We start from the raw sequence: 56,039 nt of genomic DNA on the forward strand, positions 1-56,039 counted from the left end.
CACCTCCGACGAGTTCTCCATGGTCACGGCCGGCGTCCTGGCACGCCACCTCGGGCTGCCGGGACTCGACCCGGAGGTGGCGATCCGGTTCCGCGACAAGTCGCTGCAGAAGCGCGCGGTCCGCGGGGCCGGGCTGCCCACCGCGGACTACCTGGTCGTCGACGACGTCCTCGACGTCACCCACCTCGACGAGCTGCCGTTCTCGCCCGCCGTCCTGAAGCCGGTGGCCGGGGCCGCCACGTCCTTCACCTCCTCGGTCCGGTCCGTCGAGGAGCTCCGGGCGCGGAGCGAGGAGTACCGGCAGCAGAAGCCCGCCCAGCGCACGTTCCTGCTGGAGGAGCACATCGGCGGCGACGAGTGGTTCGTGGACGGGGTCGTCTTCGGCGGGGAGCTGCTGTTCCTCGCCGTGGGCGCCTACGGCGACCCCTGCCTCACCGCGCTGGAGAGCGGACAGCCGCTGTGGCTGCGGCACTTCGACCCGGTCCGGGAGGCCTGGGTGTACGAGCGGGCCCGGGGCGTGGTCGAGTCCGCGCTCGGGGCGCTGGGCCTGCACGACGGGTCGTTCCACATGGAGCTCTTCCACGACGCGGCGTCCGGGTCGCTGACCTTCGGCGAGTGCGCCGCACGGCGCGGCGGCGGGCTGATCCACGAGCAGATCCAGGCGAAGTTCGGGGTGAACGTCGCCGAGTGCGCCGTCCGGATCGCGCTCGGCGCCCGCCCGGAGATCAAGCCCGAGGTCCGGCCGGAGATCTTCGGCGGCACCTACCTGCCCGGCCGGCCGGGGACGCTGCTCGGCTGCCCGACGGCGGCCGACCTCGTCGCCCTGCCGCAGGTGGAGTTCGCGCGGGTCGAGCACCCGGTCGGCACCCGGTTCGCGGCCGGGCCGGCCAACACCAGCCAGCGGGTGGGGCAGTTCATGGTCGTCGCGGAGTCGGTCGAGGAGCTCACCGGGCGCTTCGAGGAGGTCCGGCGCTGGTTCGACGAACGGCTGTGGGTGCTTCCCGAGCACCTGACCACCGGCGGGCGGCGGGAGTTCCAGCGGGCCTGGCAGCCGGGCGCCGACTTCGGGGACACCCTGTGGCGGTGACGAGGTCCCGCCCGCCGGCGGGCCGGCCCGGCGCGGCCCGGCTGTCGGCCGCGCTGCTGCCGTCCGACCGGGGGCAGCGGGTGGTCGCGCTCACCTCCTTCGTGCACAGCCTGGGCACCGGGATGTCGGTCGCCGCCGGGGCGCTCTTCTTCACCCGGATCGTCGGACTGCCCGCCTCCCAGGTGGCCGTGGGCCTGTTCGCGGCGGCGATGACGGGCCTGCTGGCCGGGGTGTACGTCGGCCGGCTGGCGGACCGGTGGGGGCCCAAGCGCGTCCAGCTCGTCGTCGCGGTGTGCGGGACGGTGGTCAACACCGGTCTCCTGCTGGTCGACGCGTTCTGGACCTACCTGGCGGTCTCGGTGCTCTCCGGCGCCGTGGTCGCGGCGAGTTGGTCCACCCTGGCACCGCTGGTCCGCGCGTTCGGCGGGGACTCGCCGGCCGTGTTCCGCGGCTACCTGCGGTCGGTCGGCAACCTCGCGATCGCACTCGGCGCCGTCGCGGCGGGCTTCGCCGTCCAGGTGGACACCCGGGCGGCCTTCCTCACCGTCATGATCGCCCGCTCCCTGACGTACCTCGTCTCCGGGCTGATCCTGCTCCGGCTCCCGCCGTTCACCCTGGAGGGCCCCGCGGTCACGACCGACGCGGCGCACGCCGCCGACCCGGGAGCCCCGCCCGCCACCGTGACCGGCTCCGAGTCCGCAACCGAGTCCGCAGCCGGGCCCGGTGGAGTCTCCGGCCGCGGCTGGGCGGCGCTGCGCGACCGCACCTACCTGACCGCGACGGCGGTCAACGCGGTGATGTCCCTGCACTTCGCGGTCCCGACGTTCCTGCTCCCGCTCTGGATCGCGGACCACACCGCGGCGCCGCGCTGGACCATCTCCGGCGTACTCGTCCTGAACACCGTCCTCGTCGTCGTCCTCCAGGTCCGGTTCAGCCGGGGCGTCGCCGACGTGCCGTCCGCCGGGAACGCGATGCGCCGGGCCGGGCTGGCCGTCGCGGCGGGCCTGATCCTGATGGCGGTGGCCGGGACTCCCCCGGGCTGGCTCGCCACCGTCGCCCTGGCCGCCGGGATGGCCGCCTACACGCTCGGCGAGATCTGGCACACCGCCGCAGCCGCCGAGTACTCCTTCGGGCTGGCCCCGGCCGAGGCACAGGGCCAGTACGCCGGGGTGTTCGGCCTCGGGCACGGGCTCGCCGAGGGCGTGTCACCGGCCGTCCTGAGCGCGCTCCCGCTCGCCCTCGGGCTGCCCGGCTGGCTGGCCCTCGCCGTGATCGTGCTGGCGACGGGCGCGATCTGCCGGCCCGTCATGGACCGGATGACCGGTCCGCGGCCCGCGCCCGCAGCGGTGGGCGTCGGGGCGAACCTCACCTGACGGCACGAACCGGGGACCGTGCAGGCGCCACCCGTCGGAACCCGACGGGAGACGCGCCACGTCGTCCGGGGGCGGACCCGCCCGGCGAACCGGCGCGGGCCGGGTGCGTCCCGGCGACGCGCCCCGTGAGGAGGGGCGCGCCGCCGGAGTCTCTGGGTGGGGCGAGCTGCCGTTCGGGCCGCCCGGGCCGGCCCGGCTACGCCGCCCGGGCCGGCGCACCCGGCCGCGCCGGCCCGCTCACCCCGGGGCCGTCGGCCGCCCCTCTCACCGCGGCACCCCGGCGGCGTCCAGGAAGGTGCGGAACTTGGCGCTGGTCTCGGCGAGTTCGGCCTCGGGCCGGGAGGCGGCGACCACGCCGGCCCCCGCGTACACCCGCAGGGTGCGTTCGTCGGCCTCGGCGCAGCGCAGGGTGACGACCCACTCGCCGTCGCCGTTCGCGTCGCCCCAGCCGACCATCCCCGCGTACAGGCCCCGGTCGAACGGCTCGATCTCGCGGATCGCCTCCCGGGCGAGCGGTGTCGGCGTGCCGCAGACCGCCGGGGTCGGGTGCAGGGCCGTGGCCAGCTCCAGGGCGGAGACGGCCGGGTCGGCCAGTTCGGCGGTGATCGTGGTGGCCAGGTGCCACATCGCGGCGGTGCGCACCAGGGTGGGCCGTTCCGGCACGTCCAGGGTGCGGCAGTACGGGGCGAGCGCGGCGCTGATGGCGTCGACCACGACCGCGTGCTCGTGCAGGTCCTTGGGCGACTCCAGGAGCGCGGCGGCCCGGCGGACGTCCTCCCCGAGGTCCGGGCTGCGCGGGACGGAGCCGGCCAGCGGGTTGGCGAGGACGGCGACGCCCCGGCGGGAGAGCAGCAGTTCGGGGCTGGCCCCGATCAGGGTGCGGCCGGACCCTGCGGGCAGCGCGAAGGTGTAGCCGCCGGGGTCGCGCCGCGCGAGGCGCTGGAGGATGGCGGGCAGGTCGAGCGGCTCGGCGGCGCTCAGCTCCAGCGTCCGGGCGAGCACCACCTTGCTCAACTCGCCCTCCTGGAGCCGTCGGACGGCCTCGGCGACGCCGGCGCCGTAGGTCTCCGGCGCGGGCACCGGCCGGACGTCCCACTGCACCCGGTCGGCGGGCGGGGCGGGCAGCGCGATCAGCGGGTCGTCGCACAGCGCGCCGCAGGCGCGGACCCTGACGGGGACCGCGAGTTCGGCACGGCTGTCGTGGTCGAACGCCACGGCGCCCACCACCAGCGGGTTCTCCACGCCGTCACGGCGGGCCTGCGCGAGCGTTTCGGCGACCCGGACGGGCAGCGGGCGGCCGTCCTGCGGGACCTCGGCGTGCACGCCCTCGGCGAGCAGCGTGCGGGTCGGGGAGGCGAAGAACGCCTGGTCGGGAGCGGCCCGGTACTGACCCAGCAGTCCGCTGGCCGCGCCGATGACGGCGTGGTCCGCCCCGGCGGGGGCGTGATGCACCGTGGTCACCTGGATTCCCCCAGTCTGTGAGCGGCGGCCGAGGCGGCGAATGCGGACTGCTGCACAGGAAATCCCCTCCGACCAGCAACATTAGGCAAGCCTAACCTAACACAATCGAACGATTCCGCCGAGAGGTCCTTCACGGCTTCCGGGTCGGACCGCGAGGGCCCACAGGACGCCGGGCGCACCCGAAGGTGGACGCAACGTTGCGTCTAATGTTACGGTCCGGTCGAGACGCAACGTTGCGTCCATTCTCGCGAATCGTCCCGCCCACCGGCACGGACCGGCCGCCACCACCCTCCCCCTGCTCTCCTTCTCCTCAGAGGAGCCTCCGCATGCCCTCCGCCCCGCCCGGCCGCACAGGCCCGCCCGGCCGTTCCGCCCCGCTCGCCCGGGCCGCCGTCGCCCTCGCGTTCTGGGTCACCATGGCCGGCACCACCGTCCCGACCCCGCTCTACTCGCTCTACCAACACGCCTTCGGGTTCTCGCCGTTCATGGTCACGGTGATCTTCGCCGTCTACGCGCTGGGCGTCGTCGCCGGACTGCTCGCACTCGGCCGACTGTCCGACCAGATCGGCCGGCGCCCGGTCATGGCCACCGCCCTGCTGCTCGCCGCGGCCGCGGCCGGACTGTTCGAGGCCGCCGACTCGCTGCCCTGGCTGCTCACCGCCCGGGTGCTCTCAGGCTTCGGCGCGGCACTGATCACCGGCGCCGCGACCGCGGCCCTGCTCGACCTCGCCGCGCCCGAACGACGGCTGCGCGCCCAGACCCTGGCGCTCGCCGCCAACATGGGCGGCCTGGCCGGCGGCACCCTGTTCTCCGGCATCCTCGCCGAATGGGCCGGCTCGCCGCTCCGACTGCCCTGGACGGTGACCCTCGTGCTCACCGGCATCGCCCTGATCGGCCTGTCCGCCGTCCCCGAGACCGTCCCCGCCGAGATCCGCGCCGGCGGGATCCGCCTCCGCTTCCAGCCCCTGCGCATACCGGCCGACATCCGCCCCGCCTTCCTGCGGGCCGCACTCGCCGGCGGTTCCGGCTTCGCCGTGAGCGGCGTGCTGACGGCGGTCAGCGGGCTCTTCCTCGCCACCGTGCTCGACCTGCACAACCACGCGCTGACCGGCCTGGTCGTCGCGCTCGCCTTCCTCTCCACCGCCGTCGGGCAGCTGCTCGTCCGCGTCCTCCCCCCGGCCCGCACCCTGCCGCTGGCGTGCGCCGGACTGGTGCTGGCCGCCGCCCTGATCGCCGGCGCGCTGCTGACCGGGACGCTGGCGCCACTGCTGCTCGGCGCCTGCGTCAACGGACTCGCCACCGGCACCGCCATCGGCACCGGGCTGGGCACCATCAACGGCGGCGTCGCCCCCGAGCGGCGCGGCGAGACGGTGTCCACCTTCTTCGCCGTGCTGTTCTCGATGCTCTCGGTGCCGGTCATCGGCGTGGGCGTGCTCATCCAGGCCACCGGGCTGCGCACGGGCGGGGTGACGTTCAGTGCCGTGGTCGCGGCACTGGCGGTGGGCGTCGCGGCCGGCCTGGTCCGACGGACCCGCGAGGCGACGGGGGCGGAGGAGTCCGGCACCCCGGGTCCGGCCGGCACCCCGGGTCCGACCGGAGCGAACACCGCAGGTCCGTCGGCGGCCCTGGCCGAGGAGGCATGAGAGGATGACCACGATCGACACCCCCGGCCAGCCGCCCCCGCACAAGGACCCGAGCACCATCGCCGCCCAGCCCCGACCCGCCACCGGCAGCAGCTCCAGCAGCCGCCGCAGTGAGGCCGCGCGCCTGGCCGTGCTGAACGCGGCCGACGACCTCCTGGTGGAGCAGGGCTTCGAAGGTCTCACGATCGAGGGCATCGCCGCTGCGGCCGGGGTCGCCAAGCAGACCATCTACCGCTGGTGGAAGTCCAAGGTCGACATCCTGTTCGACAATCTCGTCCTGGACGCCTCCACCGCACTGGCCTGGCCCGACTCCCCGTCGACCCTCGCCGACCTGCGCGCCTACGTCCACCGGTTCGCCGCCTTCCTCGGCGAGGCGCCGGCCGGCCGGGTCCTTCAGGCCCTCCTCGGCCACGCCCAACTCGACTCCCGTACGGCCGACCTGCTGCACGGTGGCTTCCTGGACGAGTTGCGCGCCCGCGACGTCGCCCACACCCGTGCCTGCCTGGACCCCACGGGGGACGACCCCGACGAGCGGGCCGCCCTGCTGCTCGACGCCCTGCTCGCCCCGCTCTACCACCGGGCCCTGGTCCTGCGCCGCCCTCTCGACACCGCGTTCGTCGACGCGCTGCTCGACCGGCACCTTCCGCGCTGACCTTCCACGCCCTCACCAACTCCCCTCACTCCGGCCCGTGTTCACCTCCGGGCCCGTTCAGGAGTCACCATGCTCAACCGCACCCGCCCGACCTACGACGTCCGGGTCGCCGCCGTCACGCCGCTCACCTCGGCGCTCACCCGGATCACCTTCACCGGCCCCACCCTGAGCGACCTCCCCATCGAACACCCCACCCAGTGGGTCAAGTTGGCGATCCCCGAAGGCCACTCCCGGGCCTACACCATCCGCCACCACCGACCGGCGGACCGCGAGGTGGACATCGACCTCGTGCTCCACGACAACGGCCCGCTCGCCCGCTGGGCCGCCGTCGCCCGCCCCGGCGACCGGGCGCAGCTGGCCGGACCGCGTGGTCGCCGCCCCTCCTTCGAAGGGGCCGAACACGTCCTCCTCGCCGCCGACGAGAGTGCCCTGCCCGCCGCGCTCACCATCGTCGAGGACCTTCCGCCGGGGATCCCGGTCTCCCTCTTCGTCGAGATCGGTGGCCCCGGGAACGACCTTCCCCTCCCCGCCCGACCCGGCCTCACCGGTCACTGGCTCGTCCGGCGCCCGGAGCAGACCAAGGGCAGCCTGCTCGCCGACACCCTGCTCGCCACCGACATCCCCGCCGGCACCGCCGCCTGGCTGGCCGGCGAGGCCCACGCCGTCGCCGTCGTCCGCCGCCACCTGCTGACGGACTGGTCGCTTCCGCGCGAGCGCGTCCACAGCAAGGGCTACTGGAAGCACGGCGAGTCCGACCACAAGGGATGACGTCCGCCGGGCACCGGAGGGCCCGCCCGGCGCGCGGGACCCGGCGCGAGGGACCAGGCGCGCGGAGGTCAGCGCGTGGGGCTCGGTGCGGGGGTCAGCCCCGTACAGCCGCGCAGGCCGTCGCGCCGCTTGAGGGCGGCGGTCGCCGCGGCGCCGGACTGCGGGACGGGTACGCCCTTGTCGTCGATGGTCGCCGGCGCGAACGCCTCGCCGAGCACCTTCCCGGTCGGGCTGACCGTCAGCGTCGTCACGCCGGTCTCGTTGGAGTTGGCGTAGTTGGACGTGCCGTACCAGAGGAAGTTGCCGAAGCCGTACCCGACGTAGGTGGCGCCGAGCATTCCGGAGCCGAGCATGGTGTGCGCGTGGGTGCCGACCACGGCCGTGGCGCCGGCGGTGGCGAGCTTCCGGGCGATGGTGGTCTGGGCGTTGGTCGGACAGGCCTTGCCCTCGTCGCCCCAGTGCAGGTAGACGAGCACCACCGGCGCCTGCTTCTTCGCCGTCTCGACCGCCTTGACCAGCGCGGCGGCGTCCAGCGCCGAGGCGATGCCGGGTTTGTTGGCGCCGGCGCGCCACTTCTGGTTGGTGAGGTCCTCGACCTGGCTGGCCGCGACCACCGCGACCTTCACCCCGCGCACGGTGGACACGTACGGGGCGTACGCCTCCTGCGCGTTGCGGCCGAAGCCGACGATCGGGACCGGCGAGGAGTCCTGGGCGGCGAGGGTGTCGGTGAGGCCCTCGGCGCCGAAGTCCACGGCGTGGTTGTTGGCGAGGGAGATCACGTCGACGCCCGAGCCCTTCAGCGCGGTGAGCGCCTTGGGGGAGGTGCGGAAGGTGTAGGTCTTGGCCTCGGGGGCACCGCGTTCGGTGATCGCGGTCTCCAGGTTGAGCACGGCCAGGTCGGCGGCCGAGAGCGTCCTGGCGATGGGGCCGAGCGCCGTCTCGGGCGCCTTCACGCCCAACCGGGCCTCGGTGCGGCCCTCGAAGTGCACGTCGCCGGCGAAGGCCACCGTGATGCTGCCGTCGGGACGGGGAGCCGCGTCGGCGCCGTCGGAGGAGGTCGGGTCGTCCGGAGTGCCGGACGCCTCCGGGGCCGCCTTCGCCGCCTCGGCCGCCGCACTCGCGGCCTTGGCCTCCTTGGCCGCCTTGACGGTGGCCGGGTCGGGGTCGTCCGGTCCGCAGGCGGCGACGGGTATCAGCCCGAGCAGCAGTGCGACGGCGGCCGCGGCACGGCGCATGTGTTCCCCCCGTGGGTCGGTCCAAGAGCGCGGTCAGCCTACGCCACTCCCCCACTCCCCCTCCGCCACGCCTCCACGAACCGCGCCCGCCCGCCGCCCGGTGTCCGCCCCGCCCCGCCCCACCCGTGCGACCGACGGGACGGGTGGGGCGGACGGGGTGGACGGGACTCGCGGAACGGCTGCGGCGGGGCGGGGCGGTGGCGGGCTCCTCCCGGCTCAGGCCAGGTCGAGCAACTGCTCGTAGAACCCGCCGAACCCGCGCTCCCGGTCGACCAGATGGAGTTCCAGGATCCAGTGGCAGACCCGGCCGGCCCGGTCGGTGCGGCGCAGCGGGGTGTCGTTCTCCGGCGTGATGTAGGACTCGGCCCTGGCACCCTCGTTGGTCTCGTGCGGGAACTCGCCGACGAGGTGGCCGGCGTGCCAGATGCCAGGGCGCTCCGCGCGGGCACCCGTGGCGCCGCGGGCCGGGCACGGGGGTGCCATGCTGATACCCGGCGGCCCGCACGGCCGGGGGCTGCCCGGCCGGCGAGCAAGGGCCGCCGGACAGGCACGGACCGACAGGCACGGACCGACAAGCAAGGGCAGACAGGCAACGGCCGACAGACGACGGCCGGCAGCTGACGAGTTTCGGATGACGGATAACAGATGACGGATTCTGTCCGACCACACCCGGGCGGCACCGAGCCCGGCCCCGCCCCCGCGCCGGCCTCCCCCGAGTCCGACTTCACCCCCGCCCAGCGCGCCCGCGGCCGGGCGCTGCGCCGCGCCGGGCTACCGTGGGCGCTGGGCGGACGGCTCACCGGCCTGGCGCTGACCCTCGCGCTCGGGCTGACCCCCGCCGGGGCCGGGCTCGTGACGGCGGTGGGCCGCTGGTTCGGCGGCTCCCGTACGGCGGAGGTGCTGGCCGGAGCGGGTGCGCTGGTGCTCCTCGGCCGGGCGGCTCAGCTGCCGTTCGGGGCGGGCGCCCGGTCGGTGCGGACCCGGTTCGGCCTGGTGACCCAGGGCTGGGCCGGCTGGGCCGCGGACCTGGCGCGCGGCCTCGCCCTGACCCTCGCCCTGGTCCTGCCGACGGCCTTCGGCCTGTACGCGCTCACCGACCGGTCGCCGGAGCACTGGTGGGTGCCGGCCGCGGGCGCGGCCGCGCTGCTGACGGCGGCGCTCTCCTTCCTCTACCCCCTCCTCGTCGAGCCGGTGTTCAACCGGTTCACCCCGATGGAGCCGGGCCCGCTGCGCGAGGCGCTGCTGACTCTCGCCGAGCGGGACGGCGTCCGCGTGCGGGACGTCCTGGTGGCGGACGCGTCGCGCCGGACGACGGCGCTGAACGCCTACGTCTCGGGACTCGGCGCGACGCGGCGGATCGTCGTGTACGACACGCTGCTGTCCACCGCCGAGCCGCGCGAGGTGGAGCTGGTGGTGGCGCACGAGCTGGGGCACGTGAAGCACCGGGACGTGCTGACCGGCACGGTGCTGGGCGCCGTGGGGGCGGCGGTCGTGGTGGCACTGCTGGGCCTGGCCCTCGACCGGGGCCCGCTGCTGTCGGCCGCGGGCGCCGCGGACGCGGCCGACCCCCGTTCGCTGCCGCTGCTGGCGGCGTGCGCGGCGCTGCTGGGCGCGCTGTCCGGCCCGGTGCAGTGTGCGGTGAGCCGCCGCGTCGAGGTCCGGGCCGACCGGCACGCCCTCGAACTCACTTCGGACGCCGAGCAATTCATCGCGATGCAGCGCAGACTGGCCCTGACCAACGTGTCCGACGTCGACCCGCCCCGGGTGCTTGAACTACTGTTCGCCACTCACCCGAGCGCAACGCGCCGGATCGCGGCCGCCCGAGCCTGGCAGGCACGTCGCACCGCACACAAACTCGTTGTATAGTGCAACAAATATCGGAAGCCGAGGAGGTGGGTCCACCATGCCCGACCGCGAGACGTCGATCGACACCATCCAGCGCGAGCTGACCGCCTTCGCCCGCCGGGCCCGCCACAAGGCCTCGCAGCTGCATCCGGACCTCTCCCTGGTCACGTACAGCATCCTGGACCTCATCACGGAGCGCGGCGGCTGCCGGGCCGCGGACGTCGCCGCGCACTTCATGCTCGACAAGTCCACCGTCAGCCGCCAGGTCACCGCGCTGGAGAAACTCGGCCTGCTGCGCCGGGAGACCGACCCCGAGGACCAGCGCGGCCAGATCCTGCGCGCCACCGACGCCGGCCTGACCCTGCTGCGCGAGGCCAACGAGCACCGGCGGGTCTCCTTCTCCGCCCGCTTCACCGACTGGTCGGACGAGGACGTCGCCCGGTTCTCCGCGTACCTGGCCCGCTACGGCGCCGAGGACTGACCGGCCGGCCGCGCCGGGACGACGGTCACCGAACGAGGCAGCCGGCGAGGCGGCCGACCCGCCCCCCCTCAGCGACTCGGCGATCGGCGATCGGCGGCTCAGCGGCTCAGCGGCTCAGCGGCTCAGCGGCTCAGCCGACCGTGAGGACGATCTTGCCGCGGACGTGGCCGCCCTCGCTCTCGCGCTGCGCCTCGGCCGCCTCCGCCAGCGGGTAGACCCGGTGCAACGGCAGGACCAACCCGTCCCCCTCGAACAGGGCGAGCGCACCCGCCAGGGCCGGCCCCTGGTAGTCGGCCGGCTCGGTGCCGCCGGTGAACCGCACGCCGTGCTCGGCGGCGCCCTGCCAGTCGGCGATGGCCAGCACGTTCTCCGGTCCGCCCGCCAGCTCGACGGAGAGCGGCAGAACGCCGCCGAGGCCCGCCGCGTCCAGGACCCGGTCCACACCCTCCGGGGCGGCGGCCCGCACCCGCCCGGCCAGACCGTCCCCGTAGACGACCGGGACGGCGCCCAGATCGCGCAGGTGCGGGTGGTTGGCCTCGCTCGCGGTGCCGATCACCCGGATCCCGCGCTGCCGGGCGAACTGCAGCAGGATCGTGCCGACCCCGCCCGCCGCACCGTGCACCAGCAGCGTCCCGCCCGGCTCGACGGCCAGCAGGTCGAGCGAGCGCCACGCGGTCTCGGCGGCCACCGGGATCGCCGCGGCCTGCTCCCAGCCCAGCCCGGCGGGCTTGCGGGCCAGCTTGTCGGCCGCCGCCAGCACGTGCTCCGCGTAGCCGCCGCCGTGGACCGCGCCGAACACCTCGTCACCGACCTGCCACGCGGTGACGTCCTCGCCCACCGCCTCCACGACGCCCGCCACCTCGTAGCCGGTGACGGCGGGGAAGGTGACCGGGAAGAACTCGGTGATCGAACCCGAACGCACCTTGTGGTCCAGCGGGTTCACGCCTGCGGCGCGGACGGCGATCCGCACCTGGCCGGCGCCGGGCGCGGGCACCTCGATCTCGATCGGGCGCAGCACGTCGAGGCCGCCGTACTCGGCGAAGCCGATGGCCTTGGTCGGAAGGGTGCCGGGATCGGCGTCGGTCATGGGGATTCCACCGTTCTCTCGTCTGTCTCTGCCGGGGCCTCGGTGTCGGGTGCGGCGCCGAGGTGACGGTCCCAGCCTGTCCGTGGTGGAGGCGATCCCCCGCCGGTCGTTCGGCCGGTTCGGCCTGGCCGTTCGGCCAGGCCGAACCGGGCGGGCCCGGTCTACGCTGGACGGCATGGTGGAACAGGCACGCGCAACGGGCCGGGCCCGGACGGCGGCACCGGTCCGAACGGCCGAGACCCGGTCGACGAACCCCGCCCGGACGGTGGACCGGGCCCCCGGCGGCGAGCGGGCCGCGTGGTCCTGGGACCGGCCGGAGGGCGCGCTGGCCCGGGTCGTCGAGGTGCTGCGCACGCCCCGGCCGGCGATCATGCCGAGGCTCTCGGAGGTGACCGCCGACCTCGTCCCGCACGTCGCGCTCGCCCAGCTCAGCGGCGTCTGCACCTACTCACCGGCCAGCGCCTTCGGCCCCGAGGAACTGTCCACCCGGATCACCAGCCCGGAGCTGGCCCGGGTCGCCGAGGCGGTGCCGCCGGGCCGGCCGTGGCAGGGTGAGGCCGTCCTGGCCGGGCGGTCGCGGCCGGCGGTCGCGGTGGCGTCGGCACCGGCCGGCAGCAACGGCGCGCTGCTGGTACTGGTGCGGGCGACCGCCGGGCCCCTCGCCCCGCTGCCCGAGCTGCCGCTCGCCCTGCTCCAGCAGCTCTGGGAGCTGGTGACCACGCACTCCCACCACCGGGCCATCGACGCCGCCCCCGCGCATGCCGCCGCCTCCCGCGCCTCGGCCGCCGCCAGGGCCCGCGCGATCGCCGAACTGAGCGGTGCGCACGCCTCCGCGCTCTCGGCGATCCTCGCGCCGCTGCGCGCCGCCGCCCTGGACGACGCCACCGCCCGGCGCAGTGCCACCGACCTGGCCGTCACCGCCCTGCTCGACCTGCGCGGGGCCGCCGACCTCGACCGCGAGCTGAGCGAGGAGCCCGCGGCCACCGCGTTCGCCCGACTCGCCGACGTGCTGAGGCCGTTGCTCCGGCACAGTCCGGTCCGGCTGGACCTGCTGGCGCCGACGGCCGGCGACCGGTCCGTCCCCGCCGACACCGCGCACACCGCGCGGGCGGCCGTCCGCTCCACCGTGCTGGCCATGCTGGAGCAGGACGGTCTGGGCCGCCTGCACGTGAGTTGGCAGTTCGTGGACGGCACGCTGCGCGCCGTCGTCCGAGACGACGGCCCGGGGCTGCTCACCCCCGACGCGCTCGCCGTCCACCGCACCGCCGACCGGATCGCCGCCCTGGCGGGCCGGTTGACGGTCGACGCCGTCCCCGGCTGGGGCACGACGGTCACCGTCGACCTGCCGCTGAACGTGGCGGCGGCCCCGGTCACCTCGGTGGATCCCCTGGAGGGCCTTCAGCCGCGGGAGTTGGAGGTCCTCGACCAGCTCGCCCAGGGCCGCCGCAACCGGGAGATCGCCCAGGCCCTGCACATCAGCGAGTCGACGGTGAAGTTCCACGTGGCCAACATCCTGGCCAAGCTGGACGTCAGCTCCCGCGGCGAGGCCGCCGCCCTCGCCCACCGCGCCGGGCTGTCCTCGACCCCGCCGTCCCTCCACGCCGCGTCCTGAGCGGCCGGCCCGGCACCGGACCCACCTGCCCGCCGCGCCCCGCGTGCCCGGGGGCCGCGGGGCCCGAGGGGGTCAGGACCGCTCGACGGCGGCCTTGATGCGGCGGCCGAAGTCGGGGGCGTCCTTGCGGGCCGCGCGCAGCGCCGGGGCCACCAGGAGTTTGCCGAGCCCGTGGCCGTCCAGCTCGTTGAAGATCCGGACCCGGGTGCCGCCGCCCGGGAGCGGTTCGAGGTCGTAGCCGCCCTCGGCGGTGATCAGGTTCTTGCTCTGCTCGGTCCAGCGGATCGTGTGCGGCGGCTCCAGCGCGGTGATGCGGAACTCCCGGGAGCTCTTCACCCCGGCGTCCTTCACCGTGCTGCGGAAGACCGTCCCGACGGCGGTCGGGCCGTCCGGGGTCTTCTCGATCGACTGGACCCGGGGGCTGAACTCCGGGTCGTTGCGGCCGTCGGCCAGGTAGGCGAAGACGTGCTCCACCGGCCGGTCGACCTCGACGCTCGTGTCGAACATTCCGGACATGCCGGCTCCTCGCGGGGTGCGGTCGGACACTGCGGTGCTGCGGGCACCGCGGTACGGCGGCACCGCGGTACGGCGCGGCCAGGATTTCAGAGAGCCGCCCACCCCGCCTCCCGGGCGCCGGGTCCGGCGGTGCCGCCGGAAGCGCCGGAGCGGAGCAGCCGGGCGGCGGGACGAGGCCGGGGCAGTCCTCTGCGGATCGGCTGTCACATTCCGGCGGGCTGCTCCGTCCCCTTGGCGACGGCGGCCGGAAGCGGCCGCCCGGCACCCGGAGGGGCACAGGACATGGCGCAGCACATCACGGTCGTCGGCGGCGGTTTCGGCGGACTGACGGCGGCGATCTCGGCGGCCGAGGCGGGGGCTGCGGTCACCCTGCACGAGGCGCACGGAACGCTCGGCGGGCGGGCCCGGACGGCGCAGGCGCCGTACCGGACCAACGAGGGCCCGCACGCGTTCTACCGCCGGGGGCCGCACTGGACGTGGCTGCGGCAGCGCGGGCTGGTCGGGCCACTGGCCCGGATCCCGGCGGCGGAGGCCCTGCGGATGCGCTACCACCGGGACGGCGGGCTGCACCGTCTGCCGCCGGTCGGGCTCACGCGGCTGGCGCGGCGGCGCGGGGCCCCGGTGGGCCGGACCTTCCTGGGCTGGGCGAGCGAGGTGGCGGGTGAGCGGACCGCGCGGGCGGCGGCGAACTTCGTGGCCGTCGCCACGTTCCACCACGACCCCGGACTGCTGTCGGCGGCGTTCGTCCAGGAGCGGCTCCGCCGGTCCGCGAGCCTCCTGCCGGAGGCGCGGTACCCGGTGGGCGGCTGGCAGTCGGTGATCGACCGGATGGCGGCGCGGGCCCGCGAGCTGGGTGTGCGGATCGAGACGGGCGCCCGGGTGGACGACCTTCCGGTCGGGGGCGGCCCGGTGATCGTGGCGACCTCCCTGGACTCGGCGCGGCGGCTGCTGGGCGACGACGGCCTGGTCTGGCACAGCGGTCGGACGCTGTTGCTCGACCTGGCGGTGCGGTCGCGGCGCGGCGACGCGTTCTTCGTCTCGGACCTGGACGGCCCGGGGTGGGTGGAGCGGTTCACCGCACAGGACGGGAGTCTGGCGCCTGCCGGGGAGGAGCTGATCCAGGCCCAGTTCCCGCTCGCCCCGGGCGGGCGGAAGGAGGACGGGACCGCCCGGGCCGAACGGCTGCTGGACCTGGGCTTCCCCGGCTGGCGCGAGCGCGTGGTGTGGCGGCGCACGGCGGTGGCCGGCGGCCGGACCGGCGCGGTGGACCTGCCCGGTACCTGCTGGCGCGACCGCCCGGCCGTCGACCGGGGCGACGGCGTGTACCTGGTGGGCGACCAGGTGGCGGCGCCGGGCGTACTGAGCGAGGTCTCGTTCACCAGCGCGCTGGAGGCCGTCTCGCTGGCCGTCGCGCAGCGCCCGGCGAGCCGGGTCTCCCGCTGAGGGTGCCAGGGCGTGCACGGGACGGGCGGGTGGCGGCGCGGACGGCCCTGGCGCAGGTCTTCGGCCCGGGCTGCCCGGGCTGCCCGAAAACGGTGTGCGCCGCCTCCGGGCACCACCCTCGACGCGCCCGACGAGGCGTGGATGGCCCTGAGCCTGGACGCCGAGCGCCACCCGCTGCCGTCCGGAACGGCCCGCTGGGCCGCGCCGTTCGGCATCGCGTAGCGGAACGCCGCCGCCCCGGTGCGGCTTCCCCTCCAGATTGCTGGGATGGAAGCCGTGCCGGGGTGCACCCGAGGATTCCGGTAGTCAGTTCGGGACCGTTCCCCCTACCGGAGGGATCTCCGCATGACCATCACGTCTCCCGCCCCCAAGCGTCGGCGGGCCGTCTTCACCACGGGCCTCACCACGGGTTTCGCCGCGGTCCTCGCGGTCACGGGCCTCGGGCTCGGCGCGGCGCCCGCCCACGCCACCCCGCCGCCCGGGGCCACCTGCAACCCCAACATCGAGAGCGTCTGGGACGACATCACCTCCGCCACGATCACCCCGGTGATCACGGAGTTCACCTCGTTCAACATCACGCCCGGGACGACCGGGCAGCAGACGCAGCGCCTCAGCGTCCTGAACACGGTCACCACGAAGATCAACAACACCGCGGACTTCAGCGCCGGTTACAAGTCCACCCTGTCCGAGGTCGGCGTCAAGGTCGGGTTTCAGGTCGCCAACGAGCGCACCAGCACCCGGACCACGGAGCTGAGCCGGGTCGTCAACCTGAACGCGCCCGGCTACTACGGGATCTACCGGGGCGTCCTGCGGGTCGACGGCGAGTGGTCGCGGTACCTGTGCGCCCGGTCCGGCGCGGCCTCGGGCTACTGGATCAACGCGAGCCAGACGGGCACGGGCCAGTACACGACCTTCAACTTCCCGGAGGAGGGCACGGTCTCCTGCCCGTCGCCCGAGCCCGCCGGCACCGTCCGGGCCGCGGCCCGCAAGGAGCTGTGCAAGTGACGACCCGCAGGTACGACCAGGAGGGGAAGAGCATGACGAAGCGCAGGAGCGGGGCCGCCCGCCGCCTCGGTGCCGTCCTCGGCGCGGCCGTCACCGTCGGCGCGCTGCTGACGGTCGGGGCGCCGGCCGCGTCGGCCGACCCGATGGACGGCTACAGCTGCGAGGGCGGCGGGTACCGGATCCTCACCCCGCACACGTACGGCGGTGAGCGGATGGTGCTCCAGGTCTCGCAGGAGCGGGGCGAGCACGGCTCGATCATCCAGGCCCCGTGGGACGGGGAGGCCGTCCAGCAGTGGCAGCTCTGCAGCCGGCCCGACCCCGACCACCCCGGCAGCAGGTTCTACCAGCTCAAGGACCACGCGCGCTGGTGGTGCCTGGCCGTCGACCACGGGTACGAGGGCGACGGCGCCTGGCTCCTCACCGAGGGGTGCAGCACGGCCACGCGGCAGGTGTTCTGGAGCAAGCCGGTCCCGGGCACCGACCTGGTCGCGCTCCAGGCCCAGCACAGCAACAGCTGGGTGGCCGTCCAGGGCGGGTGGTGGGCGGCGCACGCCGTCCAGATGCAGTTCCAGGCCGACCTGTTCACGCTGCACAAGGTCTGGTAGCCGGAACGGGACGGGGGAGGTCCTCCCGGGCGCCGGGCAGCGGCCGGGAGGACCTCCGGACGGGTCAGAGCACCCGCCGCTCCTCGGGGACGACCGCCGAGGGGGTGCCGCCGGTCAGCTTCAGCAGGTCGTCGTACGTCATCGGGACGACGGTGTGCGGGTGGCCCGCGGCGGCCCACAGCACCTCGTGGCCGGCGAGGTCGGTGTCGACGACGGTCCGCAGCGGGGCGGGGTGGCCGACGGGGGCGACGCCCCCGATGGCCTGGCCGGTGGCCTCGCGGACCTGCTCGGCGCCCGCCCGGGTGATCGGTCCGGTGCCCAGCCGCCTGGCCAGGTACTCGGTGTCGACGCGGTGGGCGCCACTGGTCATGACCAGCAGGGGCGCGCCGTCGCAGGTGAACACCAGGCTGTTGGCGATGGCGCCGACCTCGCAGCCGAGGGCGGCGGCTGCCTCGGCGGCGGTACGGGCGGAGTCGGGCAGGACCCGGATCTCGCCGGGCAGACCGGCCGCCGCGAGGGCGTCGGCGACCGCCTGACTGCGGGCGGGGAGGGAGGACGTCATCGCGCCGTCCTGCCGGACGCCCGCGGAACGCGCCCGGCCGCGCCCGACGGCGCTGAGGACGGCCCGCACCCCGGCGGTCAGGACGGAGGAGTCCCGTCCGACGCCCCAGACCACCTCGCCCCCGGCACCGCCGGTGTCCCCCGCGTCGTCCGTGCCGTCGGCGCTGCCGCCGCCCCCGATCCTGGCCTCCACGTACGCGACGGCGTCGCTGTCGGGGCCGGTGCGGACGGCGTGCTCGGTGAACCGGAGGATGTCGACGGGGTGCCCGGCCGCACGGAGCGCCGCGGACACCGCGTCCAGCGGCCCGTTGCCCTCGCCCCGGAACGCCGTGCCGTCGAGGGTGACCTCGGCCCAGTGCGCGCCGCCGGCCGTCTCCCCCGTGCGCCACGACGCGTCGACGGCGGCGTCCAGGTAGGTGGCCCGGAAGAGCGCGTAGAGCTCGTCGGCGGTGACCTCGCGCCCGCTGTCGTCCGTCGACTCCTGGACCACGCGCGAGAACTCGATCTGGAGGCGGCGCGGCAGGTCGAGGCCGTGCCCGGCCTGGAGCAGGTAGGCGATGCCGCCCTTGCCGGACTGGCTGTTGACCCGGATCACGGCCTCGTAGTCGCGGCCGAGGTCGGCCGGGTCGATCGGCAGGTAGGGGACGTCCCACGGGGCCAGGCCGGGCGGGACGCCCAGGCCGGCGGCGGTCGCGGCGTGGTGGGCGAAGCCCTTCTTGATGGCGTCCTGGTGGGTGCCGGAGAAGGCGGTGTGGACGAGGTCGCCGACGTAGGGGTGGCGTTCGTGGACGGGCAGCCGGTTGCAGTGCTCGACGGTGCGCCGGATCTCGTCGATGTCGGAGAAGTCGACCATCGGGTCGACGCCCTGCGTGTACAGGTTCAGCGCGAGGGTCGACAGATCGACGTTCCCGGTCCGTTCGCCGTTGCCGAAGAGGCAGCCCTCGACCCGCTGGGCGCCGGCCAGGACGGCCAGTTCCGCGCAGGCGACGCCGGTGCCCCGGTCGTTGTGCGGGTGGACGGAGAGGATCACCGAGTCCCGGCGGGCCAGGTGCCGGTGCAGGTACTCGATCTGGTCGGCGTAGACGTTGGGGGTGGCGATCTCGACGGTGGCGGGCAGGTTGTGGACGACCGGGCGGTCGGGGCTCGCGTCCCAGAGCGCGGTGAGGCCGTCGCAGAGCTCCAGGACGTAGTCCGGCTCGGTGAGGTTGAACACCTCGGGCGAGAACTGGAACCGCAGGCCGGGCCGGTCGCCGGCCCGCCGGGCCATGTGCTCGGCGGCTCCGGTGACCAGCGCCCGGACCTCCTCGCGGCTGCGGCCGAGGACGACGTCCCGCCAGACGGGGGCGGTCGCGGTGTAGAGGTGGACGACGACCCGGGGCAGCCCCTCGACGGACTCGAAGGTGCGGTCGATGAGGTCGGCGCGGGCGGCGGTGAAGACGACGACGGTGACGTCCTCGGGCACCGCACCCGGCGTGGTGGCGAGGCGGCGGACGAAGTCGAAGTCGGTCCGGCTGGCGGAGGGGTAGCCGACCTCGATCTCCTTGAAGCCCATGGCCAGGAACAGGTCGAACATCCGCTGCTTGCGCGCCGGGTCCATCGGCTCGGCGAGCGCCTGGTTGCCGTCCCGCAGGTCGACGGGCACCCAGAGCGGGGCCCGCTCGATCCGCCGCGACGGCCACGCGCGGGCGGTGGCCTCGGGCAGCGGTACGCGCCGGTGGGCGGGGCGGTAGCGGTGGAACGGCATCGCACTGCCGCGCTGCGGGTTCCAGGCGGGAGCGGCGGCCGGGACGGGGCCGGCGGGGGTGCGGAGGGTGGGGAACTGCGGAGTGGTGCCTGGGGCGGTCACGGGGGGTCCTTCGCTGCGCGGTTTCCGCGCGGTCGGTACCGGACGACGACCGGCAGCACGGCACCCCGCAGCGGGGTGCCGGTCCGGTCAGACCCCGCTGCGGCCACCGAGAAGGAGACTCCACGACTGCATAGCGGGTACCGTAACCACGATCCGCCGCCTCGGACAACTCGGTTCCGCAGAACGGACATCGGGCCGTGCGCCGCTGCCGGGCGCCCGCACCGGGGCCCGGCCGGAGCACGTCGGACGTCGTCGGAGGTCGGGTCGGAGGCCAGGTCGGAGGCGCGATCGGGCACATCCCGGACGGATTCGGGGCACGGCCGCGGACACGACCGCGGCACCTTCGGGGGCGGGCCGCAGGGACCGTCCGGCGCCCGGCCGGGACGTTAACCGCACACTGACGCCATGTTAAGGACGTGTGTGCACGTCGTCCGAAGATCGAACGCGCTTTCACTCCTAACACACCGTATGACTAGTATCGCCTCGTCAAAAGACCGTGCCCCGGACGGCCCGGCCCTCACGGACCGGCCGCCAGCCCCAAGGAGACAGTTCTGCGCGCGCGTGCGAATCGGCGGCCCCCGACGCCGAAGGCCCCCCGCAGGCGTCCGCGCCTGTCACTGCGGACGGCACTGCTCGTCCTCGCCCTCGTCCCGAGTCTCGCCCTGGCCGCCCTCTGGGCCGTCACCAGCGGCGTGACCTTCTTCGACTTCCAACGCCAGGCGGCCCAGGGACTGCTGGCGCAGAAGGCGGGACAGCCCTCCAACATCGTCTACTACAACCTCCAGGAGGAGCGCCGGCTCAGTGCCGAGGCGCTCGCCCGGCCCGGCAGCGTCACGGACCAGCTGAAGCGCCAGCGGCAGCTGACCGACGAGGCCGTCACGAAGTTCCAGGCGCTCTCCGGCGAGACCGCCGACAGCGCGCCCACCGACGTCCGCAACGCGGTCGCCGAGGCGCGCCGCGCGCTCGGCAGGCTGGCCGAGCAGCGGTCCGCCGTCGACCGGTCCGCCGTCGACCAGCAGACCGTCTACGCGTACTACACGGACCTGATCGCCGTCGACCTCCGGCTGTTCACCGCGCTCAGCCACGTGGCCAACGGCGAGGTCACCTGGATCTCCAAGACCCTGGTCAACGCGTTCTGGGCCAAGGAGATGCTGGCCCGCGAGGACGCCATCCTGGCCCGCGGCTGGCCCTCCGGGAAGCTCAGCACCGCCGACTACCAGCTGCTCCAGCAGGCCATCGGCGCCCAGGACCACCTGTTCACCGTGCAGGTCGTCCCGTACGTGCCGGCCGACGAGCAGGGTGCCTGGCAGCAGCTCGCCAACAGCCCCGCCTGGCAGGCCAAGGCCACCGTCGAGCAGGCGCTGATCCGGCCCGCCACCGTCGACGCCGGCGGCAGCGTCAAGCTCCCGCAGCTCCAGGACCAGTGGCGACAGGCCCTCGACCAGGTCAACCCGGCGCTGGTGAAGGCCATCGAGACGCGCACCGAGGGCGTCGTCGAGGTCGGCAAGGGCTCGATCATCTCGCTGCTCACCCGGGTCGCGCTGACCGCCGTGATCGGCCTGTTCGCGGTCGTCGCGGTGGTCCTCACCAGCTGGCGGCTCACCCGCTCGCTGCGCCGCCGGATCAAGGAGCTCCAGAGCCAGGCCCAGGAGCTGGAGCGGACCCTGCCCGAGGTGGTGGAGCGGCTCTCGCAGGGCGAGCAGGTCGACGTCGAGGCGGAGAGCCGGGCCATCACGGCCGGACCGCACTCCAACGGCACCGACGAGCTGGCGCAGCTCGGCCAGGCGCTCAACCTGGCCCGCACCTCCGCGCTGGAGACGTCCGTCCGCCAGGCCGAGCAGTACCGCGGCTTCGAGCGGCTGCTCCAGCGGATCGCACGCCGTACCCAGCTGCTGATCGGCCAGCAGCTGCGCAAGCTCGACGAGCTGGAGCGCAAGCACGAGGACCCGGAGGTGCTGGAGGGGCTGTTCGACCTCGACCACCTCACCGCGCGCCTGCGCCGCTACGAGGAGAACCTGGTCATCCTGGCCGGCGGCCAGCCGCAGCGGAAGTGGCGCAAGCCCGTCCCGCTGCTGGACGTGCTCCGCTCCGCCCAGGGCGAGGTGCAGGACTACCGCCGGATCATGCTGGACGTCGAGGGCCACCCGTGGCTCTCGGAGCGCGCCGTCGGACCGGTGGCCCACGTGGTCGCCGAGCTGATGGAGAACGCGGCGACCTTCTCGAAGCCGCCCACGCCGGTCGACGTGCGGGCGGCCGTCGTCGGACGCGGCCTCGCCATCGAGATCGAGGACCGCGGGCTCGGCATGGACCCGGACCAGTACGACGCGGCCAACGCGCTGATGACCAGCCCGCCGCGGATGGACGTGCTGGCCCGCGCCGACGACATCCGGCTCGGCTTCTACGTGGTCGCCCGGCTCGCGGCGAGCACCGGCATCAGGGTGGAGTTCCGGCCGTCGGCCTTCGGCGGCACCCGGGTGGTCGTGCTCGTCCCCGGCGAGCTCGTCATCGACGGGGACGCCGACCTGCCGGACGCCGTGCCGGTCGAGCCGATCCCGCTCGCCCGCCGCCAGCGCGGCGCGCACGGCAACGCGGTGCTGGCCTCGGTGACCGAGATGCCCGCTCTGTCGACCGCACCGACCGTGCCGACCGCTGGACCGGTGGTCCTGGTCGACGAGGACGAGGAGGGGCGCGCGGCCATCGAGGCGGCGTTCGGCGACAGCGTCGACACCGTGACCACGGCCCCCACCGCCGCCGGCCCCTCCGACGGCCCCGGCGAGGCCGCCCCCGCCGACCAGGGTGCCTTCCCCCAGGCGGGCGGCTACCCGGAGCAGGGCGGCTACCCCGAGGGCCGCGGCTACTCCGGTGGCAAGACGTTCACCGACGACGACGTCCCCCCGGACACCGACTGGTTCACCGGCAACCCCCGGCCGGAGCCCGCCGAGGCGTTCGCGCTCGTCGAGTACGTGACGCCTGCGGAGGCGGAGCAGCCCGTCGAGCACGGTTCGCCCGGCTACCAGGCACCCGCGTACGGCGGACCCGGCTACGACGGCACCCCGGCCCACGGCAGCCCCGCCCACGCCGGTGCCCCGGAGGCCGCGCTCCCGCCGTACGACGCCCCCGCGTACCCCGACATCGCCTACGCGACGGTGACGCCCGCCGAGGCGCCGTACGCCGACGAGCAGTACCGGCCCGCCGACCACTACCGGCTCGCGGAGCGCCGGGAGCGGCGCGAGTACGACTCCGCGATCCCGCTCAGCGCCCCGGAGACCGGCCAGCCGCCGCTCCCGCAGCGCGTCCGGCAGGCCAGCCTCGCCGCCGAGCTGCGGGTCCCGCCGCAGCCCCGGGCCGACCACGGCGCCACCGCCGGCGGGCAGGCCGACGCCCCCGGGCTCGTCGGGCAGGGTGGGCAGGACGGTGCGGCGGGGCCCTTCCAGCGTCCGCCCCGCCGGTCGGGCGCGACCATCGGCGCCTTCCAGCGCCAGTCCCGCGCCGCGCGCGGCCAGGGGCCGGACCCGGACGGCACGGGTCCCGAGTACCCCGACTCCCCGGCACCCCCCGCCCACGCCGGCCCCCCGACTCCCGCGCCGGGCCCGTCCCCCTGGGCCCTCCCCGCCGCGGACCCCCGAACCACGAGGACGGAAGACCAGTGATGAACCGTACGATCGCCACCCACCAGGACCTGGACTGGCTGCTGGACGGACTCGTCGACTCGGTGGCCGGGACCAGAAGCGCCGTCCTGCTCTCCGACGACGGCCTGGTCGTCAGTCACTCGCGGACCATCGAGCGGTCGGACGCCGAGCGGCTGGCCGCCGTCGCCACCGGCCAGCAGAGCCTGGCCCGCGGCGTCGGCCAGCTCTTCGACGGCGGTCCGGTGCACCAGGTGATCGTCGAGCTGGCCGAGGTCTGGCTGTTCATCATCGCCGCCGCCCAGGGCACCCACCTGGCCGTGGTCGCCTCCCAGGAGGTGGACGCCGAGGTCATGTCGGTGGCCATGCACACCCTGGTGCAGCAGGTGGGCCAGAAGATGAGCACCCCGGCCCGCAACGAGTTCGACGCCTTCGCGGCCCGGAACCGGGGCTGAGACGCCGGTGCGCCCCCACTGGAGCGAGCCCGACGAGGACGACGACGAGGACTACGGCGCGGGCACGATGGTGCGCCCCTACACCATCACCCGCGGCCGGGTCGCGCCCGAACGCGACGACCTCACCCTGATCACCCTGCTCACCACCGTCGACGACCCGGCGGCCGAGGCGCTGGCCCGGGGCTCCCGGTCCGGGCCGCGCTCCCTGCAGCCGGAGCACCGGATGATCCTGGAGCGCTGCCGCCGTCCGGCCGCCGTCGCCGAGGTGTCGGCCGGCCTCAACCTGCCGGTCTCGGTCACCAAGATCCTGCTGGGCGATCTCATCTCGCAGGGCCTGCTGCTGGCCCGGCCGCCGCTCTCGGTGGCCCGGGTCAGCGGGGGCGTGGACCTCGGACTGCTGACGGCCGTACGCGAAGGACTCCGGAGACTCTGAACCATGGCACCGACCGCACCCCTCCCCTCCCCCGGACCGCACGCAGCGGGGCCGAACCGCCTGGCCGCCGGGGGCCCGGCCTCCCACGGCCCGACGACGGCCCCCGCCGCCGTCAAGATCCTGATCGCCGGCGGCTTCGGCGTCGGCAAGACCACCCTGGTCGGCTCGGTCAGTGAGGTCGCGCCGCTGCGCACCGAGGAGCTGCTGACCCGCGCCAGCGTCGGCGTCGACGACCTGTCGGGCATCGACAGCAAGGAGACCACCACCGTCGCCCTGGACTTCGGCCGGATCACGGTCAATCCGGAGCTGGTGGTCTACCTGTTCGGCACGCCCGGCCAGGAACGGTTCTGGTTCATGTGGAACGACCTGGTGAACGGCGCGCTCGGCGGGATCGTCATCGCCGACACCCGCCGGCTGGACACCAGCTTCGCCTCGATCGACTTCTTCGAGAGCCGGGGCATCCCGTTCGTGGTGGCGATCAACTGCTTCCACGCCCACAACACCCGCGGCCCGGAGGAGATCCGGGCCGCCCTGGACCTGGACCCGCAGGTGCCGATGCTGCTCGGCGACGTGCGGGAGCGGACCTACGGGCGGGACCTGCTGCTGGCCCTGGTCGACCATCTGATGGACCTCTCGACGGCCGCAGCGGTCGGCTGAAACGTTTCTTCGCCCGCCGGCCCCTTCCCCGGCCGCCGGGCTCCCCCCTCCCCTCCCGCTTCCCCTTCCGCTTGGAGAACCCGTCATGACCCCACCCCTGCGCGTACTCGTCCACGGCGGCGGCATCGGCGGCCTGACCGCGGCCGCCGCCCTCGCCCGGCGCGGCCACCGGGTCGACGTCGTCGAGCTGCGCGACGAACTGGAGGCGCTGGGCGTCGGCATCATCCAGCCGTCCAACGCGCTGCACGTGATGCGTGAGATCGGCGTGCTGGAGCAGTGCGTCAAGGCCGGCTTCGAGTGGGAGGTGCTGACCATCTGCGACCCGGCCGGCGTCACCGTCGCGAAGATCCCGCAGCCCCGGATGGGCGACGTGCCCTCCAACAACGGCATTCCGCGGCCGGTCCTGGCCCAGGTGCTCAACGAGGCCGCCACCGCCGCCGGCGCGAGCATCCGGTTCGGCACCACGATCACCGAACTCGTCGACGAGGGCGAGGAGGTGGCGGTCACCCTGTCCGACGGGCAGAGCAGCCGCTACGACCTGGTGGTCGGCTTCGACGGCATCGGCTCGCCGCTGCGCCGGCACCTGTACGGCGAGACCTACGCGCCCGAGTACACCGGCTTCGCCAACTGGCGCGTCACGCTGCCGCGTTCGCCCGAGGTGCAGGGCGTCGTGATGTCCGCCGGCAACCTCAAGGCCAAGGCGCTGCTCACCCCGATCAGCGAGGACCTGATGTACCTGGGCTCGGTGTTCGCCGAGGCCGAGGACTTCCGGCCGGACCCGGAGCTGGCCCACGAGCAGCTGCGCGAGCGGCTGGCCGGCTTCGGCGGCCCGATCGCCGAGGCGCTGGCGCAGGTCGTCGACCCGGCGACCGTGGTGTACACCCGGATCTCCCAGGTGACGGTCGAGGAGCCGTGGCACGTCGGCCGGGTGGTGCTGGCCGGCGACGCCGCGCACGCCTCCACCCCGCACCTGGCCCAGGGCGCGGCGATGGCCGTCGAGGACGCGCTGGTGCTCGCCCAGAGCCTGGACGCCGCCGAGACCGTGCCCGCCTCGCTGGCCGCCTGGGAGGAGCGCCGCCGGCCGCGCGCGATGTGGGTGCAGGCGCTGTCCCGGGCCATCCTCAAGCAGGAGACCGGCACGCCGACCACTGCGGAGGAGGACGAGCTGCTGAAGGTCGGCATCCCGGGCGCCGCGCACGTCCTCGTCCAGCCGTACTGAGCGTTCCCCCGGTTGTGACCGGCCCGGGCCCGGCGCGGACGTGTGTCCGCACCGGGCCCGGGCCGGAGCCGTGGGTCAACGCGACGGCGGTCCCGGGCGGGCCGCCGGGGCCGTGCCGGTCGCACCGGCCGGGCCGGTCGGCGTCCGGGTGACGGCGTGCCGGCGCCGCCAGACCTCGGCCGAGATCCGGGCCACCAGCCGGGCCGCCGGGTCCGCCTCCGCCTCGTCCGCCCCGGAGGCCAGCGGACCGGTGTAGCAGACGGCCAGCAGGTACGGCGGGCAGTCGTCCGGGTGGACGAGGCCGACGCTGTGCCGCACCCCGGGGAACCAGCCGTTCTTGAACGCCACCCGGGTGCCCGGCGGCAGCCCGGCCGCGAGGTCGACCCGGAACGCGTTGCGTTCGAGCAGGGCCAGCAGCTCCGGTTCGCCGTCGAGGGACTGGAGGAGGCGGACCAGGTCGCGGGCGGTCACCCGGTTGTGCAGGCCCGCGTCGCGCGCCCGGTGGTCCTCGATGCCGCGCGGGCTGGAGCTGTGCGTCGCGCCCGCGCGCCGCCAGGCTCCGGCGACGGCGGCGTGGCCGGTCCGGGCGAGACAGAGGTTGGTGGCGAGGTTCGAGGAGTGGGTGATCATCCGCTCGGCGAGCAGCCGGAGCGGCGCCGTCCGGCCGAGCAGGCTCCAGGGGACGGGATCGCTGTCCCAGTCCGGATCGTTGCCGAACTCGCCGCCGGCGGCCGAGGCGAAGGCGTTCACGACCGGGACGCGGGCGTCCAGGTCCACCCCGCTGCGGTGGAGCGCGGCCAGGACGGCCACCTTCATCGTGCTCGCCGCGTCGTGCGGCTCGTCCCCGGCCCGGGCGAACACCGGGTCACCGCCCCAGGGGGCCACCACGACAGACAGCATGGTCGCTTCCGTTCCCGACCGCGGTGGCGTCGAAACCGGCGGCACCGCGGGGCGGCGGCACGACGGGGCCGCCCTCCCGGAGGCCCTGCCGGCGTCCCCACCGGCGTCCCGGGCGGCCGCAGAACGCGGCGGCTGCCCGGGACGGCGTCACGTCCAGCCCTGCGACTGCGTGAGCAGGTGGCGGTGCAGATGGGCGAGTCGGGCGTCGGCCAGCGTGCCGGCGCGGGTGGCGAGGTTGCCCGTACGGGCGTCCGTTCTCTATCACCGGCTGGACCGGGTCGGCGCGCAGGTCGAGCTGGTCGATCCGGGCCGCCAGCCGGCCTTCCTGGACGCGTGGCACCCCGGCGGCCCGCCGATGCCCGCCGTCAACGAGGAGAGGACCCTGCGGACCCGGCGGACCCGGCAGGGCCTGCGGGCCGGGCCGGTCCGGCCCGGTGGCCGCCGCCGTGGCGGGGCCGCCGGGGGGTCAGCCGGGCCGCCGGGTGGGCCGCGGTGTCGAGGGGCCCCGTCCGCGCCGGGTGGGCGAGTTCGGCGAGGTAGTGGGCGCGGGGGGCCGGGGCGGCCCCGAGGGTGCGGACGTGCGGGGAGTCCCACTGCGCGTCGAGCAGCCGGCCGCCGGCGTCGGCGAAGCGGGTGGCGAGGTCGGCGACGGCGACGCGCGCGGCGTCGGGGCGGCGGTGGAACATCGAGTCGAGGCTGAGCACGGAACCGGTGACGATGCCGAAGACGCCGCCGACCAGCTCCTCCCCCTCCCAGACCTCGGCGCTGTGGGCCGCACCGAGCCGGTGCAGCCGGACCAACGCCTCCTGCAACCCGGCCGTGAGCCAAGGGGGTTCGCGCCCCTCCGCACAGGCGGCGAGGACCTCCTCGAAGGCCCGGTCGGCGCTGGTCCACCAGCCGAGGCGGTTGCGGAGCAACCGGGAGAGCTTGCGCCCGACGCGGACCTGCTCCGGGGCGATCACCGGGCGCGGGTCGGGCGACCACCAGCCGAGCGCGTACGGGTCCCGGTGGTCCGGTCCCGGCAGCAGGACGACGTCCCCCGCCGCCACCGCGTCCTCGTACCGGGCCTCGTTGAAGGCGCTCGCGTAGTCGTCGGCGGCGGGCAGCGGGAACAGCCCGCGCCGGTACGCCGCCAGCAGCACGTCCGGCTCCAGCGTGCCGCCGAACGCCGCAGGCCCGTCGGCGGGCGCCCGCGCGACGTCCACGGCGTCGAACAGGCCCGCCGCCGAGGGGGGTTCGGTCGCCCGCCCGCCGTCCGGCGCCGTCACCTCATCGCTCCCAGCGGCGGGACGAGGAAGCCCTCGGCGGTCAGCTGCGTCAGGTAGAGGTCCAGCAGTTCGCCGTCCACGGCGGGCAGTTGGATGCCGCTTCCGGCGAGGGCGTGGTCGGTGTTGGCCCGGTCGAAGAGCGGGAACGTCGGGCGGAAGTACATCTCGCTGATGGAGAGTTCGGTGCCCGGCGCGCGGTCGACGAAGAGCGGCACGAACGGGGTCACCGGGTGGGTGGGGTGGCCGGCGGCGAACCGGATCAGCCCCTGGACCCACTCGCCGTAGGGCACCTCGTCCACCGGGTAGCCGCGCGCGCGGAGCCGGTCGGCGAGGTCGGCGAGGGCCGCGGGCCGCGGTGACGTGATGTGGTAGACCTCGCCGTTGGCGGGGGCGTGGGCGACGATGTGGGCGACGGCGCGGCTGAACCGGTCGGCGGGGACGAAGTCGAGCGGCAGCCGGACGTCCGGGTAACTCCCGCTCTCCGCCATGTACTTGATCAGCGCGCAGAGTTCGGTGCCGGTGTTCATCACACCTCCGGCGAGGTCCCCGGTGACGTCGTTGGTGCGCATCACCGTGACCGGCAGCCCGGCCGCCGCCGCGTTGTGCAGCAGCTGCTCGGCCACCCACTTGCTCTCCACGTAGCCGACGGCGAGCTTCTCGGGGTGGGCGAGCGGAGTCCGTTCGGTCACCTCGCGGACGCCGGCCGCGCCGAACCCGGCGAGCACCGCGAGGGTGGAGAGGTAGTGCACGGGTATGCCGCGCGAGTGCCCGGCGAGCCGGACCACCTCGCGGGTGCCGCCGACGTTGGGGCCGCGCAGCTGCTGGTACGGGTAGATGAAGTTGACCTGGCCGCCGAGGTGGTGGATGGCGTCGAGGCTGTCCGCCAGCTCCTCGAACCGGTGCTGGGTCAGACCGAGCAGCGGCTCGGCGAGGTCGCCGACCAGCGGGACCACCCGGCGGTCGGCCAGGTCGTGCCGGAGGAACCGCTGCTGGGCCGCTCGGATGCGTTCCAGCGCGTGTTCCTCGTCCGGGGCCCGGACGAGGCAGTGGATGCGGGCCGCGGTGGTGTGCAGCAGCGTGTCGAGCAGGTGGGCGCCGCAGAAGCCGGTGGCGCCGGTGAGCAGGATCTCGGTGGGTTCGGCGCGGGAGGGCGCGGGGTGCCAGGACTGCCGGACGGGGGTGCTGAGCCGGGCCTCGGCGGTCCAGTCGACGGCGGCGCGGCCGGGAGCGGGCGCGCCGCCGGGGGCGTCCTCGCCCGCGCGGGCGGCCCGGGTGGCCGCGGCGAAGGCGCGCAGGGTGGCGTCCCGGAGCAGCGAGCGGGTGAGCCCGCGGATCCGGGTGACGTCGATGCCGAACATGATCCGGGCCCGGGCGAGCATCTCCATGGCGAGCAGGGAGTTGCCGCCGAGGTCGAAGAAGTCGTCGTCGGGGCCGACCTGTTCGACGTCGAGGAGCTCGGACCAGAGGTGGCCGACGCCGACGTCGACGGCGTCGCCGGTACCGGTCCCGCTGCTCCCGTTGCCGCCGCCGCTGTCACCACCGCCGCTGCCGCCGCTCGCACCGCCCGCGCCGGGGCCGCTGCCGTTCCCGTTCCCGGCGGAGGCGCGCAGGCCGTCCGCGGCGCCGTCCGCCCCCTCGCCGTCCCGGCGCTGCAACTGCGGCCGGGTGTGCGGCAGTCGGCGCCGGTCGATCTTGCCCGCCGGGGTGAGGGGCATGGAGTCGAGCAGGACGAACTCGGCGGGGACCATGAAGTCGGGGAGCCGCGCGGCCAGGAAGGCGCGGATCTCCCGGCGCCGGGCCCGGGCGCCGGACGCGCCCCGGTCGCCGAGCGTGTAGTAGGCGGTGAGGACGTGGGCGCCGTCGTCGCCGTCGTCGGCGGCGACCCGGGCCTGTCGGACGTCCGGGTGGGAGGCCAGGACGGACTCGATCTCGGCGGGGTCGACGCGGTAGCCGCGGACCTTCACCTGGTCGTCGAAGCGGCCGAGGATCTCCAGCAGGCCGTCGGCCCGCCAGCGGCCCGCGTCACCGGTCCGGTACATCCGGTCGCCGGGGGCGGCCGCGTAGGGGTCGGGCAGGAAGGCCTCGGCGGTGAGCGCGGGCGACTTCCAGTAGCCGCGGGCGAGACCGGGACCGCCGAGGTAGATCTGGCCCTTCTCGCCGGGCCGGACCGGGCTGAGCCGGGCGTCCAGGACGTGCACCCGCACACCGGGCAGCGGTCTGCCGATCGGCACGGGCGCGTCGATGCCGCCGGGGTGCCGGTCGGAGGCGGAGCGCCGGTCGCCGGCGCGGTGCCGGTCCGGGGCGGGGTGGCCGTCCGGGGAAGACTGACCGTCCGGGGAGGGGTGGCCGTCCGGGGAGGGATGGCCGGCTCCCGGCGGGTGGAGGACGGACCCGTGGGTGCCGGCGGCCAGCACCTCGGGCGTGATCTCACAGAGGGTGGAGGTGACGGCCGCCTCGGTCACGCCGTAGGCGTTGACCAGCCGGACCCCGGGCAGCCGGTCCAGGCAGGTCCGGCAGTCGTCGGCGTGCACGGTGTCGCCGCCGACGACGATCAGCCGCAGCCCGTCGGGGGCGGGCCCGCCCTCGGGGAGCAGCGCGACCACGTGGTGCCAGTACGCGGGGGTGAGGTCGGCGACGGTGAGGCCCAGTTCGCTCATCCGGTGGACGAGTTCGGTGGGCGCCCAGGTGCGGGCGCCGCCGAGGACGAGGGTGGAGCCCGCGGTGAGGGCGGCGAAGACCTGTTCCAACGAGGTGTCGAAGCCCAGGGCGGCGAGCTGCAGCACGCGGTCCCGGGGGGTGAGTCCGTAGGCGCGGACGACCCGGTCCAGGGTGAAGACCAGGGAACGGTGGGTGACCGGGACGCCCTTGGGGGTTCCGGTGGTACCGGAGGTGTAGATCAGGTAGGCGAGGTCCCCGGGGGCGGCTGGGTCCTCGGGCGGGGCCGGGTCCTCGGGCGGGGCCGGGTCGCCGGACGCGGCGCCGGCCGGTGCGACGGCGCCCGCCGGTGCGGTGGCGTCGGCCGGTGCGGTGGCGTCGGCCCCGAGCACCTGCACCCCGGGGAAGGTCCGCCCCTCCTCCGCGACGACCACGTCCGCCCCGCAGTCCTCGACCAGCCCGGTCAACCGCCGCTCGGGGTGGACCGGGTCCAGCGGCAGGAAGGCGCCGCCGGCCTTGAGGACGCCGAGCCAGGCCGTCACCAGGTCCGCGCCGCGTTCCAGGCAGACCGGGACGACCCGCTCCGCCCGTACGCCCCGGGCGCGCAGGGCGGCGGCGAGCCGGTCACTGCGGCGGTCGAGCTCACGGTAGGTGAGCGCGTCGCCGTCGTCGGTGAGGACGGCGAGGGCGTCGGGGGCGTGCGCGGCACGGGCCCGGAACATGCCGTGCACGGTTCCGGTGGATCCGGCGCGGCCCGGCGTGCGGGCCGCGGCCGGCCCGTCCGGATCCGCGCACTCCGACCCGGCGTGGGCCGGTCTCGCGCCGTCGGGTCCGGCGTGGGCCGCGCCGTGGCCGACCGGGCCGAGCCCGGCCGGGTGCCACTCGCGGTCCACGTAGTCGCGGCACTCGTCGCGCCGCGCGGGCCCGAACACGGTGCGCCATCCACTGGGTACCGTGAAGTCACCGGGCCAGATCGTATACTGACCGTCTTGATTGCAGAGCACGGCGTGACGCCCGGAGTTCGCCTCCGAACGCGCGCCCCGCGCGCTGTCTGCTGCATCATCCACCGGCTTGACCTCATGCTGTGGCGGCAGAATGCTGGGAGGTGCGACATTTCCGACTATACGCACTCACGGCTCATTTCAAACGTCCGACCGAACGCCGCTCGGACGCTCGTGAGCCCCTGCCCGAAAGGCCCCGAGACCCGCCGGACCCTCCGCCCGTCACCACGGGTGAACCGCTCACGGGCGGCCCGACCGCCCCGTCCTCGCCCGAACTCGCCCGCCCGACAGGCGGGGTGATGTCGTGGAGGAGGTAGCCTCGTTGACTCGTCGGCGACAACGCCTGATGGCCTGTTACCTGGTCTGGATGGTGCTGTTCACGGCCATCTACTACACCAACCCCTCGCAGCGGATCATCTGGTGGACGGGCATCGGCCTGGGCGGCGTCGCCGCCATCGTGGTCGGCGTCCGTCTCAACCGCCCGTCCCACGCGCTGTTCTGGTACCTGCTGGCACTCGCCAACCTCAGCTTCACGGCGGGCGAGGTCGTCCAGGTCATCCAGATGCAGTTCCTGCACCTCGGCAGCCCGTTCCCCTCCGTCGCCGACGGCTTCTACCTCGCCGAGTACCTGCTCTACGCGGCCGGCGTCCTGGGCTTCATCCGCTGGCGTACGGCACATCAGGACCGGGCCAGCCTGCTGGACGCGCTCATCCTCACCATGGGCCTGGCCCTGCTCGCCTGGATCTACCTGATCCTGCCGTACACCCGGAACCCCGACCTCGGCTGGTTCCAGAAGGCCGTCGCCATCGCCTACCCGCTCGGCGACGTGGTCGTCCTCGCGCTGCTGCTGCGGCTGGTGGTGCCGCGCGGCGGGTTCAGCCGCTCGCTCCAGCTGCTCGCCATCGGCACCGTCGGCCTGTTGGCCGCCGACGTCGCCTACGGCCTGATCCTGCTGCACGGCGAGTGGCACATCGGCACCCCCGTCGACCTCGGCTGGGCGGCCTTCTACACCGCCTGGGGCGCGGCCGCGCTGCACCCGTCCATGGTCGAACTGACCAGACCCATCCCCAGCCAGCAGCCCGACCTCAGCCCCGGCCGGCTCGCCCTGCTCACCCTCGCCTCCCTGATCGCGCCGACCATCCTGATCGTCGAGTCGGTCCTCGGAAACACCAGCAACGCCGGGGTGATCGGCGCCTTCTCCGCCGTCCTCTACCTGCTCGTGCTGGCCCGGCTGGCCGTGGTGGTCCGCGCCCGCAGGCAGGCCGTCGCGCGGGAACGCGCCCTGCGCGAGGCCGGATCCTCGCTCACCGCGGCGGTCACCGTCGAGGAGGTCGCCGACGCCGTCCAGGCCGCCGCCTCGACCCTGATGCCCACGGAGGACGGTCACGTCGCGCTGCTCGCCGTCACCGAGGGCGGCATGCTGCACGTCCGACACGCCCAACGCGGCTCCGGCCACCACCCGATCCGGGGCGGCGACTCCGACGAGGTGCTCGCGCTGGCCGCCTACCGGGAGACCAGACTGCTGCCCGTCGAGGCCGTCGGCGCCGGCCTCTCCGGCCGCCTCGACGGCATGCCCAACGCCCTGCTCTGCCCGCTCACCCTCGCCGAGCGCCCCTCCGGGGACCCGCTGATCGGCGCGCTCATCGTCACCGGCACCGAGCAGGAACTGACCAGCCTGTGGGGTTCGCTGGAGATCCTGGCCGCCCAGGCCGCCCTCGCCGTCGAGCGCGTCACGCTGAGCCAGGAGATCACCCGCCGCAACAGCGAGGCCTACTTCCGCACACTGGTGCAGAGCGCCAGCGACGTCATCCTGATCCTCAACGCCGACGACTCCGTCCGCTACGCCTCGTCCTCCTCCGCCGAGAGGGTCCTCGGCTATCCCGACCTCAACGGCACCCTGATCACCGAGCTCGTCCCGCCCGAGGACAGCCGGGCCGTCGGCGGCGCGCTGGCCCGGATGCGCGGCCCGGACGGCGCCGGCAGCCGGTCCGGCGGCGACACGCAGCGTGAGCACTGGCGTCTGCTGCGCTCCGACCGCACCCTGATCGAGGCCGAGGTCCGCTGCAACGACCTGCGCGACGACCCGACCGTCGGCGGCCTGGTGCTCACCCTGCGCGACGTCACCGACCAGCGGCAGATGGAGCGCGAACTCACCCACCGCGCCTTCCACGACTCGCTCACCGGCCTGGCCAACCGCGTCCTCTTCCTGGACCGGGTCGGCCACGCGCTCTCCCGCGGCGAACGCAGCGGCGCCGTCACCGGCGTGCTCTTCATCGACCTGGACGACTTCAAGATGGTCAACGACACCCAGGGGCACGCGGTCGGCGACGAGCTGCTGGTCGCCGTCTCGCTGCGGGTCTCCACCGCGCTGCGCACCTCCGACACGGCGGCCCGGCTGGGCGGCGACGAGTTCGCGGTGCTGGTCGAGGACGCGGTGCGGCCGGCCGACGTGGGCGGGATCGCGGACACCGTGCTGGCCGCCTTCTCGGAGCCGTTCAAGCTGAGCGCGGGCGCGGTCCGGGTGACGGCCAGTATCGGCGTGGCGACGACGGAGGACAGCGTGGACACCACCGAGCTGCTCAGCCACGCCGACCTGGCGCTGTACTCGGCGAAGGCGGCCGGCAAGCGGCAGTGGTGCCCGTACCAGCCCGCGTTGCAGGCCGGGATGGTGGAGCGGCACGAGCTGAACGAGAACCTGGACACCGCGATCGCCGAGTCCGCGTTCCGGCTGTACTACCAGCCGATCGTCGACCTGGCGACCGGTGACCTCGTCGCCTTCGAGGCGCTCGTGCGGTGGCCGCACGACCGGCGCGGCATGGTCCTGCCCGACGAGTTCATCGCCCTCGCCGAGGAGAGCGGCCAGATCGTGCCGCTCGGAGCCTGGGTCCTGGAACGCGCCGCCCAGGAGGCCGCCGTCTGGCACCGGCAGAGCACCGCCGTGCGCGCCGCCGCGGGCCGGCCGCCGCTGCGGGTCAACGTCAACGTCTCCGCCCGGCAGTTCCGCGACGCCGGCTTCGTCGACGTGGTGCGCGGCGCCGTCCGGGCCTCCGGCATCCCGGCCGAGTCGCTGGTGCTGGAGCTGACCGAATCCGTGCTGATGCGCCGGGACGGGCGCGTCCACACCGACATGCGGACCCTGGCGGACCTGGGCGTCGGCATCGCCATCGACGACTTCGGCACCGGGTACTCGTCCCTGTCGTACCTGCGGGAGTTCCCGATCTCGATCCTCAAGATCGACAAGTCCTTCATCGACGGCCTCGGCCACTCCCCGCAGCAGTACGCGCTGGTCGAGGGCATCACCCGGATCGCCGACACCCTCGACGTCCAGGTCATCGCCGAGGGCATCGAGAACCCCGAGCAGCGCGACCTCCTCGCCGGGATGGGCTGCCCGCTCGGCCAGGGCTACCTCTTCGCCCACCCGCTCACCCCGGACCAGGCCCGCACCTTCATCGCCGAGTGGACGGCCGCCCCCGACGGACGGCCGGACAGCCGCCCGGCCCCGGCGTAGGCGGGTCCCGCCGCCGTTCCCGTTCCCGGCCCGGCAGTGGGCCAGGAACGGGAACGGGAAGGAGAAGGGGGAGGGAAACAGGAAGGGGGCCGGAAGCGGATCAGGCGGGCCGGAAGGGCTCGGCCGTCGCGAGCAGCCGCTTCGGGAGGTACGGGGAGTCGACCCGGATCCGCCAGCCCCGGCGGCGGGCGTGGCACGCCAGACCCAGGACGGCGAGGTCGACCGCCGAGTCGCTGCTGTCCGCGCGATCCGCGACCCGGTAGTAGTCCCGGTGCACCTCCAGGGCGTCCACCAGGGCCAGGTTGAAGCTCTCCTCGTCCCCCTCGACCAGCTGCGAGAAGAGGACGACGGGCGGAGGGAAGAAGCCCCAGTCCTTCCCCTGCTCGACCTCCGCCAGGGCCCGTTCCGTCGCCGGTACGGGGTCCTCGCCCCGGAGGTAGTCGTGCAGGGCCTCCGGGTAGGAGGCGAACGCCGACCGGGGCGCACCGTCCCGGAGCGCGACGGCGGGACCGGCGTGGACCAGCGGGGCGAGATCCTCGCGCGCGCCGGAGACCAGGGCGAGGGAGACGGCCTTGCACCAGCCCCAGGGGCCCGCCTCGTCCCTGTCCAGGGTGGCGGGGTAGCGCAGCGTCCGGCCGTCGATCGCCACCTCCACCTCGGTGCCCGGCGCGGCGAGGGCGGTCCGGAACACCGTCGCCGCCATGCGGGAGGCCCGGCGCAGCCTGGCGATCTCGCCTTCCCCGACGTCGTCGGCCTGCGAGGCGCGGGCCTTGAAGAACATCTCCTCGTAGCGGGCCACGCCCGCCAGCCGCCAGACGGCGAGCGGCTTCCCGTCGACCGGGGTGAACGCCTCCTCGGCCTCCCGGGCGAGGAACGCCGCGCCGTCCGGGTGGACGGCCTGCGGCTCCCCCGGCCGCTCGACCCGCACCGGCCCGGCGGCCAGGGCGGCGACCGCGTCCGGGCGGCGGTCCCGGCCGAAGGGCCCGACCCGCGGGCCGGGCGTCTCGAACCCGGTGACCAGGGTGCGCGGGAGGTAGTCGGTGTCGACCGCCGGCCACCAGCCCGGGCCCCGGTACGCGAGCGCGGCCAGGGCGAGCGGTACCAGCGGGAGGAGGCTGCCCGGCCGGGCGTGGACGGGGTTCGTCCGGCTCTGCCGGAGCAGCAGCCCGGTCAACCCGGCGTCGAACGCCGCCCGGTCCCCGACGACCAGGGCGCGCAGCGTGACCAGGCCGGCGGCGTGCGGCCGGTCGAGCAGGTCCTCGCCGCTCGCCTCCCCGCGCCCGCGGACGCGTTCCAGCGCCGCGTCGACGGCGGCGAGCCGCTCCTGCGGGCTCGGCGGGTAGGACGCGTCCTCGTCGTCCAGGACGCCGATGGCCTGGGCCAGGAGTCCGGTGGCGAGCTCGACGACGGGGTCACCGGCCGAGCCCGCGTCGAACTTCCGCCGGGCGAAGCAGAACGCCTCCCCGTGGTGGTGGACCCGGTCCGAGAGGATCGCGAGGCAGAACGCGTCGAGCCACTCGTACGGGGCGACCCCGCTCGCACCGTCGTCGTCCTCGCCGGGTTCGTAGCTGATCCCGAAGTTCACGTAGTCGAGGAAGACCTGGAAGTCGACGTGCGGGAAGTACGCGGCGAACGCGACGGCTCCGGCGGCGGACTCGGTGGCGTCCTTCAGGACGGCCCTGGCCTCCGGGGTGTCCAGGGCGGGCCGCTCGGCCGAGAGGGCGCCCAGGTACTCGACGAACTCGTCCGCGAGGTACGTCCATTCCCGGGAGGCCATCCGGCCGGCCCGCGACATGGAGCGGACCTCCCCTCCGATCCGGTTGGTGAAGTCCTCACGTGTCGTCGAAAGCAACGCCTCGCCCACCTGGTGACGCTCTATCCGCACAGCCCCGCTCCTTGCTCCTGACCTGCACGTCAGCCTACGGGCGCGGTCGGTCACCGCCTCGCGCGGGTCGGACCGCCCGGGTACCGCCCCTCCGGAGGGGCGCGGGGCGGCCGACGGGCGCTACGCCCGGCGGTAGGCGCCCGCGCGGGCGGCGGCCTCGGCGGCGTCGGCGGCGCGGTCGGCGGCGGCCTCGTCCAGCGGGTCGCCGGTGGTCAGCATCCGGTAGTAGAGCGGGGCGGAGACGGCCCGGACCACCTCGAACGGGTCGGTGTCGGGCGGCAGTTCGCCGCGCTCGACCGCGTCGGCCACGCACGGCGCCCACTCGGCGACCCGGACCAGGTAGAAGCGGTGCAGGGCCTCGGCCACCGCCTCGTCACAGGTCGCCGCCACCAGGACGGCGCGGAACAGCGCGCCCTGGCGCGGGTCGGCGAGGGTGCGCGCGACGAGCCGGGCGTTGGCGCGGAGGTCGTCGCGGAGCGAGCCGGTGCGCGCGCGGGGCAGGGACTGCTCGGCCATGTCCGCGAGCAGGTCGGCCATCAGTGCGCCGGTGGAGCCCCAGCGGCGGTAGACCGTGGTCCGGCCGACCTCGGCCCGGCGGGCGAGGTCGCCGAGGTCGAGTCCGGCGAAGCCGACCTCGACGAGGGCGTCCTCGGCGGCCCGCAGGACGGCGGCCCGGACGCGGGCGGTGCGACCGCCGGGGCGCTGGGCGCCGGGGGCGGTGCCGGGGGCGGGGGCGTCGGGAGTGGCGTTCTCCGGAGTCATTAACAGGATTCCTGTTCCGTTAGTGGTGGACGCGGTGCTAGGGTCAGGACATCTTAACGGAACAAGAGTCCCGTTAACGGAGGGCGTGCAGTGCAGTCGCCCACCGGGACGGGGAGGGAGCACAGTCATGGAGTACCGCCAGCTCGGAGCGTCCGGCCTCAAGGTCCCCGCACTCTCGCTCGGCACCGGCACCTTCGGCGGCAGCGGCCCGCTGTTCGGCGCCTGGGGCACCACCGACGTCCAGGAGGCCCGCCGCCTGCTCGACATCGCGATCGACGCCGGCGTCACCCTGTTCGACACCGCCGACGTCTACTCGGACGGCGCCTCGGAGGAGGTGCTCGGCCAGGCGGTCAAGGGCCGTCGCGACCAGGTGCTGATCTCCACCAAGGCCGGCCTGCCCACCGGCGACGGCCCCAACGACGCCGGCACCTCGCGCGCCCGCCTGATCACCTCCGTCGACGCCGCCCTGCGCCGCCTCGGCACCGACTACCTCGACCTCTTCCAGCTGCACGCCTTCGACGCCGCCACCCCGGTCGAGGAGGTGCTCGCCACCCTGGACGACCTGGTCCGCGCCGGGAAGATCCGCTACACCGGCGTCTCCAACTTCTCCGGCTGGCAGCTGATGAAGTCGCTCGCCGCCGCCGACGCGCACGGCCGCCCCCGCTACGCCGCCCACCAGGTCTACTACTCGCTGGTCGGTCGCGACTACGAGTGGGAGCTGATGCCGCTCGGCCACGACCAGGGCGTCGGCGCCCTGGTGTGGAGCCCGCTCGGCTGGGGCCGGCTCACCGGGAAGATCCGCCGGGGCACCCCGATCCCGGCCGGCAGCCGCCTGCACGACACCGCCGACTACGGCCCGCCGGTGGAGGACGAGCTGCTCCACGACGTCGTCGACGCGCTCGACTCCGTCGCGAAGGAGACCGGCCGCACCGTCCCCCAGGTGGCGATCAACTGGCTGCTGCGCCGCCCGACCGTCTCCTCGGTCATCATCGGGGCCCGCAACGAGGAGCAGCTGCGGCAGAACCTCGGCGCCGTCGGCTGGGAGCTGACGGTCGAGCAGATCGCCCGCCTGGACGCGACCAGCGGCCGCACCGCCCCGTACCCCTACTTCCCGTACCGCCGCCAGGAGGGCTTCGCCCGCCTGAACCCGCCCCTGGCGGGGTGACGGGGCATCCTCAAAACCGATTGCGGCAACGGCTGCGGGCACGGCAGAGTCGCCGACATGATCGAACTGCGTGCACTGACCTCCGACGACTGGCGGCTCTGGCGCGGACTGCGCCTCGCCGCCCTGGGCGAAGCGCCCTACGCCTTCGGCTCCACCCTGGCCGACTGGCAGGGCGAGGGCGACCGAGAGGAGCGCTGGCGCTCACGCCTGGAGATCCCCGGCGCCGTCGATCTGGTGGCGTTCGTCGACGGCGAGCCCGCCGGGATGGCGAGCGGCGTCCCGGGCGAGGACGCGGAGGGCAAGCCGGACCGGGCGAGCACCGAGCTGATCTCGATGTGGGTCGGCCCGGCGGCACGCGGCCGGGGAGTCGGCGAGCGGCTGATCGGCGAGATCGAGCTCTGGGCGGCGACACGGGGGTGCGCCGCCCTGAAGCTCGCCGTGATGCCCGACAACGAGCGGGCGATCGCCCTGTACGAGCGCGCCGGCTTCACCAGGACCGGCGAGGAGGGCGACCTCCTGGCGGACGGCGTCCGGCGCGAGCTCGTCCTGGCGAAGCCGGTGAGCGCGGGATGAGCGCGCTCACCCACGGCCGGGCGCACCGGCCGCCGCAGGTCCAGGTCATCGACGTGGACCCGGTGGACGCCGACCACCTCGCCCTCGTCGTGCGCTGCCTGGCGCACACGCGCCTCGGCACGCGGTTCCACTGCACCGACCGGCGGGGGAACGCGGTCGACCTCGCCCTGGTGGAGATCCGGCGGAACCCCACGCTCACGGTCGACGAACTGGAGCCGCCGCACGGCGCCCGTATCCTCCTCGCCGGCGCCGGCGCCGGGGCGCCCACCGGCCCGGACGGCGTCGACGTACGCGCCGGGGACGTCCTCCTCGGGACCTCGTCGGCCGCCTGACCGCCGCACCGGGCCGGCCCCGCGCTACCCGGCCGGGGCCGCCGGGTGGGGGTGGCCGAGGTGGGGGAAGGCGGGGGAGCAGGTCGGTGTGCGGCGGGACGTGGTCCGAGGTGACCTTGCCCCCCGACACCATCGCCAGACGCGCCGAGGTCACGTCATCGGTGAGCGTGCGGCCGTTCGGAGGCACGGTAGAACTCAGGCCGCCGCGCTCCCGCCCGCCGAGGTTCCGCCCGTCGAGGTTCCGCCGCCCGCGCCTCCGGACGGGCTGCCACCGTGCGCCGAGAAGACGAACACGGCGGCGTCACCGTCCAGGTCGATGCTCAGCGCGGCATCCAGTGCCTTCGCCAGCCGGGTGAGCAGCGGGAGGGTCGGCAGGGAATCGCCGCCCTCGACGAGGGAGATCTGCGGTTGCGTCATACCGGCCCGCCGCGCCACTTCCGCCTGAGAGATCCCCAGCTCCGTCCGCCGGTCATAGACGGCCTGCCCCAGTGCGAAGGCGTAACCGGCCTCCACATAGGCCTGGGACTCGTGCACCGGCTCGCCCAGGATCTTCCGGGTTCGGCGGGTCTTCCACTGTGCGTGGTTCACGAGCTCTCCTCCGTGGTCCGGTCGTAGACGTGCGCAGCGGGACCGTGGTCCGCCTCGCACTCCTTCTGCGCCTGCTGAGCGCGCTCGACCTCGGCCGCCTCCCGCTGCCGCGTCTTGCGGAAGACCGTCAGCAGCACGATGCGGCGAGCAGGCGCGAGCCAGTAGGTGATCCGCACAGCGCTGCCGTCCACGCTGAAGCGCAGCTCACGCACTCCGCCACCCAGGTGGCGCGCGTAGGGCTCAGCCAGAGTCGTCGGCCCGTCTGCGAGCATATCGACCGCACGTTCGGCTTTGTCGTAGTGGGCATCCGGGAGGAGCTCCGGCCACTGCCTGACCTCTGGCTCGATCTCGATCTGCCACGGGTTGCCCACCCAAGTGACTATACAGATATCTATATACCCGCACGAGTCTCGCCGGTGCTGCCCGCCCGGCCTCGGGCGGGCAGCACCGGCGGCGCCGCGCTACCCGGCCGGGGCCGCCGGGTGGGGGTGGCCGAGGTGGGGGAAGGCGGGGAGCAGGTCGGTGTGCGGCGGGACGTGGTCCGAGGTGACCTTGCCCCCCGACACCATCGCCAGACGCGCCGAGGTCACGTCGTCGGTGAGCGTGCGGCCGTTCGGGTAGACGGCCGGGCGGGAGCGGTCGTAGCGGAGGATGTCGGGCAGGACGAGCTTCAGCGTCTCGGTGGCGGCGTCGGTGGTGTAGTCGCCGGTGTGCTGGAGGACCGCCGTCCAGGCCTCGCGGTAGTTGGTCCAGTCGTCGGCCGGCTCGCCCGCGTTGTAGGCGTCCTTCACCTCCTCCGCGTTGAAGTACGCGGTGAGGGAGGGGTGGGCGCCCCGGTCGACGGAGACCAGCTGCCCGTCGACGTGCAGGCTGACCCGGGCCCAGAGGCCGATCTCCGCCTCGGTGCCGAGGTCGGCGTCCGGCACTTCGAGCGCGATACCGAGGACGTTGGCGTTCGCCATGGCGTCCCGGCCCGTCCAGGTGAAGTTGTCGACGATCCCTTCGAGGTCGGCGAAGAAGGGGTCGCTGCGCAGGCCGACGGAGAGCTTGCGTCCGTCGGCCTCGACGACGTGCGGGGCGCCGCCGAACGTCACCGGGGCGTCGGAGAAGAGGACGTCGCCGCCCGCCTCGTGCTTCTGGGCCGCGTCGCCGGTGGCACGGCGGACCGTGACGGTCTGGCCGCCGGAGGCGTCGGGGGCGGAGAAGGTGAAGGAGTAGGCGATGTCGGCCCGGTGGTCGCCGTCGGTGTCGACGTTGAGGCGGTAGACGGCGTCCGGGTGGAAGGCGGCGCCGGGGACGGCCGCGTACGGGTGCGCGTCCAGGACGAGGACGGTGCGGCCGGGGTCGACGGCGGCCGGGAAGGCGAACAGGTCGGTGAGGTCGAGCCGGGCATCGCCGCGCGGGGAGCGGAGGTGGGGGCCGCTGAGGTGGTGGGACATGGCCGCAGTGGTACCAGGACGGCCGGGGCAGCGACCGGAGGACACCCGCGCGGAAGGCCGCCGTCCGCCGGATGGCGGACGGCGGACGGCGGACGGCGGACGGCGGACGGCGGACGGCGAGGAGTTCGCGAGGAGAGGTCAGGTGGGGCCGGACCCGTGCTCGCGGCTCCGGCCGCAAGCTCCGAGCGGGCCGGCGGCTTGCGGCTCGGCGATTCGGGAACACGAGGTTCCGTCCCGTCCCCCGGCGAACTCCCCCGGTGAACCCCTCCTGCCCGACTCGAACAAGGAGCACAGATGACGATCACCCTCCGCCCGGGAACCAGGGTGATGTTCACCGGGGACTCGATCACCGACGGCCTGCGGCTGGCGAGCGAGGACGGCCTCGGGTTCGGCTACCCGCTGCGCGTCGCGGGCGAGTGGGGCCTCAGGCACCCGGACCGGCCCGTGACCTGGCTGAACACCGGGATCGGGGGCCACAAGGTGAGGGACCTGGAAGCCCGCTGGCAGGCAGACGTGCTCGACGCCCGCCCGGACGTGGTGTCGATCCTCGTCGGCGTCAACGACATGGGCTGGCACACGCTCGACCCGAACGGCCGCGTGATCCCCGCCGAGGAGTTCGCAGCGGGCTACCGCCGACTGCTCGCGCCGCTGGCCGGGGCGGGCACGGAGCTGATCCTCGTCGAACCGTTCCTGCTGCCGATCAGCGGCAGCGTCAGGACGCGCCACGCGGAGGTCGACGACGCGGTCCGGAAGGAGTGGCGGGCCGACCTGGACCCGAAGATCCAGGTCGTGCGCGAGCTCGCCGAAGCCTACGGCGCGCACCTGCTCGCGGCGGACGCCATGTTCACCGGGCTCGCCGCGGCGACCGGTCCGGAGTACTGGGCCGCGGACGGCGTGCACCCGACGCCGGCCGGTCACGCCGCACTCGCGTCGGCCTGGCTGCGCCTGGTCGCGTGACCGCCGCTAGGGCTTGCCCCGGCCCCGGCCCCGGGGCGAGCCCTAGCGGCGGGCCGACCGGGGGGCCACGAGCCTGGTGGCGGTCCAGTCGCCGCCCGCGGAGAAGGCGCCCGTCTGCTGGAGGCCCGCCGTGGGGGCGCTCTCGCCGATCTCCGAGGGCTCCACGTAGCCCGGCCGTCCCGACTTCGGGGTCAGGACGAACACGACTCCCCTGTCGGCCAGCAGCGTTCGCGCGTCCACGAGCAGATCCACCAGGTCGCCGTCACCGTCGCGGAACCAGAGGAGCGCGACGTCGACGACGACGTCGGCCTCCCCCTCGACGAGGGCGCTGCCCGACCGCTCGGCCACCGCGTCGCGGACGTCGTGGTCGACGTCCTCCTCGTAGCCCAGCTCCAGGACCACCGTGCCCGACTCGATCCCGAGCCGATCCGCCACGCTCGCCTGCGTCGTCATCCCGAACTCCTCCAGTGCGCAAGGGGCGACCGGTCGACCGCCGCAGCCATGGTCGCCGCCGGACCGCCCGGCCGGGTGCCGATGCCACACCCCGGCGGAAAGTGATCGATCTTGTTCGAGCCCGACACCTCCTCGCACAGGAAGTCGACCACGTCGACTTCCTGTGCGACTGCGGCAACTGCCGGGGCGGCGTCAGGCCCGGTGCGCCAGCAGCTCCTCCAGCTCGGCCGCGAAGAGCCGCGCCGGATCGAAGCCCATGCCGGCGAAGTGGCCGGCGAGTTCCAGTGACAGCACGCCGTGCAGGCGGGTCCAGACGGTCAGGAACCGGTGGAGCACCTCGGGCGGGGCGGGGTGGCCGCCGGCCCAGTCCCGGTGCTCCTCCAGGTACGCGCCGAAAGGCGTCGCGGCGGCGGGGCCGGCGGGCGCGAGCGCCGCACACGCGTCGAGCAGGGTGGTCATGATCTCGTTCGAGACGGCGGTGACGTCCTCGGGCGCCCGGTAGCCGGGGACGGGGGTGCCGTAGATGAGCAGATACCGCTGCGGGTCCACCAGGGCCCAGCCGCGCAGCGCGCCCGCCAGCCCCGCCAGGTCGGCACCGGCGGCGGCCGTGCGCAGGGTGTCGGCGAGGCTCCGGTACGCCTCCCGGACGAGTTCGGTGATCAGGTCGTCGCGGCTGGCGAAGTAGCGATAGAGCGCGGGCCCGCTCATGCCCATCTGCTTGGCGATCGCGTTGAGGGAGAGCGCGGACGCGCCCGCCGTGGCGATCTGCCCCCAGGCGCGTTCCGTGATCTCCGCGCGCACCTGGGCCCGGTAGCGCTCCCTCGGGGTGTCCGCGCCCGCCCTCGCCATGACCTGCCGCCTTCCCGCCCCCGTTCAGCTACATGCTCAAGGGTTGGTGAGAAGGTATCACGCAACCTGTTGACCTCCCCCTCAACCGTGCGTTACAACTTCTAACGAACGCATGAGTATGTAGCTCAAGCGGGAGTGCAGGGCATGGGACCCGCACTCCACCGCCCGTCAGAGGGGAACCCCATGTCCGGCATCCGCAGCACCGACCCCCGCGTTAACGGCTCCCGCGCCAACGGCTCCCGCACCGCCCGTCCTCGCCGCGTCGGAATCCGCACCGCCCTGGTCGCCGTCCCGCTCGTCGCCGGCCTCCTCGGCGGCGCCGCCGCGCCCGCCGGCGCGACCACCCCCCACCACAGCAGGTCCCTCACCTGCCAGGGCAAGGGCGTCGACCCCGACGCCCTCGTCCGCCACCGGACCGAGATCGTGATCAACGCGCCGCTGCGCACCGTCTGGAAGCTCCAGACCGACGTCGAGCGCTGGCCCGACTGGCAGGCGCCCGTGCGGACCGCGGAGCGCCTCGACCACGGGCCGCTCCACCGGGGTTCGGCCTTCCGGTGGACGACCCCGCTGCCGCCCAACCCGGCGACTCCCGCCACCAGCCTGGACATCACCTCCACCGTCCGACAGCTCCGGACCGGCTCGTGCCTCCGCTGGACCGGGCCCGCCGTCGCCGAGGGGCTGCGCATCGACGGCGTCCACGTGTGGAACTTCACGGCCGTCCGGGGTGGCGTCCGCGTCACCACCGAGGAGACCCACAGCGGTCCCCAGGTCGAGGCGAACGTCCCCTTCGCGACCGAGGTCCTCCGGTCGGGCCTGGAGTCCTGGCTGAGCGACCTGAAGACCACCGCCGAATCGCCTGCCCACGGCCGGAGTTGACGGACCGGCCGGAGGTTCGCCGGGCGCCCCCACCGGTCGGGCGGATCTGACGGGCAGCCAACTCCGTCCCGGGCGAACCGGGTTGTGATCGTCTACCGCTCGGTACGATCAAGCCGCACGACCGGTCCGTCCGACGGGACGAACCGCCGAAGAGGGGGGAATCCCGCATGCAGTTCGACTCCGCCGTCCGACACGGCAAACACGCACACCAGTCGCGCCCGTCCACGTCCCGCCCGTACACGTGGCTGACCGCGCTCGCCCTGGCCACGGTCGCGGTGGCCGGCTGTTCGTCCTCGGGCGCCTCCGCCCCGGACGCCGCCAAGGCGCCCTCGGAGACCGCGGCCGGGACCTCCGCACCGGGCACCTCCCCCGGCGGCGCGACGCCGCCCGCCGGTACCACGCCGGCCGGCACCACCGCCGCGCCGAGCGGGGGCGGCAAGGCGGCCCCTCCCGCCAACCGCCCGGCCGACCCCTGCACGCTGCTGACGTCCGACCAGGTGGTGGCCGTCGTCGGCACGCCAGGCCCGTTCAACGGCATGCCCCTGGGCCGGGGCCTCGACGGTTCGGCGGTCTGGGGCTGCGGCTGGAGCAACTGGGACTCCCTCACCTCGCTCCAGGAGGTGGACTCCTCCACGTTCGCGAGCCACAAGCGGGACTCCCAGCGCCCGGACGCGAAGGAGCCGGCGGTCAAGGACGTCGGCGACGAGGTGTTCGTCGCGTCCCGGGGCAACGCGGGCAAGCCGGCCCTGTTCTTCGCGCTGGGCCCGCACTTCTACCGGGTCGAGGTCCAGTCCAACCGCAAGCTGGGCGCGAACAACCCCGACGCGGCCAAGGACGCCGCCGCCGAGGAGTCCCTGGCCCGCCAGTTCGCCAAGACCCTCAAGGGCTGATCCGCGGAGCGCCGCGAGAGGCCCCGTGCCGCTCGCGGCGAACCGGCCCGTCGCCTCCGCCGCCCGCCGGCGCGCGTAGTGAACCGTCCGGCCCCGGCTCGGCTCCGGGCGGCCGGAGCCGTCGCGGCGGACGTCCCGGCGGATCCTGGTCCTGCCCCCGAGACCGTCGTCGATCAGGGGGCGCGCGGCGAGGCGTGCGCGCCAGGCGTACAGAACTCCCGCCCCTGGCATGGCCACCGTGCTCCCGCGCACCGCGCCCGGACCCCTTGGCGGGGCGCGCGCAGGACCGCACACTCCGGATGGGGCTCCTGACCGGAGGCCTCCCCGCGCAACCGGAAGGCACCCATGCACCCGCCGAGCCCGTCCGCCGCCCGCGCCGTCTCCCGCACCGCCGCCGTCACCGCCGCCGCCCTCCTGCTGACCGCCACCGCCGGAACCGCCGCGGCCGCGCCCGCCGCCCCGCCCGCCGCCGGGGCTGCCGCCACAGCGGTCGCCGCCGTGGCCTTCTCCGACGGAGGCTTCGAGAGCCCCGTCGTCCCGGCACCCGCACCGTTCACCGACTACCTCGGCGAACAGACCTTCGGCCCCTGGACGGTCGGCGGCGACAGCGCCGACCTGACCTCCGACCGCCTGTGGGACGTGGCCGAGGGCCACCAGTCGCTCGACCTCAACGGCAGCACCACCGGCAGCGTCTCGCAGACGTTCCCGGTGGCACCGCTGACGACCTACCTCGTCACCTTCAAGCTGGCGGGCAACCCCGTGTGGGCCCCGGCCCTCAAGACCGGCCAGGTGCGGGTCAACGGCACGACGGTGCTCGACTTCGCCTTCGACGTCAGCGGACACGGCCTGCGCTCCATGGGCTACGTCGAGCAGACCACCGCCTTCACCAACCTGCTGGGCACCTCGGCCACCCTCACGTTCGCCAGCACCACCCCCGGCTACGGCGGCCCGGTCATCGACGACGTGAAGGTCCGCAGCTGCCTGCTGGTGCTCTGCCTGCCCTGACGGACCTGTGCACCGCCCCGCAGGAACCGGCCGGAACAGGCCGGAACACGCCGGACCCGGCCGGACCCGGCGGGACCCGTGCGGCGCACGGATGGGAGCGCCAACGGGCCTGTCAGTAGAGCTTGTTCACCGCGGCCCTGACCGTCTCCTTGAAGGCGGGGACGTCCGGCTGGGTCCAGTTGCTCTCCCACTCGACGACCGCCACCGTGCTGCCGTCCCGGCCGACCCCGTACAGGTGGTTGTTGTACGACGCCCAGGGGGAGGTGCGGGAACGGTGCACGCCTCCCACGGTCGCGCCCTCCTCGACGTCGAGCGAGCCGTGGTCCTGCCCGGTCACGGTGTCGCCCGGGTACGCGGCACGCAGGCGGTCGGCACAGCCCGCGTAGTACTGACGGAGCGATTCGGCGAGGGTGACGGCCTCCGCCTCGGTCGGCAGCACGAAGACCCGCTCGACGGCCGAGGCGGTCTCCGACGTGAAGAAGTCGGCGCTCCAGGTGTTCTGCTCCGGCACCTCGTTGATCCGGTCCCACAGACAGGTCGGCGTGTAGCTCCCGCCCGGCTCGTCCGAGGCCCCGCCCATCCAGGTCAGCGAGTCCGGCGGCAGGTCGGCGACGTCGATCATCCCCGGCCGGCCCTGCGTGTCGGCGGGCGTCGCGCCCGCCACCGGAGCCGCCACCGCGACCGCCAGCAGGGCGACACCCGCCCCGCGCACCCACGTACGAATCCCCGACCTCATCCGTCCACCTCCGTGTGTAGAGCTGCGGAAAGGCGCCCGCCCGATCGGGGCGGGGCACTCCGTCCAGCATCCGAGACCACGGACCGTTCCGAGGGTGCGGACACGAACCACGGCCGGAACCTCGCCCACCGATCATCGATTCCGGCCGAAAACAGTGCCTCCGCCCCTCATCCGGGGCCTGGACACGGCAGGGCGCAGCTCGGGGCGGGGGCGGACCGGGCCGGGGCGGGGCGGGGCGGGTTCGTCAGTCCCTCGTCCCCGGCCCGGCCGTCGCGACCGGCGCCGCCGTCGCGAGCCGGGTCAGGGCGGCGGCGGTCACCCGGTCCTCCCCCGCGCTGAACACGTGCAGTACCAGGCCGGTCTGGCCGGGGGCGGCCGGGACGTTCAGGGGCTCGAAGTCCAGTGTGAGCACGCCGGTCAGGGCGTGGTGGAGGCGCTTGCGGCCCGCCGCGCACATCACCACCTCGCCGGATTCCCAGACTTGTCGGAACTCCCGGCTCTGCGAGGAGAGTTCGCGGATCAGGGCGACCAGCTCGGCATCGCCCGGCCAGGTGCCGGCCGCCACCCGCAGCTGGCCGACGGCCTCCGCCGCTCGGTCCGCCCAGTCGGGATGGACGGTGCGGGAGGCCGGGTCGAGGAAGAGGAAGCGGGCCTGGTTCCGGTCACGGCGAGGCACCTCGCCCACACCGCCGACGAGTTCGGAGCCGAGTCCGTTCCACGCGACGACGTCGAGGCGGTGGTCGGTCACGAAGGCGGGAAGGTCCGCGCCCAGCGCGTCCAGCATCCGGCGCAGCAGCGGACTGACCCGGGGCCTGGGCACCGGCACCCGCCGGGCGGAGGCGAGCGTGTCGAGGTGACGGCGCTCCGCCTCGTCCAGCCCGAGGGTGCGGGCGAGCGCGTCGAGCACCTCGGGGGACGGCTGGGTGGAACGTCCCTGCTCCAACCGGACGTAGTAGTCCACGCTGATCCCGGCCAGCTGGGCCAGCTCCTCCCGGCGCAGCCCCTGCACCCGTCGGCGCCCGCCCCCGGCGAGGCCGACCAGTTCGGGGGCCACCCGGCCCCGGCGGGCGCGCAGGAACGCTCCGAGCGCCCGGCCGGGGTCGCCGACCCCGTCCGGCGGGGTGGCCGCGGTGGCGGCGCCGTCCCCGCCGGTGCTGCTGCCGGTCCTGCTGTCGGAGCTCCTGCCCGTGCTGGTGTCCATGCGATCCAGTATGGGTGGCCCTCGCAGTACCAGGACCGGCGGTCCTCCGGAATCGCAGGGTGCTGGCTGCGCCTCGCGACCGGCGCGAGGGTGGTGCCATGACCGACCACGCATCGCGGCAACAGCCCGACCCCACCCGGCAGAAGACCGTCCTCCTGGTCACCGCGCACCCCGAGCCCCGTTCGCTCACCTCCGCGCTGTCCGCGTTCGCGGCCGACCACCTGCGGGCCGCCGGGCACCGCGTGGAGGTGTCCGACCTCTACGCGATAAAGTGGCACGCGTCCTTGGACGGCGACGACTTCCCGGACCTGCCGGCGGACGAGCGGCTGGAGGTCCTGGCCGCCCAGGGCGAGGCCACCCACGCGGGGCGGCTCTCGGCGGACATCGCCGCCGAGCAGGAGAAGCTGCGCCGGGCCGACGCCGTGGTGCTGCAGTTCCCGCTGTGGTGGTTCTCGGTGCCCGCGATCCTCAAGGGCTGGATCGACCGGGTGTTCACCTTCGAGTTCGCGCACGGGCCGGCCGTTCCGCCGCCGTACAGCGAGGGCGCGCTCGGCGGGCGCCGGGGCCTGCTGGCCGTGACGGCCGGGGCCCGGGAGTCGGCGTTCTCCGACCGGGGCGCGCACGGCCCGCTGACGGACCTGCTGTTCCCCGTGCAGCACGGGGTGCTCTGGTTCACCGGCATCGCGGCGCTCGAACCGTTCGCCGTGTACGGGTCGGTGGACGTGTCGTCGGAGCGGTTCGCGGAGCTGGCGCGGGAGTACGGGCGCCGGCTGGACGGGCTGTTCACCGATGAGCCGGTGCCCTTCCGGCGCCTCGACGGCGGCGACTACGGGCGGGACATGCGGCTGCTGCCGGGCGTGGAGGAGCCGGGCACGGCCGGCCCGGGCCTGCACCTCGCGCCGCGCGGCTGACCCGCCGCCGGCTCGGCCCCGGGCCGGTGCGGCGGCGGGCCGGGCCGACGGCGGGCCGGTGCGGCGAGGGTCAGAGCTTGGTGGCCTCGTGGACCTGGTGGAGGTGGATCAGGATGTCGTACGCCTGGTTGACGGCGAGGCTGGGGGCCGGCTGCGTGAAGCTCGATCCGGCGTCGTGGACGGGGCGGGGGGTGTCGAGCCAGTCGCGGCCGGCGGCCGACAGCGTGCGCAGGTCGACGTAGTAGTCGCGGTGGCGGACCCGGTCGAGGGTGTACTCCTGCATGTCGGGGGTGGCTGCCGGGACGGTCACGGCGTTCCAGGGACTGCCGAGGGTGGTCGCCGTGAGGAAGGACCCCTGGTTGAAGGTGAAGCCGATGGCGGCGTAGCCCCGCCCGAGCGCGTTGCGCAGGTAGACACCCTGCGTCGTCGGGTACATCACGGGGTCGGTGGACAGGTAGCCCACGTGGCCGTTGTGCGCCGACAGCAGCATCCTGTCGCCGGTGCGGCGGTTCCACCAGGCGGTGTTGTCGGCCATCGCCCGGTCGCGGTAGTGCTCCGCGACGGACACCGACTCGGGGTCGGCCAGGTCCAGGGAGGTGAAGACGAAGGTCTGGAGGATGTTGCGGGCGTGCTGCTCGGCCCACTCGTAGGCCTCGCCGCCGGCGCCCTTGCCCGCGGTGACCAGGTCGAACGCCTGCTGGGCGACGGCCGCGTTGTGGCGCCGTTCGGCGAGGGGCCTGCCCAGGTAGGCGAACACGTCGTCGAGGGGGCGCAGGCCCGCGTACAGCGCCTCGACCTGCGCGAGGTCCTGGGGGCGGGCCGTGCGGACGTAGGAGGTGACCCGGTCGAAGACCTGGTCACCGAGCCTCGGCGCTCCGACGTCGTTGCCCATGAAGTGGACCCTGCGGTCCGGGTGCCGGTCGTTGTGCCGCCGCATCCAGCTGATGAGGCTGACGAACTCCTCACGCTCCCAGGGGGATCCGGCCAGCGCCTCCTTGGCCGTCTGCCGGGCGTCGCCGGGGCCTCCCTGGAGGTACTCGTCGATCCGAAGACCGGCCGACCAGCTCATCTCCAGGGCGAAGGTGGTGAAGCCCTTCTCCTCGACGAGGTAGCGGAAGACGCGTTCCTTCATGGCGAAGAACTGGTGCGAGCCGTGGGTGGCCTCGCCCAGCCCCACCACGGCGGCGTCGCCGACCATCGCACCGAGCGCCCGGAGGTCGGTGCTGCGGCCACCGGGTTCCGTCGACCGCAGGGGCTGCGCGGCGCTCTCCAGCGCACGGATCGCGGCGGCCTGCCGTCCGTCGACCGCCGTGGCGCCGGATGCGGCCGGCGCGGGACCGGCGGGCACGGCGGAGGCCACCGGGGCCAGCAGGGCGGTGGCCGCGAGCGCTGCCGTCGCAGCGAGCAGCCCGCGTCGTCCGATCGCCGTCATGTGCGCAGTCATCCTGATCATTCCTCAGTTCGGTGTTCCACTGGGCGGTGGAATGATCATGGCTCGGGACGGGGGCGGGCCGCGCTGGGGCCGTCCTCCGAACCTGTCCGGGGGTAAACCCCCTGCTCACCGGGTGGTTCTCCGCCGGACGAGGCCCGGTGCCGCCCGGCGCCGCGCCCCTCCCCGCCCGTGGCGACGGGCCCGTCGCCACGGGCCGGTGCGCCGCCGACCCGGCGCGGTCAGGGCCAGCCCGTCGGCTTCGCGGTCATGGTGGCCCTGGCCGCGACGATCGCGGCGCACGCCCTGCGGACCTCCCGGTCGGCCCAGTCGGGCGGCAGCGGCCCCTGCGCCCCGAGGGCGGCGGCCTGCCGCTGGAGTTCGCGCAGCGCGCCGCCCTGGGCGCTGGAGAGGCCCATCTCCTGGTAGTCACCGAGGTCCGTACCGCCGTCGAGGTACGTGCGCAGCCAGGGCGCGATGCTCAGGACGCAGTCCTCCAAGGGGTCGAACGACGGCGAAGGCGCCGTCGGCGTGGTCGACGGGGCGGCCGTCCCCGGTGACGCGTTCCCGGGTGACGCGTCGGGTCCACCGCATCCCGACGCCGTGGCCGCCGCAACAACCAGGGCCGGACCTGCCAGACCGGCCAGGAGCCGTTTCCGCATGCCCGCATTGTGGCTCCGCCGGCCGGCCCGCACCAGAGTTCGGCGCGGGCCGTCGGGTCGGCCTCCGGATCGGAGGCCGGATCGGAGGCCGGCTCGGGCTGTGGCGACCGGGCCGGACGGGACCGGCGGCGGCCCGTCAGACCGCCGCGGACGGAACGCCCGGAGCAGCCGTCGGGGTGGTGGGAACGCCCGGGGCCGTCGGGGCCGTCGTGGACCCCGCCGGCGCGCCGAGGTGACGTTCGGCCTTGGCGACGGCGGCGCGGTAGTAGAGGGACGCGAGTTGGGGGGAGACGGAGTCGCGCTGGAAGAATCCGTAGGAGAGCGCGACGTCGCCGAGGCGTTCGAGGCCGAGGTAGCCGTTGAGCGGGATGCCCGCCAGTTCGCCGTCGAGGCGGACGGCGGGGGCGCCCGGCCGGTCCCCGAGGGCGACCGGGGTCACGGTGAAGACCACGGGGGCGCCGGTGTCGTCGGTGAAGGTGATGCTGCGGCAGTCGGCGAACGCGGCGGTGACGGCGGCGAAGTCGGTGGTGAGGCGGTCCGGCTCCTCGGCGGTGAGCGATTCGGTGATCATCGGGTTGCCGGCCGGCCCGTCGAACTCGACGCCCTGGTGCGGGCGTCCGGAGGGCCCTCGGGCGGTCTCGCGGTTCAGCAGCGCGCGCAGCGCGTCGCAGCCGGCCACCGGGGAGGCGTCGCTCTCGGGCGAGGGGCTCGCGCCGACCGGGAGTTCGGTGAAGTCCGGTCCCAGTTCGTCGGCGGTGAGCAGCGCGGCCCTGAGCCGGTCGTCGGTGGGCAGCTGTGCGGCGGCGGCCGGAGCGGCGGCGACCGTGGCCCCGGCGGCTGTCGCGAGCGTCACGGCCGGCGCGGGCCGAGCGGACGGCGATCCTGCGGCGAGCCCGGTGGTGCCGAGGGTGAACACGGTGAGACCGGCTGCCGCGACGGTGAGGGCGAGAAGAGGCCTGGGGAGAGACATGCGGCCCCCGGTCGGGAGTTCGGGCAGGGACAGGCGTCCAGTCTCCCACCGCGTCCGGGACCCCGCCCGTCCGACGGGTGGATCCGCAGGTCAGGACGGGCCGAGGGCCTCGGCGGCGCCTTCCGCGGGACCACGCGCCGGACCACGCGCCGGACCGCCCGGCGGGCCGCCGTCGGTCCGGTCGGACGGCAGCGTGGCGAGGGTCTCGGTGAGCCACTGCGCCCAGAAGGCCTCCAGCCCGATGCCGGCCCGCAGCACCGCGTGCTGCAACGGGTTCGCGGCGTCGCCCTCCCCCGGCGGGAAGTCGCGCCGTTCGATCGCCCGGTAGTCGGCCAGCTGCGCCCGGTGCAGGGCGAGGTGCCGGTGGAGTTCGGCGTCCAGGCCGGCCGTGCCGACCACCGCGGCGGCACGCAGCCGCAGCAGCAGCGGTTCCCGGACCGTCTTGGGGTCGTCCCCTGCGGCCGTCCACCGTGCGAGTTCGGCACGGCCCTCGGGCAGGACCTCGTACTCCTTCTTCTGCCCGCGCACCGGCCCGGTCTGCGGGAGCGCCCGGATCAGCCCGGAGGTCTCCAGCCTGCCCAGCTCACGGTAGATCTGCTGGTGGGTGGCGGACCAGAAGAAGCCGATCGACTTGTCGAACCGCCGGGTCAGCTCCAGCCCCGAGGACGGTTTCTCCAGCAGGGCGGTCAGGATGGCGTGCGGCAGCGACATGGGTCGATCCTAGGGGTCGCGGGGATTCCGCCCGCGCCCCTCGGAGCGGCGGTCAGAGCGCGGCGGCCAGCTCGGTGCCCTGCTTGATCGCCCGCTTGGCGTCGAGTTCGGCGGCCTCGTCGGCGCCGCCGATCAGGTGCGGGGTGATGCCGAGGGCGCGCAGGGCGGCGTCCAGGTCGCGGCGCGGTTCCTGGCCGGTGCAGAGGACGACGGTGTCGACGGGCAGCAGCTGCGGTTCGCCGTCGAGGGTGACGTGGAGCCCGGAGTCGTCGATCAGGTCGTAGCGGGCGCCGGCGACCATCGTGACGCCGCGGTGCTTGAGTTCGGCCCGGTGGATCCAGCCGGTGGTCTTTCCGAGGCCGGCACCGACCTTGCCGGTCCGGCGCTGGAGCAGGTGGACGCGGCGCGGGGGCGTCGGCCGCTCGGGCCGGGCGAGGCCGCCGCGCTCGCGGTACTCCGGGTCGATGCCCCACTTGCGCTGGTAGACGGACGCGTCGAGGCTTGCCTCGTCGCCCTGGTCGGTGAGGTACTCGGCGACGTCGAAGCCGATGCCGCCCGCCCCGACGACGGCGACGCGCTCGCCGACGGGCGCGCCGTCGCGCAGCACGTCGAGGTAGCCGAGGACGCTGGGGTGGTCGATGCCGGGGAGGTCGGCGGGGACGCGCGGGGTGACGCCGGTGGCGAGGACGACCTCGTCGAAGTCCTCGGCGGCGAGTTCCGGCGCCGCCACGAGGGCCCCGAGCCGCTGCTCGACGCCGAGTTCGGCGAGGCGGGTGCGGTAGTAGCGGATGGTCTCGTCGAACTCCTCCTTCCCCGGGATGCGCCGGGCGATGTCGAGCTGGCCGCCGACGGTGTCGGCGGCGTCGAACAGGGTGACGGCGTGGCCGCGTTCGGCCGCGGAGACGGCGAACGCGAGGCCGGCCGGTCCGGCGCCGACGACGCCGATGCGCTTGCGCGTCCTGGTGGGGGCGAGGACCAGCTCGGTCTCGTGGCAGGCGCGCGGGTTGACCAGGCAGGAGGTGGTCTTCCCGCTGAAGGTGTGGTCGAGGCAGGCCTGGTTGCAGCCGATGCAGGTGTTGACGGCGTCGGCGCGGCCGTCGCGGGCCTTGGCGACGAAGTCGGCGTCGGCGAGCAGCGGGCGGGCGAGGGAGACCAGGTCGGCGTAACCGTCGGCGAGCAACTGCTCGGCGAGTTCGGGGGTGTTGATGCGGTTGGAGGTGACCAGCGGGATGCCGACCGAGCCCATCACCTTCCGGGTCACCCAGGCGAAGGCGCCGCGCGGCACGGAGGTGGCGATGGTGGGGATGCGCGCCTCGTGCCAGCCGATGCCGGTGTTGATGATGGTGGCACCGGCCTCCTCGACGGCCCGGGCGAGCTGCACCACCTCGGGGAGGGTGGAACCGCCGGGGACGAGGTCGAGCATGGAGAGCCGGTAGATCAGGATGAAGTCGGGGCCGACCCGCTCGCGGACGCGGCGGACGATCTCGACCGGGAACCGCATCCGGTTCTCGTACGGGCCGCCCCACTCGTCCTCGCGGTGGTTGGTGGCGGCGGCGATGAACTCGTTGATCAGGTAGCCCTCGGAGCCCATGATCTCGACGCCGTCGTAGCCGGCTCGCCGGGCGAGGGCGGCGCAGCGGGCGAAGTCCTCGATGGTCCGCTCGACCTCGTCGGCGGTGAGGGCGCGCGGCGGGAACGGGCTGATCGGCGCCTGGACGGCGCTGGGGGCCACGAGGTCGGGGTGGTAGGCGTAGCGGCCGAAGTGCAGGATCTGGAGGGCGATCCGGCCGCCGGCGGCGTGCACGGCGTCGGTGACGACGCGGTGGCGGTCGGCCTCCTCCTCGGTGGTGAGCATGGCGCCGCCGCCCCAGGGGCGCCCTGCCTCGTTGGGGGCGATGCCACCGGTGACGATGAGGCCGACGCCGCCGCGGGCGCGTTCGGCGTAGAAGGCGGCCAGCCGCTCGGGGCCGTCGGGGGCCTCCTCCAGGCCCACGTGCATGGACCCCATGACGACGCGGTTGGGGAGGGTCGTGAAGCCGAGGTCGAGCGGGCGCAGCAGGTGCGGGTAGGGCGGCGGCGGGGTGGCGGTCATCGGGGGTCTCCCAGGGCTTCGTCGAGGCGGCGGCTCGTTGTTACCACACGGTAGGGGAGGGGATGCCTATATGCAACTAGTTGCACAAGAGGGTGCGGCCGAACTCCCGCCGGACCCCTCCCCCGGCCCCGCCGAACCCCCCATGCGGCGCCACCCGCGGCGCCGCCCCCGGGGCGGCCCGGCCGCCACGGCACTCCACCCGCCCCTTTGCTGACGGATCGTCAGTCCACGGCGTATGGTCGTCGGGAGACGGGCGGGGCCGGCCGAGGCCCCGGAGAGGGGGCACGGCCGTGCGGGGTGGATCGGTCGCCGTGGTCGGCGGCAGCATCGCGGGGTGCGCGTTCGCCCGGGCCGCGGCCCGCGGCGGGGCGGAGCAGGTCACCGTGCTGGAACGCAGCCCCGGGCGCCTGGAGGACCGGGGCGTGGGCCTGTGCGTGGTCCTGGACCGCTACGCCGAACTGGTCCGGGCCGGCCACCTCGACGACGGCATCCGCCACCACCCGCTCACCGAACGGCACTGGGTGGCCGCCGACCCCTCCGGCACGCACGGCCCGCGCGGGCGGGTGCTCTGGGTCCAGCCGATGGCCATGCACGCGTTCCACTGGGGCGTG

At 74.8% G+C, this 56,039-nt stretch carries 49 protein-coding genes and 2 pseudogenes (2 of these 51 cut by a window edge); 26 read left to right on the plus strand and 25 right to left on the minus strand.

What is annotated here, in order from left to right; translation table 11 throughout:
• Together PUR56_RS27360 and PUR56_RS27365 are read left to right on the plus strand one after the other, a co-directional pair.
• Positions 1–1,087: the 3' portion of an ATP-grasp domain-containing protein gene (locus tag PUR56_RS27360; RefSeq protein ID WP_329950867.1), read on the plus strand. It extends 239 nt beyond the left edge of the window; the window shows 1,087 of its 1,326 coding nt (coding positions 240–1,326); its start codon lies off the left edge, out of view; the stop codon is at positions 1,085–1,087.
• Positions 1,084–2,460, plus strand: a complete 1,377-nt coding sequence (locus tag PUR56_RS27365; protein WP_329950868.1) for an MFS transporter — start codon at positions 1,084–1,086, stop codon at positions 2,458–2,460. Before PUR56_RS27360 ends, PUR56_RS27365 begins: the two co-directional genes overlap by 4 nt.
• Before the next feature lie 264 nt (positions 2,461–2,724).
• Here PUR56_RS27365 and dhbC read toward each other — a convergent pair whose 3' ends face one another.
• Positions 2,725–3,927: an isochorismate synthase DhbC gene (gene dhbC, locus PUR56_RS27370; protein WP_329950969.1), complete on the minus strand. Its 1,203-nt coding sequence runs from the start codon at positions 3,925–3,927 to the stop codon at positions 2,725–2,727.
• A 320-nt stretch (positions 3,928–4,247) separates the two neighbouring features.
• Here dhbC and PUR56_RS27375 point away from each other — a divergent pair, with 320 nt between their 5' ends.
• The 3 genes from PUR56_RS27375 to PUR56_RS27385 all read left to right on the plus strand — a co-directional run bounded on the left by PUR56_RS27375 (position 4,248) and on the right by PUR56_RS27385 (position 6,984).
• The gene (locus tag PUR56_RS27375; protein WP_329950869.1) at positions 4,248–5,564 is read left to right on the plus strand and encodes an MFS transporter; all 1,317 of its coding nucleotides are present in this window, start codon (positions 4,248–4,250) and stop codon (positions 5,562–5,564) included.
• A 4-nt stretch (positions 5,565–5,568) separates the two neighbouring features.
• Positions 5,569–6,216, plus strand: a complete 648-nt coding sequence (locus PUR56_RS27380) for a TetR/AcrR family transcriptional regulator (RefSeq protein ID WP_329878257.1) — start codon at positions 5,569–5,571, stop codon at positions 6,214–6,216.
• A gap of 69 nt (positions 6,217–6,285) precedes the next feature.
• Positions 6,286–6,984, plus strand: coding sequence for a siderophore-interacting protein (locus tag PUR56_RS27385; protein WP_329950870.1), 699 nt, complete (start codon positions 6,286–6,288; stop codon positions 6,982–6,984).
• 68 nt (positions 6,985–7,052) lie between these two features.
• Here PUR56_RS27385 and PUR56_RS27390 read toward each other — a convergent pair whose 3' ends face one another.
• A complete protein-coding gene (locus PUR56_RS27390; RefSeq protein ID WP_329950871.1) occupies positions 7,053–8,219 on the minus strand; it encodes a CapA family protein in 1,167 nt (388 codons plus the stop codon).
• Positions 8,220–8,435: 216 nt separating this feature from the next.
• Positions 8,436–8,648: pseudogene (locus PUR56_RS27395) on the minus strand (M24 family metallopeptidase); the annotation flags it as partial.
• 216 nt (positions 8,649–8,864) lie between these two features.
• Between PUR56_RS27395 and PUR56_RS27400 the strand changes: the two are divergent.
• A complete protein-coding gene (locus PUR56_RS27400) occupies positions 8,865–10,085 on the plus strand; it encodes a M48 family metalloprotease (RefSeq protein ID WP_329950872.1) in 1,221 nt (406 codons plus the stop codon).
• Positions 10,086–10,122: 37 nt separating this feature from the next.
• Positions 10,123–10,545: a MarR family winged helix-turn-helix transcriptional regulator gene (locus tag PUR56_RS27405; protein ID WP_329878265.1), complete on the plus strand. Its 423-nt coding sequence runs from the start codon at positions 10,123–10,125 to the stop codon at positions 10,543–10,545.
• A 130-nt stretch (positions 10,546–10,675) separates the two neighbouring features.
• Here the strand turns inward: PUR56_RS27405 and PUR56_RS27410 are convergent, their stop codons facing one another.
• Positions 10,676–11,632, minus strand: coding sequence for a quinone oxidoreductase family protein (locus tag PUR56_RS27410; RefSeq protein ID WP_329950873.1), 957 nt, complete (start codon positions 11,630–11,632; stop codon positions 10,676–10,678).
• 175 nt (positions 11,633–11,807) lie between these two features.
• Here PUR56_RS27410 and PUR56_RS27415 point away from each other — a divergent pair, with 175 nt between their 5' ends.
• Positions 11,808–13,244: a helix-turn-helix transcriptional regulator gene (locus PUR56_RS27415; protein ID WP_329950874.1), complete on the plus strand. Its 1,437-nt coding sequence runs from the start codon at positions 11,808–11,810 to the stop codon at positions 13,242–13,244.
• Positions 13,245–13,316: 72 nt separating this feature from the next.
• Here the strand turns inward: PUR56_RS27415 and PUR56_RS27420 are convergent, their stop codons facing one another.
• Positions 13,317–13,760, minus strand: coding sequence for an SRPBCC family protein (locus PUR56_RS27420; RefSeq protein WP_329950875.1), 444 nt, complete (start codon positions 13,758–13,760; stop codon positions 13,317–13,319).
• A gap of 282 nt (positions 13,761–14,042) precedes the next feature.
• Between PUR56_RS27420 and PUR56_RS27425 the strand changes: the two genes are divergently transcribed.
• From PUR56_RS27425 to PUR56_RS27440, 3 genes are all read left to right on the plus strand, one after another.
• Positions 14,043–15,203 (plus strand): NAD(P)-binding protein, encoded by a 1,161-nt coding sequence (locus tag PUR56_RS27425; protein WP_329950876.1) that lies wholly within the window; start codon positions 14,043–14,045, stop codon positions 15,201–15,203.
• 345 nt (positions 15,204–15,548) lie between these two features.
• Positions 15,549–16,208, plus strand: a complete 660-nt coding sequence (locus PUR56_RS27435) for a hypothetical protein (RefSeq protein ID WP_329950877.1) — start codon at positions 15,549–15,551, stop codon at positions 16,206–16,208.
• A complete protein-coding gene (locus PUR56_RS27440) occupies positions 16,205–16,813 on the plus strand; it encodes an RICIN domain-containing protein (protein WP_329950878.1) in 609 nt (202 codons plus the stop codon). Before PUR56_RS27435 ends, PUR56_RS27440 begins: the two co-directional genes overlap by 4 nt.
• Before the next feature lie 64 nt (positions 16,814–16,877).
• Here PUR56_RS27440 and PUR56_RS43605 read toward each other — a convergent pair whose 3' ends face one another.
• Both PUR56_RS43605 and PUR56_RS27445 read right to left on the minus strand, forming a co-directional pair.
• Positions 16,878–17,375, minus strand: a complete 498-nt coding sequence (locus PUR56_RS43605; protein WP_355401503.1) for a YbaK/EbsC family protein — start codon at positions 17,373–17,375, stop codon at positions 16,878–16,880.
• A 33-nt stretch (positions 17,376–17,408) separates the two neighbouring features.
• Positions 17,409–19,118: pseudogene (locus PUR56_RS27445) on the minus strand (2-isopropylmalate synthase); the annotation flags it as partial.
• A gap of 794 nt (positions 19,119–19,912) precedes the next feature.
• Between PUR56_RS27445 and PUR56_RS27450 the strand changes: the two are divergent.
• From PUR56_RS27450 to PUR56_RS27470, 5 genes are all read left to right on the plus strand, one after another.
• Complete coding sequence (locus PUR56_RS27450; protein WP_329950879.1) at positions 19,913–22,870, plus strand: sensor histidine kinase; 2,958 nt, start codon at positions 19,913–19,915, stop codon at positions 22,868–22,870.
• Positions 22,870–23,301 carry a roadblock/LC7 domain-containing protein gene (locus PUR56_RS27455; RefSeq protein WP_329878284.1) on the plus strand — a complete coding sequence of 144 codons (432 nt, stop codon included), beginning with the start codon at positions 22,870–22,872 and terminating at the stop codon, positions 23,299–23,301. Before PUR56_RS27450 ends, PUR56_RS27455 begins: the two co-directional genes overlap by 1 nt.
• A 7-nt stretch (positions 23,302–23,308) precedes the next feature.
• Positions 23,309–23,734, plus strand: coding sequence for a DUF742 domain-containing protein (locus tag PUR56_RS27460; RefSeq protein WP_380355415.1), 426 nt, complete (start codon positions 23,309–23,311; stop codon positions 23,732–23,734).
• Positions 23,735–23,737: 3 nt separating this feature from the next.
• Complete coding sequence (locus tag PUR56_RS27465) at positions 23,738–24,391, plus strand: GTP-binding protein (protein ID WP_329878286.1); 654 nt, start codon at positions 23,738–23,740, stop codon at positions 24,389–24,391.
• An 85-nt stretch (positions 24,392–24,476) separates the two neighbouring features.
• Entirely contained in the window at positions 24,477–25,610 is a 1,134-nt protein-coding gene (locus PUR56_RS27470) for an FAD-dependent monooxygenase (protein ID WP_329950880.1), read from the plus strand.
• Positions 25,611–25,685: 75 nt separating this feature from the next.
• Here PUR56_RS27470 and PUR56_RS27475 read toward each other — a convergent pair whose 3' ends face one another.
• The 3 genes from PUR56_RS27475 to PUR56_RS27485 form a co-directional block, all read right to left on the minus strand.
• Positions 25,686–26,510 (minus strand): serine hydrolase, encoded by an 825-nt coding sequence (locus PUR56_RS27475; RefSeq protein ID WP_329950881.1) that lies wholly within the window; start codon positions 26,508–26,510, stop codon positions 25,686–25,688.
• Between the two features lie 365 nt (positions 26,511–26,875).
• A complete protein-coding gene (locus tag PUR56_RS27480) occupies positions 26,876–27,778 on the minus strand; it encodes a leucyl/phenylalanyl-tRNA--protein transferase (protein ID WP_329950882.1) in 903 nt (300 codons plus the stop codon).
• Positions 27,775–31,563: a thioester reductase domain-containing protein gene (locus PUR56_RS27485; RefSeq protein ID WP_329950883.1), complete on the minus strand. Its 3,789-nt coding sequence runs from the start codon at positions 31,561–31,563 to the stop codon at positions 27,775–27,777. Before PUR56_RS27485 ends, PUR56_RS27480 begins: the two co-directional genes overlap by 4 nt.
• Positions 31,564–31,756: 193 nt before the next feature.
• Here PUR56_RS27485 and PUR56_RS27490 point away from each other — a divergent pair, with 193 nt between their 5' ends.
• Positions 31,757–34,942, plus strand: coding sequence for a putative bifunctional diguanylate cyclase/phosphodiesterase (locus PUR56_RS27490; RefSeq protein ID WP_329950884.1), 3,186 nt, complete (start codon positions 31,757–31,759; stop codon positions 34,940–34,942).
• 100 nt (positions 34,943–35,042) lie between these two features.
• Here PUR56_RS27490 and PUR56_RS27495 read toward each other — a convergent pair whose 3' ends face one another.
• A complete protein-coding gene (locus tag PUR56_RS27495; protein WP_329950885.1) occupies positions 35,043–36,827 on the minus strand; it encodes an immunity 49 family protein in 1,785 nt (594 codons plus the stop codon).
• A 120-nt stretch (positions 36,828–36,947) separates the two neighbouring features.
• On the minus strand, positions 36,948–37,589 hold the full coding sequence (locus PUR56_RS27500) for a TetR/AcrR family transcriptional regulator (protein ID WP_329950886.1): 642 nt from the start codon (positions 37,587–37,589) through the stop codon (positions 36,948–36,950).
• 127 nt (positions 37,590–37,716) lie between these two features.
• On the opposite strand from PUR56_RS27500, the gene PUR56_RS27505 reads away from it, so the two are divergent.
• The 3 genes from PUR56_RS27505 to PUR56_RS27515 are packed head-to-tail and all read left to right on the plus strand — an operon-like array spanning position 37,717 to position 39,659.
• On the plus strand, positions 37,717–38,754 hold the full coding sequence (locus PUR56_RS27505) for an aldo/keto reductase (protein WP_329950887.1): 1,038 nt from the start codon (positions 37,717–37,719) through the stop codon (positions 38,752–38,754).
• Between the two features lie 57 nt (positions 38,755–38,811).
• Complete coding sequence (locus PUR56_RS27510; RefSeq protein ID WP_329950888.1) at positions 38,812–39,327, plus strand: GNAT family N-acetyltransferase; 516 nt, start codon at positions 38,812–38,814, stop codon at positions 39,325–39,327.
• Positions 39,324–39,659 carry a hypothetical protein gene (locus PUR56_RS27515; RefSeq protein WP_329950889.1) on the plus strand — a complete coding sequence of 112 codons (336 nt, stop codon included), beginning with the start codon at positions 39,324–39,326 and terminating at the stop codon, positions 39,657–39,659. The genes PUR56_RS27510 and PUR56_RS27515 overlap by 4 nt, the downstream gene beginning before the upstream one ends.
• Positions 39,660–39,854: 195 nt before the next feature.
• Here the strand turns inward: PUR56_RS27515 and PUR56_RS27520 are convergent, their stop codons facing one another.
• From PUR56_RS27520 to PUR56_RS27530, 3 genes are all read right to left on the minus strand, one after another.
• Entirely contained in the window at positions 39,855–40,247 is a 393-nt protein-coding gene (locus PUR56_RS27520; RefSeq protein WP_329950890.1) for a helix-turn-helix domain-containing protein, read from the minus strand.
• A complete protein-coding gene (locus tag PUR56_RS27525) occupies positions 40,244–40,618 on the minus strand; it encodes a type II toxin-antitoxin system RelE/ParE family toxin (RefSeq protein ID WP_329950891.1) in 375 nt (124 codons plus the stop codon). Before PUR56_RS27525 ends, PUR56_RS27520 begins: the two co-directional genes overlap by 4 nt.
• A 90-nt stretch (positions 40,619–40,708) precedes the next feature.
• Entirely contained in the window at positions 40,709–41,686 is a 978-nt protein-coding gene (locus PUR56_RS27530) for a DUF4331 family protein (RefSeq protein WP_329950892.1), read from the minus strand.
• A gap of 294 nt (positions 41,687–41,980) precedes the next feature.
• On the opposite strand from PUR56_RS27530, the gene PUR56_RS27535 reads away from it, so the two are divergent.
• Positions 41,981–42,643, plus strand: coding sequence for an SGNH/GDSL hydrolase family protein (locus tag PUR56_RS27535; RefSeq protein WP_329950893.1), 663 nt, complete (start codon positions 41,981–41,983; stop codon positions 42,641–42,643).
• Positions 42,644–42,685: 42 nt separating this feature from the next.
• On the opposite strand, the gene PUR56_RS27540 is transcribed toward PUR56_RS27535, so the two are convergent.
• From PUR56_RS27540 to PUR56_RS27550, 3 genes are read right to left on the minus strand one after another with little or no spacing between them, the layout of a single operon-like run.
• Positions 42,686–43,096 carry a DUF3052 domain-containing protein gene (locus PUR56_RS27540; protein ID WP_329878320.1) on the minus strand — a complete coding sequence of 137 codons (411 nt, stop codon included), beginning with the start codon at positions 43,094–43,096 and terminating at the stop codon, positions 42,686–42,688.
• Positions 43,093–43,248 (minus strand): hypothetical protein, encoded by a 156-nt coding sequence (locus tag PUR56_RS27545; RefSeq protein ID WP_329950894.1) that lies wholly within the window; start codon positions 43,246–43,248, stop codon positions 43,093–43,095. Before PUR56_RS27545 ends, PUR56_RS27540 begins: the two co-directional genes overlap by 4 nt.
• A gap of 40 nt (positions 43,249–43,288) precedes the next feature.
• A complete protein-coding gene (locus PUR56_RS27550; protein WP_329950895.1) occupies positions 43,289–43,945 on the minus strand; it encodes a TetR/AcrR family transcriptional regulator in 657 nt (218 codons plus the stop codon).
• A 183-nt stretch (positions 43,946–44,128) separates the two neighbouring features.
• Between PUR56_RS27550 and PUR56_RS27555 the strand changes: the two genes are divergently transcribed.
• The 3 genes from PUR56_RS27555 (at position 44,129) to PUR56_RS27565 (ending at position 46,716) form a co-directional block, all read left to right on the plus strand.
• A complete protein-coding gene (locus PUR56_RS27555) occupies positions 44,129–44,821 on the plus strand; it encodes an SRPBCC family protein (RefSeq protein WP_443034578.1) in 693 nt (230 codons plus the stop codon).
• A gap of 167 nt (positions 44,822–44,988) precedes the next feature.
• Positions 44,989–45,711 (plus strand): hypothetical protein, encoded by a 723-nt coding sequence (locus PUR56_RS27560; protein ID WP_329950896.1) that lies wholly within the window; start codon positions 44,989–44,991, stop codon positions 45,709–45,711.
• Between the two features lie 345 nt (positions 45,712–46,056).
• Positions 46,057–46,716, plus strand: a complete 660-nt coding sequence (locus PUR56_RS27565; RefSeq protein ID WP_329950897.1) for a DUF642 domain-containing protein — start codon at positions 46,057–46,059, stop codon at positions 46,714–46,716.
• Between the two features lie 112 nt (positions 46,717–46,828).
• Here PUR56_RS27565 and PUR56_RS27570 read toward each other — a convergent pair whose 3' ends face one another.
• Both PUR56_RS27570 and PUR56_RS27575 read right to left on the minus strand, forming a co-directional pair.
• A complete protein-coding gene (locus PUR56_RS27570; RefSeq protein ID WP_329950898.1) occupies positions 46,829–47,452 on the minus strand; it encodes a hypothetical protein in 624 nt (207 codons plus the stop codon).
• 244 nt (positions 47,453–47,696) lie between these two features.
• The gene (locus PUR56_RS27575; RefSeq protein WP_329950899.1) at positions 47,697–48,653 is read right to left on the minus strand and encodes a helix-turn-helix transcriptional regulator; all 957 of its coding nucleotides are present in this window, start codon (positions 48,651–48,653) and stop codon (positions 47,697–47,699) included.
• Positions 48,654–48,751: 98 nt separating this feature from the next.
• On the opposite strand from PUR56_RS27575, the gene PUR56_RS27580 reads away from it, so the two are divergent.
• Positions 48,752–49,564 (plus strand): NAD(P)H-dependent oxidoreductase, encoded by an 813-nt coding sequence (locus PUR56_RS27580; RefSeq protein WP_329950900.1) that lies wholly within the window; start codon positions 48,752–48,754, stop codon positions 49,562–49,564.
• A 70-nt stretch (positions 49,565–49,634) separates the two neighbouring features.
• Here the strand turns inward: PUR56_RS27580 and PUR56_RS27585 are convergent, their stop codons facing one another.
• From PUR56_RS27585 to PUR56_RS27605, 5 genes are all read right to left on the minus strand, one after another.
• Positions 49,635–51,008 carry an erythromycin esterase family protein gene (locus PUR56_RS27585; RefSeq protein WP_329950901.1) on the minus strand — a complete coding sequence of 458 codons (1,374 nt, stop codon included), beginning with the start codon at positions 51,006–51,008 and terminating at the stop codon, positions 49,635–49,637.
• A gap of 227 nt (positions 51,009–51,235) precedes the next feature.
• Positions 51,236–51,655 (minus strand): hypothetical protein, encoded by a 420-nt coding sequence (locus PUR56_RS27590; RefSeq protein ID WP_329878336.1) that lies wholly within the window; start codon positions 51,653–51,655, stop codon positions 51,236–51,238.
• Positions 51,656–51,791: 136 nt separating this feature from the next.
• Positions 51,792–52,625: a hypothetical protein gene (locus PUR56_RS27595; protein ID WP_329950902.1), complete on the minus strand. Its 834-nt coding sequence runs from the start codon at positions 52,623–52,625 to the stop codon at positions 51,792–51,794.
• A 90-nt stretch (positions 52,626–52,715) separates the two neighbouring features.
• Positions 52,716–53,336, minus strand: coding sequence for a PadR family transcriptional regulator (locus tag PUR56_RS27600; RefSeq protein WP_329950903.1), 621 nt, complete (start codon positions 53,334–53,336; stop codon positions 52,716–52,718).
• A 52-nt stretch (positions 53,337–53,388) separates the two neighbouring features.
• Positions 53,389–55,428 (minus strand): NADPH-dependent 2,4-dienoyl-CoA reductase, encoded by a 2,040-nt coding sequence (locus tag PUR56_RS27605; protein WP_329950904.1) that lies wholly within the window; start codon positions 55,426–55,428, stop codon positions 53,389–53,391.
• Between the two features lie 290 nt (positions 55,429–55,718).
• On the opposite strand from PUR56_RS27605, the gene PUR56_RS27610 reads away from it, so the two are divergent.
• On the plus strand, positions 55,719–56,039 hold the 5' end (the start) of the coding sequence (locus tag PUR56_RS27610) for an FAD-dependent monooxygenase (RefSeq protein WP_329950905.1). Its footprint extends 1,008 nt past the window's final position; 321 of the gene's 1,329 nt are visible here — the first part of the coding sequence; its start codon is at positions 55,719–55,721; the stop codon falls past the right edge of the window.

Source organism: Streptomyces sp. BE303, from assembly GCF_036290945.1.
In the GTDB taxonomy this organism is placed as follows: domain Bacteria; phylum Actinomycetota; class Actinomycetes; order Streptomycetales; family Streptomycetaceae; genus Kitasatospora.

Coding starts and splice junctions, on each gene's coding strand:
- PUR56_RS27400 (WP_329950872.1), top strand. CDS start 8,865: ATGACGGATTCTGTCCGACCACACCCGGGCGGCACCGAGCCCGGCCCC.
- PUR56_RS27595 (WP_329950902.1), bottom strand. CDS start 52,625: ATGTCTCTCCCCAGGCCTCTTCTCGCCCTCACCGTCGCGGCAGCCGGT.
- PUR56_RS27550 (WP_329950895.1), bottom strand. CDS start 43,945: ATGGCGAGGGCGGGCGCGGACACCCCGAGGGAGCGCTACCGGGCCCAG.
- PUR56_RS27435 (WP_329950877.1), top strand. CDS start 15,549: ATGACCATCACGTCTCCCGCCCCCAAGCGTCGGCGGGCCGTCTTCACC.
- PUR56_RS27375 (WP_329950869.1), top strand. CDS start 4,248: ATGCCCTCCGCCCCGCCCGGCCGCACAGGCCCGCCCGGCCGTTCCGCC.
- PUR56_RS27470 (WP_329950880.1), top strand. CDS start 24,477: ATGACCCCACCCCTGCGCGTACTCGTCCACGGCGGCGGCATCGGCGGC.
- PUR56_RS27500 (WP_329950886.1), bottom strand. CDS start 37,589: ATGACTCCGGAGAACGCCACTCCCGACGCCCCCGCCCCCGGCACCGCC.
- PUR56_RS27575 (WP_329950899.1), bottom strand. CDS start 48,653: ATGGACACCAGCACGGGCAGGAGCTCCGACAGCAGGACCGGCAGCAGC.
- PUR56_RS27390 (WP_329950871.1), bottom strand. CDS start 8,219: ATGCGCCGTGCCGCGGCCGCCGTCGCACTGCTGCTCGGGCTGATACCC.
- PUR56_RS27425 (WP_329950876.1), top strand. CDS start 14,043: ATGGCGCAGCACATCACGGTCGTCGGCGGCGGTTTCGGCGGACTGACG.
- PUR56_RS27505 (WP_329950887.1), top strand. CDS start 37,717: ATGGAGTACCGCCAGCTCGGAGCGTCCGGCCTCAAGGTCCCCGCACTC.
- PUR56_RS27555 (WP_443034578.1), top strand. CDS start 44,129: ATGTCCGGCATCCGCAGCACCGACCCCCGCGTTAACGGCTCCCGCGCC.
- PUR56_RS27605 (WP_329950904.1), bottom strand. CDS start 55,428: ATGACCGCCACCCCGCCGCCGCCCTACCCGCACCTGCTGCGCCCGCTC.
- PUR56_RS27455 (WP_329878284.1), top strand. CDS start 22,870: ATGAACCGTACGATCGCCACCCACCAGGACCTGGACTGGCTGCTGGAC.
- PUR56_RS27405 (WP_329878265.1), top strand. CDS start 10,123: ATGCCCGACCGCGAGACGTCGATCGACACCATCCAGCGCGAGCTGACC.
- PUR56_RS27385 (WP_329950870.1), top strand. CDS start 6,286: ATGCTCAACCGCACCCGCCCGACCTACGACGTCCGGGTCGCCGCCGTC.
- PUR56_RS27535 (WP_329950893.1), top strand. CDS start 41,981: ATGACGATCACCCTCCGCCCGGGAACCAGGGTGATGTTCACCGGGGAC.
- PUR56_RS27560 (WP_329950896.1), top strand. CDS start 44,989: ATGCAGTTCGACTCCGCCGTCCGACACGGCAAACACGCACACCAGTCG.
- PUR56_RS27530 (WP_329950892.1), bottom strand. CDS start 41,686: ATGTCCCACCACCTCAGCGGCCCCCACCTCCGCTCCCCGCGCGGCGAT.
- PUR56_RS27420 (WP_329950875.1), bottom strand. CDS start 13,760: ATGTCCGGAATGTTCGACACGAGCGTCGAGGTCGACCGGCCGGTGGAG.
- PUR56_RS27570 (WP_329950898.1), bottom strand. CDS start 47,452: ATGAGGTCGGGGATTCGTACGTGGGTGCGCGGGGCGGGTGTCGCCCTG.
- PUR56_RS27515 (WP_329950889.1), top strand. CDS start 39,324: ATGAGCGCGCTCACCCACGGCCGGGCGCACCGGCCGCCGCAGGTCCAG.
- PUR56_RS27410 (WP_329950873.1), bottom strand. CDS start 11,632: ATGACCGACGCCGATCCCGGCACCCTTCCGACCAAGGCCATCGGCTTC.
- PUR56_RS27585 (WP_329950901.1), bottom strand. CDS start 51,008: ATGACTGCGCACATGACGGCGATCGGACGACGCGGGCTGCTCGCTGCG.
- PUR56_RS27540 (WP_329878320.1), bottom strand. CDS start 43,096: ATGACGACGCAGGCGAGCGTGGCGGATCGGCTCGGGATCGAGTCGGGC.
- PUR56_RS27510 (WP_329950888.1), top strand. CDS start 38,812: ATGATCGAACTGCGTGCACTGACCTCCGACGACTGGCGGCTCTGGCGC.
- PUR56_RS27590 (WP_329878336.1), bottom strand. CDS start 51,655: ATGCGGAAACGGCTCCTGGCCGGTCTGGCAGGTCCGGCCCTGGTTGTT.
- PUR56_RS27580 (WP_329950900.1), top strand. CDS start 48,752: ATGACCGACCACGCATCGCGGCAACAGCCCGACCCCACCCGGCAGAAG.
- PUR56_RS27415 (WP_329950874.1), top strand. CDS start 11,808: ATGGTGGAACAGGCACGCGCAACGGGCCGGGCCCGGACGGCGGCACCG.
- PUR56_RS27465 (WP_329878286.1), top strand. CDS start 23,738: ATGGCACCGACCGCACCCCTCCCCTCCCCCGGACCGCACGCAGCGGGG.
- PUR56_RS27475 (WP_329950881.1), bottom strand. CDS start 26,510: ATGCTGTCTGTCGTGGTGGCCCCCTGGGGCGGTGACCCGGTGTTCGCC.
- PUR56_RS27600 (WP_329950903.1), bottom strand. CDS start 53,336: ATGTCGCTGCCGCACGCCATCCTGACCGCCCTGCTGGAGAAACCGTCC.
- PUR56_RS27565 (WP_329950897.1), top strand. CDS start 46,057: ATGCACCCGCCGAGCCCGTCCGCCGCCCGCGCCGTCTCCCGCACCGCC.
- PUR56_RS43605 (WP_355401503.1), bottom strand. CDS start 17,375: ATGACGTCCTCCCTCCCCGCCCGCAGTCAGGCGGTCGCCGACGCCCTC.
- PUR56_RS27380 (WP_329878257.1), top strand. CDS start 5,569: ATGACCACGATCGACACCCCCGGCCAGCCGCCCCCGCACAAGGACCCG.